The following is a 43,013-nucleotide window of genomic DNA, read 5'->3' as shown; positions in this document are numbered from 1 at the left end:
GCCGTGGCCGCCCCCACCGCCCAGGCCGCGGCGGCCCTCAACGCCGAGCTGGCCGATCTGAGCGGCGGGGCCGCCCCCGGGGTCGAGGTCGTCCCGCTGAGCCGACTCCTGGAGTGCCGCGCCCCCGGGGTGTTCGAGCGGGGCGCGGCACGCCCCATTGAGGCGGGGCTCGTGATCGTTCCCGAAGCCATGGCGCTGGACGTGGAGCGCGCCGCGGTCCTGGTCGACGCCTGCGCCGACGACACCCATCTCGTCCTGGTCGCCGACCCCGCCCAGGCGCCTTCCGCCTCTCCCGGGCAGGTCGTGCGGGATGTGATCGCCTCGCGCACGGTCGCGGTCGCCGAACTCCCCCCCGCCGCGGAGCCCGGCCCGCTGGTCCGGCTCTCCGGCCTGGTCGCCGGAGGCGAGCTGGGGCAGGTCGAGGCGCCCGGCCGCGAGGTGGTCGTGGTTCCGGCCTCGTCCGGCGCCGAGGCGGCGCACCGCACGGTGCAGCTGATCACCGACTCCATCCCGCGCGCCCTGGGGGTTCCCGCCGGGCAGGTACAGGTCGTGGCCGCCACCCGCGCTGGTGATTCCGGCGCCGACGCGCTCAACACCGCCTGCAAGGAGCGGCTCAACCCCGGCCCCGGGACATACCGGGGACTTGATCCCGGCGACCGCGTCCTGCTGACCGCCGACGGTCCCGGCTACTCGGCGGGCGACGTCGGCCGATTGGAGGGGGCCGACGACACCGGGGTGCGCGTGGGGCTCGCGGACGGAACGACGGCCACCGTGGCCGACCCCGCGCACCTGCGGCCGGGGGGGGCCATCACGGTCGCCGACTCCCACGGCGGCCTCTGGCCCGCGGTCATCGCCGTGTTCCCGCCCGAGACCAAGGGCTCCCGGCCCCAGGTGTACACCGCGATCACCCGCGCCCGGCGGCACCTGTCCGTCGTGCACGCCGCGGGCCCCGATCTCGCGCAGGCCGTGCGGCGCACCGCCGCCATCGAGCGGCAGACCCGCCTGGTCGAGGTGCTGCGCGAGGGGTGACCCGGTCACCGGTTCGGGGTCAGGTCGGTACGTAGGGCATCGTTCCCGCGTCCGGCGGGCCTTCCCGCGGCGGGCCGCGCCGGGCCGGATCCGCGCCTCCGGGATCGAGCCGGAACGGCGGGTAGTGGTCGGTCATCAGGGCGGCGTAGGCCGAGACGCGCAGCCGCCACCGGTTCATCCCGAGGACGAAGTCGAAGATCCCCCGCGGATAGAACCCGGCGAACAGCAGGACGACCGCGGCGAACAGGACCAGCACGTAGATGAGGCTCCAGTTGTAGTAGGTCCCCGCCCCGTCCGGTTCGCCGCCGTCTCGCCAGGGATAGCCCAGGTACAGCAGGTAAGGGCCGCTGCCGACGAAGATACTCACGACGACGTAGTGCGGGAGGGCCAGCAGCCACCACTTGACGAGCACCAGGCCGCGCGAGAGCCGCTCGGGGTAGTCCACCTCGAACCGCGCGGGGTAGTTACCGCGCTCGGCGATGGTGAACGGCGGGTAGCGGTCCGTGCCCAGCGCGGAATAGGCGTAGTAGCGCACCCGCCAGCTCCACCGCAGAACGCCGACGTTGAACCGGAAGATCGGCTCGGGATAGCGGCCGGTGATCAGGATCGCGAAGAAGACGACAATGGTCAGGACGGCGAACGCGATCCACAGGAAGAACAGCACGACGTAGTGCGGGATCGCCAGGATCCACTTGACCAGCCACACCCAGCGCCGCAACCCCGGATCGAGGTCCCCGTCGACCTTTACCGGATAGATTCCAGCATCAGCCACCCCCGACACCTCCTCCGACGCGTTCATCGCAGCTTCCGGCCTGGATATCGGAGGTCGGGGCCGCGTTCCACCCCGCGCGCCGGAGAAAACGCCGTCTTTGCGAAAGCGTGGAAATACGGTGAGTGAAGACACCCGGTCCGCTGGACACGGGATCCGGACGCACGTTCCGGGCGCTAGATCTGGTCCACGAAGCCGCCGTCGACGACCACGTTGGTCCCGGTGATGTAGCTCGCGGCCGGGCTGCCCAGAAAGACGACGGCCCGGGCGACCTCCTCGGGGCGGCCCAGGCGGCCGAAGGGAATCCTGGATCGGATCCGCTCGTAGAACTCCGGGTCGCTCTCCCTGCGCCGGGCCCAGCCGCCACCTTCGAACTCGACGGGGCCGGGCGAGACCGTGTTCACCCGGACCCCCTTCTCCGGCAGGGTGCGGGCGAGCCCGGCCGCGTAGTGGTTGAGGGCGGCCTTGTACGCGCCGTAGGCCTTCGGTCCGGACGGGGGCGCCCCGGCGTGCAGCGCGGAGGTGGTGGAGATGAGCACGATGGCGCCGCCGCGCTGGGACGCGGCCAAGTGGGGCTCGGCGTACTCGGCCATCCGAACGAAGGGCATGACGTCGGTCCGAAAACCGCGCTCCCACTGGTCCGGGGTCGCCGCACTGCCACCGGAGACGTTGGAGACCACGGCATCGATCCCGCCGAGGTCCTCGGCCGCCCGGTCGACGAAGCCGCGCAGGGCCTCGGTGTCGGCGACGTCGAGTGCCTCGGCCAGCACCGCCACCCCGCTCGCGCGCAGCTCTTCGGCGGCGTGTTTCAGCGGTTCGGGCGAGCGGGCGCAGATCGCGAGGTCGGCCCCTTCCTCGGCGAAGGTCCGCGCGATCGCCCTGCCGATTCCGCGGCTCGCGCCGGTGACCACGACCTTGGCGCCGTCCAGTCCGAGATCCATCTCCGCGGCTCCTCCCCGTCCTACGGCTCCCTCGGCGTGCCCGCGGCGTCCCCGTACGGGGACGCCCGCGGGACCAGCCTATGCCCCTGTCGAGTGGAAGCCCCCGTCGACGTGCACGACCTCACCCGTGGTGGCCGGGAACCAGTCGGAGAGCAGCGCGACCACGGCGCGGGCCGCGGGCTCGGGGTCCGCGGTGTCCCAGCCGAGCGGGGCGCGCTGCGGCCAGGCGTCGGCCAGCTCCTCGAAACCGGGGATGCTGCGCGCCGCCATCGTGCGCAGCGGGCCGGCGGAGACCAGATTGACCCGCACCTTCTGCTCACCGAGGTAACGGGCGAGGTAGCGGGCCGTGGAGGTCAGGCCGGACTTGGCGACGCCATCCAGTCGTAGATGGGGTAGGACACACTGTTGTCGAAGTCCATCGCCACCACCGAACCGCCGTCCTTCATCAGCGGCAGCACCGCGGCGGTGAGCGACTTCAGCGAGAACGCCGACGTGTGCAGGGCCGTGGCGACGTCCTCCCACTTGGTGTTGAGGAAGTTGCCGCCCAGTGCCTCCTGGGGAGTGAAGCCGATGGAGTGCACGATGCCGTCGATACCGTCGACGTGTTCGCGGATCCGGTCGGCGAGGCTGGCGAGGTCCTCCTCGCTGGTGACGTCGAGCTCCAGCACCGGCGGGGTGTCGGGGAGCCGCTGGGCGATGCGCTGGACGAGGCTCAACCGGCCGTACCCGGTGAGCACCACCGTGGCGCCCTGCTCCTGGCAGAGGCGGGCCACGTGGTAGGCGATCGAGCTGTCGGTAATCACCCCGGTCACCAGGATGCGCTTGCCCTCAAGAATTCCCATTGCGTCTTCAGTCCTGTTCTGCTTGTTCGCCTGCTGGCGTGGGGGATGCGGAGCTCTAGTGGCCCATCCCGAGGCCGCCGTCGACGGGGATGACGGCACCCGTGATGTAGCCGGCGTCCGGGCTGGTCAGGAAGCGCACCGTCTTGGCGATCTCCTCGGTCGACCCGTAACGGCCCAGCGGAACGTTCTTCTTGATCTCGGCCTGGCGTTCCTCTGGCAGCTCCGCGGTCATCTCGGTCTCGATGAACCCGGGCGTGACGATGTTCACCGTGATACCGCGGGACCCCAACTCGCGGGCGAGGGAGCGGCCGAACCCGATCAGACCGGCCTTGGAGGCGGCGTAGTTGGTCTGGCCTCCCGAGCCGAGCATGCCGACCACGGAGGAGATGAGAACGATCCGGCCGGTGCGCTTGCGCATCATGCCCTTGACGGCGCGCTTGGCGACCCGGAACGCGCCGGTGAGGTTGGTGTCCAGGACCGAGGCGAAGTCCTCTTCGCTCATCAGCGCGAGCAGCTGGTCCTTGGTGATCCCCGCGTTGGCGACCAGCACCTCCACCGGGCCCTGCTCGTCCTCGACCTGTTTGAACGCCGCATCCACCTGGCCGTGTCGGTGATGTCGCAGGAGACGCCGAGCAGCCCCTTCGGCGGTTCTCCCGAGCGGTAGGTCACGGCGACGTCGTCCCCGGCCGCGGCGAGCTCCCGAGCGATGGCCAGACCGATTCCCCGGCTACCGCCGGTGACCAATGCCGAGCGGGACATATGTGGGGCACCTCCGTATGCGCTGCTAAGCGCGGAAAAGACGATGTCAGAACGCACAGCAGCGTATCGACCTACCAGGTGGTATTGGAATCGAGAGGTCCTTTACGGCGCCGCACGCCCGTCGCCCTCCGCCATCGTCCCCGCCCGTCGCCCGGCAGTTCAGGCGTCGGCGCTGCTCCAGCGGGTAGAGAGGGAACAGCCGCCCGAGGTTCAGGAGCCCGGGAGGAAAGACGTCCGCGGCCCGGAGAGAGAGCGCCATGGCAACCGTCACCACCGCGACGCCCGTCGACTTCGAGCACTACGGCGACTACGGTTCGTCCCTGACCAAGCCGAGCGGAACAGCGTTCGAGCGTCCGCCCTACCCGTTCCGCGGCCGGATCGGCTCGGAGGACTTCCCCGCCGAGGCCGGCCGGTACCACATCTACGCCTCCTATGCCTGCCCGTGGGCGCAGCGCAGCCTGATCGTCCGCAAGCTCAAAGGACTGGAGGACGCCGTCTCCGTGGGTATCGTCGATCCGGTCCGCGACGGCCGCGGCTGGGCGTTCCGCGACGGCGAGAGGCACGGCCCCGACGAGGTGGAGCACTTCGCCCTGCTGCGCGAGGCTTACGAGGCGACCGAACCGGGGTTCGACGGGCACATCTCCGTGCCGGTGCTCTGGGATACCCGCACCCGCCGGATCGTCAGCAACCACTTTCCCGATATCACCGTGGACCTGAACGCACGCTTCGACGCCTGGGCCCGGCACGGCGTCGACCTCTACCCCGAGAGTATGCGGTCGGAGATCGACGAGCTGAACGACCGGATCTACCGCGACGTCAACAACGGCGTGTACCGCTGCGGGTTCGCGCCCACCCAGGCGGCCTACGACGAAGCCGTCCGCGACCTCTTCGCCGCGCTCGACGACCTGGAGGAGCGGCTGGCCACCCGGCGGTACCTGCTGGGCGACGCCATCACCGAGGCCGACGTCCGGCTGTGGGTGACGCTGGCCCGGTTCGACGCGGTCTACGCCACGCATTTCAAGACCAACATCAGGCGCCTGGTGGACCACCCCCGCCTGTGGGCCTACACCCGCGACCTCTACCAGCGCCCGGCCTTCCGCGAGACCACCGACTTCGGCCACATCAAGCGCCACTACTACATCACGCACGGCACGCTGAACCCCAAGCGGATCGTCCCGGCCGGTCCGGTCCTCGACTTCGAGGAGCCGCACGGCCGGACGCACCTGAGCGGGGAGGAGCCGCGCGCCTAGCCGGTCAGGCCCTATCGAGGTGGGCGAGGCCGGCGGAGATGAGAAGGGGGACGGCGTCGCCGATCCGGTCGAAGTCGTCCCCGACCGTCTGGCCCTGGCTGTAGCGGTAGTGGATGCCCTCCAGGATCACGGCGAGCTTGAAGAACGCGAAGCCCGCGTACCAGGGCAGCGCCGAGACGTCGCGGCCCGACCCCTTGGCGTAGCGGGCGACGATCTCGTCGGTCCCGGGAAAGCCGGGGGCTTCGTGCGCGTTGCTGACGCCCGCGAAGGTGGGCAGGTCGCGGCTGCTGTAGGCGACGATGAGCGCCAGGTCGGTGAGCGGGTCGCCCAGCGTCGACATCTCCCAGTCGAGGACGGCGGTGATCCGGTCCTGCTCGTCGACCAGCACGTTGTCGAGCCGGTAGTCGCCGTGCACGATCGTCGGGGCGGGCGAGGCGGGCATCGCCGAGGCGAGGCGGTCGTGCAGGTCGTCGATGCCGGGAAGGTCGCGGCTGCGCGAGGCGTCGAGCTGCTTGCCCCAACGGCGCAGCTGGCGCTCCAGGAAGCTTCGGGGCGGCCGAAGTCGCCGAGCCCGACGCTCTCCGGAGACACGGCGTGCAGCTCGACGAGCGTTTCGACCAGCGACGCGACGACCTCGCGGGTGCGTTGCGGGCCGAGTTCGGCGAGCCGGCCGGCCTCGCGGAAGGGCGTGCCGTCGATGAAGTCCATCACATAGAACCGGGCCCCGATCACGTCGGGGTCGTCGCACAGCAGCACGGTGGGCGGCACCGGGACGCCCGTCCCCGCCAGCGCCGAGATGACGCGGTACTCGCGGCCCATGTCATGCGCTGTCGGCAGCACGTGCCCCAGCGGAGGGCGGCGCACGGCCCAGCGGCTGTGGCCATCGGTGACGGCATAGGTGAGGTTCGAGCGGCCTCCGGCGATGAGCTCCGCGGTCAGCTCCCCCCGCACCAGCCCGGGCCGTTCGGACTCCAGGTGATTCCGGAGCCGCTCCAGATCCAGCCCCGGAGGGTTCGCCTCGCCCATCGCTCCTCCTGTCTCTTCGAGCTCAACGCACCGGCCCGCCATCACGGTGACCCCGGCCGCCGGCAACGTATATCAACGTATTCGATGAGAATACCATTGACATACCATCCGGTCGGTTTCACACTTGGCTTGTGGATGCGCGATGGGCGGGATCCTCCCTGAATTCCGTGTCCATGGCTCTCCCCATATGAGCGGTGGCGTCCCCGACCCGGGGCGGGGACGGGGGCGTCACCGCTGCGTCTATGGAGAGGACGTCTCGGTCACCGCGGCGGCGCGGTTCCCTCGTTCGGCTTCCTCCGCTTCGGGCAGGACGACGTCGCGTACGACGCGCAGGCCGGCGAGAAGCTGGTCGAGATGCTCGGCGGGAAGTCGGCCGGTGAACCAGTGGTCGATCGCGGCGAGCAGGTCCGGCAGCATCGCGCCGGTCTTGTCAAGCCCCTCCCGGGTGAGCCGGACGTAGAGCACCCGGCGGTCGGTGGGGTGCGGCTCGCGGACCACCAGCCCCCGGCGCTCCAGCCGGTCCACGACCCTGGTCATCCCGCTCGTCGAGGCTCCCGCCTGCCGGGCCAGATCGGACATGCGCAACGCGTTGTCGCAGCTCCGGGCGATACGCAGTACCGCGTCGAAGTCGTTTTCGGAGATGCCGTGCGCCTCGAAGACCGGGGCGAGCCGGGCGGTCACGCCGGTGCGGACATCGACGAGTAGGCCCAGGGCGGTGATCCGCGGGTCATTGCATTGCTCGGTCGGCCCCGCAGCGTTGCTCATGCGTCCAGCCTACCGACCTCTCACTCCCCACTACACCTTCTGCTTCGACAATAGTTGCTGCGCGTACTATTGTTCTGCGTAGCATCACTGATCGAACATCGGAGGGCGGCATGGAAACGCAAGGGACGGCCGAGGCGGGCGGACGCGCCGCCGCGGCACCGGGACGGGCGGGCAGCATCGCGCTGTGGGTCGTCCAGGCCCTGCTGGCGGCGGGGTTCGCCTTCAGCGGCGGCGCCAAGCTCGCCGGCACGGAGGAGATGGTTGAGTTGTTCGACACCATCGGCTTCGGGGACTGGTTCCGCTACCTGACCGGCGCCCTGGAGGTGCTCGGCGCCATCGGACTACTGATCCCGCTGCTCAGCGGACTGGCCGCTCTCGGGCTGGCCGGTGTGATGGTCGGCGCCGCGGTGTTCGACGTCTTCGTCCTGGACGCCCCGCCGGTGGCGGCCCTGGTCCTGCTGGTGCTTAGCCTGGTGGTCGCCTGGGGCCGCCGCGGGCGCACCATGGAGGTGCTCACCCGGGTGCGCGGGGGAGGCGCACCGGAAGCGCACCGAAACTCCTGAAAGCCGCTCCCGGGGCGGTCCTCCGCCCGCCCCGGGAGCAGGGAGCCGCGCCGGGAACCGGCGGCCCCGGTTCTCCAACAGGAGAGTTCGACCCCGGATCGCCCATTACGGATCAGGGGCGCGGAAAATCCCCGATCGGGCAGTGCGGTCGGACACGGGCCACACATAGGGCAGGTCGTCCGGAACACCGGGGAAGAACCGGCCGTAGTATCCGGGATCCTTTCGCAGCAGCGCGGACTGATGGCTGCGGTGGAATTCCTGATCGCCGAGCCACGGCGGAAGCTCACCCGCTTCGGCCATTTCCTCCTGGGACCGCACCGCGGTGACCCGGGTCGCCGCCTCCAGGTCCGCGCGGATGGTCGCCGCGCAGGTGTCGGCCCGTCCGGCCGAGCGCCACACATCGCACACGGTCAGGCCGTACCGGGCCAAGGCCTCCTCGTAGCCGAGCCACATGCCCGCCGCCGGATGGCCGCGCCAGCCGTACCCGGCGACCGTCAGCGCGCGAAGGACCTGCAGTGCTTCCACCCGCTGCTTGCCGAGACGCCGGGCATCAAGCACGTACGCCGTCGCGGTGAAATCCGGGTACGGCAGGAACGTCTGCACGCACCAGAGTGTAGTCCGAGGATGTCAGCGCACGGATCGCCCGCGATTCCGCTGATGTTTTCCATTGTTCGGGCGGTGGCGCGCACTCCGGTCACCGGACCATTGCCCCAAAAACCGATTGGTCCCGCCGCCCGATTTCGGTACTTTACTCGCGACGCACCTCCCGGTGCGCAGATGACGGTTACTTCTGGCGATATGCGGGGGCGATTCCCTCCCCCACCTCTCGGTGGGGAAGGCGAAGAAAAGGAATAACAGCGTGCTTCCCTCGAACTCACCGATCCCCTCCCATGTGTTTTTCCGAAAGTCCAGCTACTCGCAGAGCGAGGCAGCCTGCGTCGAGGTGGCCAACTGGGAAGCAGGCGCCGCCATCCGCGACACCAGACACCGGGACCGCGGCGCACTGGTCTTCCCCTTAGCCGAGTGGCGTGCCTTCCTCGACGCCGCCAAGAGACGGCACCTCTAACCCTCACCGATCTCGACGTCAGTGGGGCCAGAACCCCAGGTGAGACCCCGCCAACTACAAGATCGACCGAATTCACGCTCCGTGGAGCGCGGCACTGACGCGATCTCGCACGGCCGTGGCGCGCGGGTCGGGGAACCGGGTCAGCAGGGCGCTCGCTTCCTCCCAGTGCCGCAGGGCGTCCTCCGGCCTTCCCGTATCGGCGAGGGCGGACGCCAGGTGGTCGAGCGCGACAGCGAGGTGCCACAGGTCGCCCAGTTCACGGTGGGCCTTGGCGGCCTGCAGGTGGAACTTGACCGCCTCTTCCGGTTGGCCCAGTTCCCGGTACGTCTCGCCGGTGCAGTCGAGAGCCATCGCCTCACGGCTCTGGTCGCCGAGCGTTCGTTGTATCACCGCGGTCCGCTGGAGCGGTCCCAAGGCTTCGGCCGGCCGGCCGATAGCGCGAAGCACCCGCGCGTACGCCACGAACCAGTGGGCGAGCCAGACCGAGTTCTGCTCGTCATAGGCGATGTCCAGTGCGGATTCGATCGAACGGAGCGCTTCCGTGGTCTGCCCGAGTTCGCGCTGCGCCATGCTCAGGAAGAACAGCGAGTTCCCTTCCTGCGCACGGTCGCCGATTTCCCGTTGGATGGCGAGCGCCTGGTCGAGATGGTCCACCGCTTCGTGGAGGTGTCCGAACTCGTACAGCGTCTCGCCGAGGTTGCTCGACAGCAGCGCCTCCCACCGAGGGTTGCCGAGTTCGCGAAAGATCGCCAGGCTCTGCCCGAAGTAGGTAACGGAATCGTCGAGGCGCCGATGCCGCAAACCCAACAGGCCGAGGGCGTTCGTCGAGACGGCCTCGCCGAACCGGTTGCCGATCTCTCGGCGTATCTCCAGCGTGGCGAGATGGCACTCCTCCGCTTCGGCCAGACGGCGCGCCTGGAAGTACGCCTTGCCGAGGCTCTCCGGCACCTCCGATTCGCCGTACCGGTTCTGCGCCGCGCGGGCCGCCGCCAGGCCAACGCGTCCGGTGGCGATCCAATCCTCGAACGCGTTCTGATGCATGAGGACGCCGCGGAGCACAGCCGCGAGCTGCCAGGCCGTCTGGTGCAAACCGTTCTCGCCCGCGGCCCTTGTGGCCGCCACCAGGTTCTCGCGTTCGGCCTCGAACCACGTGCCCGCGGCCGTCTCCGTCGGGAACCGCAGCGGCGCGGACTCGAGCGGCTCGGTGATGGCGACCGTCCGGTTGAACGGCATGAGCGTCGCCAGCGCGGAGTCGGCCGTGTGCAGGTACCAGTTGAGGACGCGGCGCAGTGCCGCGTGGCGTCGGGCCTCGGTTTCGAGGTGGCGGACCTGGTCGGTCGCGTAGGCGCGGAGCAGGTCGTGCAACTGATACCGATCGGGGCCAGTCTGTTCGAGGAGGTTGGCACCGACCAGGACATCGAGCAGGTGCCGGATACGGTCGGTTCTACCCAGGAGCGCGCCGGCGGCGGAGTCGAAGTCGGGGCCGGGATGCAACCCCAGGAGACGGAACAGTCGGGCGGCGTCGTCAGCCAGCGCACAATAGGACCAGGCGAAGACGGTGCGCACCGCGTCCGCCTCCTCGTCGTCCCCGGCGGTCAGCGCATCCCAGAGCGCCGACTCGTCGCGGAGATCCCGGATGAGCTCGACCAACGGCATGAACGGCCGGCTCGCGGCACGCTCGGCGGCGATGCGCAACGCGAGTGGAAGGCGGGCGCACAACGACGCCAGTTCCTGCAACTGCTCGGGGGTGTCGCCACCTCTGTAGTCGGCCGTGACGAGCTTCAGCAGCGCCACCGCGTCCGAGCCGGGCAGGATGCCGAGTGTGAGGCGCCGGCCCCCGTCCCTGGCTACGAGACCGGAGAGCCTGTTCCGACTCGTGACTATCACGAGGCAGCTCGCCGTCCCTGGGAGGAGCGGCCGCACCTGGCTACCCGTCGCCGCGTTGTCGAGGACGAGCAGTATCCGTCGATCGGCAAGGTAGGAGCGGAACAACGCCGCTCGTTCCTCGGCATCGGCGGGGATCGCGGCGGGGCTGACGCCGAGTGCTCGCAGGAACCGGTCGAGAGCCTGTTCGGGCGTCATCGGCGTGCCGGGGTCATAGCCCTTGAGGTTGACGTACAACTGGCCGTCGGGAAAGCGCCGCCGAACCCGGTGCGCCCAGCGCAGCGCAAGCGAGGTCTTGCCGACGCCGGCCGTACCTGTGATCACCACGAGGGTCTCGCCCGTATCGCCGGAGAGCACCCCGTCGAGATCATCCAGCTCGGCCCGGCGATCGATGAAATGTCTGATATCGGCAGGCAACTGTTGCAGCGGTAGTTCGCCGGACGGGCGCGCGCCGTGGAAATGCACACCTCCGTGGACATCTCTGGCCTGCGCGATGTCAGCCAAGCCGGCCGGTTCGGACTGGTTCACGTGCTGAGGCCGGTCGTCGCCTTCACTCCGATCCATGATCGTTCGGACCTCACTGCCCGACCGGAGACTCCAGGCGTGCGACATCCCGGGCGAAGAACTCATCCAGCGGCTCACCAGCGTTGTAGAGGCGCTCGATGAAACGCTGACACTCGATGATCAACGTCCGGTCCGTGAAGCGGTTGGCCGCCTCCAGTACCCCGTCCCGGTCGTAGACCGCTTCGTACATCACGTCGGTGCCCAGTGTGTAGATCTCCGGAAGGGGGCCCTGCTCCTCAAGAGCGGCGATCCGCGGCGCCTCGACGACCCTGGTCAAGCCGCCGTATTCGTGCCGCAGCGCCAGGACGTGCAACTCCCATTGGAGATACGCGGTGATCGGTCTCTCGACGACGCGAACCCGGCGGTTGATGAATCCCGAATCGGCGATCCGCTGGTAGTAGTTGCTGAACTCGCTTCGTTTCTCCTGGACCAGACGAATGCACTCATCCCAGTCGCCCGCCGCGAAGACGCGCCAACTGGGTTCGTTGGGTTCCTTGAAGGTTTGCTGACGCTCCAGCTTCCAGAATCCCGGTTTCCCGGTCTCCCAGAACCGCTTCTCGAAGTCGGCCCAGTAATCGGCGAGATCCAGCCGTTCTCCCGTACTGTTCCTCAGCGCCTCAATCATCCGGTATATCCGCCTTCGCTGCGAGGACCGCAGATCGTGGAATTATGACCATTCTTTCGCCCGGATCGATGGACACGCCTTGCGGAAGGCGGTGTCGGCAGCTCGTGGTGAGATCCTGTCCGATAACGGCTATGTCACCGTTGTCGAGCTCCAGATATCCGGGCAACTGCCGTCCCCGGAGGTATCTCCCCGATCATGGGGAGACTTACCCCAGCGACACAAAAGCTCTGCCGTAGGGTCTGATTCCCATTTCGTTCCGGCCATCGGAAGTCTCCCGCCCTGCTTGAATCAGCAGCCGGAGAATAACATCAAGGCACCCACCGATCCATGACTGAAAGGCGACCGCCGAACGCTTCCAGCGGAAGAGAACACGAAAAAGATCCGATCATTGACAATCTCGAACGAGAACCTCGGAAATACGTCATGACATCCGAATCAATCCACAGGTGTTTCTGAACGGAACGGGCATCCTGGTGATGATGGGATCGTTGCACCCAAGGACGACTACGATGCCTTGGCAGCCAATGGTCTTTGCGATCTTAACGCTAACAGGGTTGAAACACCGGCATCGTCAAGATCGACCGGTCGAATCTTCCTTCCCGACCGCGCGAGAGCAGCGGTGGTCATGTCCGCCTCGGCCGCCTACCGCCGCACCGGGCGCCGATCCGCGCCGACCTGGTTCGGCGCGGCCTGCTCACCGAGGTCATCGCGCTGCCCGCCGGGATGTCGACCGCCCACGCCCAACCCGTGCACCTGTGGCTACTGTGGCGGCCCACCACACCGTCGGATGCTGCCACCCACGTGCGGATGACCGACCTCACCCGGGCGGACCTCGACGGTTCGCTGGAGGCGGCGAGCAGCCAGCAGGCCGAGGTGGCCCCCGTCGACCTGCTCGACGATCTCGTGGACCTCACCCCCGCCCACCACACCGAGGCGGTCACCGCCGATTACCCCGCCGAGTACGCGGCCGCTCGCGATCGACTCCAACGTGTCCTGAACAAGCTGGCCGACGCCCTCCCGACCTGGCCTCGCGGGCCGCGGAGCTGGCACGGGAGGGACTCACCACCCGCGCGTTGGCTCCAGGCGACCGTGGAGCCCCCGAGCAGGCTGAGGCCGCGACGGTCCTCTCCCGCCATTGGACCCTCTTTCCGCCCGGGCGTGCTCCCTGTAGCACTGCACCGGCCAGAACTCCCCTGCTTGACCTGGAGTTTCATGGGGTAACGTGGACAAAAGGGGGAGGTGGATGTCATGGCGGCACCGGTTTGGCAGGGGACGCTCTCGTTCGGGCTGGTCAGCATCCCCGTGCAGGTGTTCGTCGCGCGCACACGCCACGGAACGAGCCTGCACCAGTTCGAGCGGGGCACGTCCGACCGGATCCGGTTCCGGCGGATCAACGAACGGACCGGCCAGGAGGTCCCCCGCGACAAGATCGTCATGGGGGCCGAAACCGACGACGACACCTACGTGACGCTGGAGTCGGAGGAGCTGGAGTCCATCGTTCCGGGCCGTTCCCGGGAGATGGAGATCTCCAAGTTCGTCCCCGCCGACCACGTCGAGCCGCTGTGGTACGACACCACCTACTACCTCGCCCCCGGGTCCAAGGCGGCGGCGAAACCGTACAAGCTGCTCCGCAGGGCGCTGGAGCAGGCCGACCGGATCGGGGTGGCCACCCTGGTGATGCGCGACCGCCAGCACCTCGTGACCATCGGGCCCCAGCGCGGAGTGCTGACACTGAGCACGATGTGGTGGGACGACGAGATCCGCGACCCCGAGGAGACCCTGCCCGCCCTCCCGGACGAGGAGGAAGAGGTCGACGGCCAGGAGCTGGAGCTCGCCAACGAGCTCATCGACTCCATGGGCGACGAGTGGAAGCCGGACGCCTACACCGACGACTACCAGGAGCGGCTGGGAGAGCTCATCCAGGCCAAGCGCTCCGGGCAGCGCCGTGTGCTGCGCCGCGCCGAGCAAACCCAGCCCAAGAGCGAGGAGAACGTCGTCGAGCTGGGCAGCGCACTACGGGCGAGCCTGAAAGGCAGGAAGGGCGGGGAGAGGCCCCGCGCCTCGGCTCCGGGGTCGCAGTACCTGGGCGAGGCACCGCTGTCGGAGCTGCCCAAGAAGGAACTGGCCCGCATGGCGACCGGCCTGGGTATCCCGGGCCGCTCCAAGATGAACCGGAACGATCTGGAGAAGGCGGTCGCCAACGCCCGCGACCAGCGCTCATCCCGGTCCGCCTCCTGAGCACCGCCCGTTCGAACCGGTGAGCGCCCCGGCGGGATCGGTGCCGGACAGAGGCGGGAGTCAGCCGCCGTAGCCGCGGCGGCGTCCGGCCGCACCCGCCCCGAACCGGAGAGCCCCGCGGCACCGGCGGCAGCCGTGTTTCGCACCGCGGCAGGGAAAGCAAGGAAACACCACCCCACCGGTAAGAATCATATAGATAACACATTACTCCACAGTAAAACAATCCCCCTAACGTGGCGGTTTGTGGTCACGCCCTCCGCTGGTGATTTCGAGCGCTCTCCTCTCAGAATGGGATTCCCCACACAAATAAAGACCGCGGAGTGCTCATGTCGAAAGCGAGACGCCTCTCCCCCGCCGCGGCCATTACCGCAGGTCTCGTTCTGTTCCCCCTGGCAGCACCGGCTGCCGCCGCCTCCGAGGAGAGCGCCGGCGCCCTCCAGCAGGCGCGGTGGGTCGCCATGGGCGACTCCTTCCAGTCCGGCGTCGGCACCGGGGAATTCGACGAAGAAAGCGGCGAGTGCCTGCGTTCGCCGCTGTCGCATGTGAACCTGCTGAACAAGGACGGTTCCGTCCCCGGCAAACTGGACTTCGTCGCCTGCAGGAGCGCCGACATCGACGACCTCTACGCCGGACAGCACGGCGAGCCGCCGCAGATGGACGCCGTCCGCCGGGGCGGCGAGGAGATCACGCACGTGACCGTCGGGGTCGGCGGGAACGATCTCGGATACTCCGACGTCCTCAGGGACTGCATCCTCTACGGCTGGGTCTGGAGCTCCTGCGCCTCGCGCTACGACGACCAGGTCCAGGAGAAGTTCGACGAGGTGACCGCGGCGGCCCCCGAAACCGGGCTGAACGGCTTCGAGACGCTCTACACCGACATCCGGGCCGAGGTTGACCCGGACTCGGCCACCGTGGCCGCCATCACTTACCCACGGTTCTTCCCGGTGGACGGCGGATCGGACTGGTCGAGCATCCTCTTCCAGCCGCGGTGCAACAACATCCGGGTGAGCGACCAGCTGTGGATCAACAACTGGATTCGGCGCATGAACAACGCGATCGAAGGAGCGGCGCGGAGCACGGGGACCCGCCCGGTCGACCTCTACGACGCCTCGGAGGGCCACGAGCTCTGCAACCCGGCCAGCAACGAGGACTACCTCAACGGCATCCGGTTCGACCCGAACGCGTTCCACCCCACCCGGTTCGGATACGCCGCCAATGCCGACGCCATCCGGTCGCAGCTCGACGCGGAGCCGGTGCTGCCGGTGTCCGCGAGGAGCCGGCAGCCCGCGCAGCCCCACCGCCCGCCGCGGACGCACATGGACCTCCACCAGGACGGCGCTGCGATCACCGCTGACGCCTCGGGCTCGACAAAGGGCGACGGGAGCCTGGAAATCTATCTCTGGGAATTCGACGACGGCGAGATCGACGAAGGCGAGAGCGTGACACACCGCTACGAGGAGCCCGGGGCCTACTACCTCACCCTCACCGTGATCGACAGCAATGGGGAGATGGGGTTCTCCGCCCCCGCGGAGATCACCGTCGGGTGAACCGCCCGGCGCGGCCCGATCCCGGTGCCCGCGCCGAACTGCGGCGGCGCAGCCTGGAGCTCCTCGGCCGGTCCTGACGCCGCCGGCCGCACCGAAGCCGCCGGGGCCGCCGGGGCCGCCGCACGCGCTTACCGAGAGGTTCCCGCTCGCGTTCACCGCCGCCGTTGTACTCGCACCGGACGGTGCCCTCGTGGCCGCGCTGCCGCGCGGGGAGCACCGCTGAAGGCGGAAAATCCGTATCCTCCAAATCGGAACCAAAATCTTTTCAAAAAAGAATTCCATTCCCCGCGCGCCCCTTGTGCCACGGCCGCGCACACAGCGCCTTTCCCACCGCGGGCACCGCGCAGCATGGAACGGAACAACCGGCGCAGGGATTCACCCACGCCACCCTTGAACAACCGTTTCCACCTGTTCCCATATTTCCCTTTTTATCGCTGTATCCCCTGATCACCCGACTTGCCCCGATAGCGCGATCAGCCACGGAACGCCCTGACCAGCCGCACGGAAACCCGACACACCCCATCTCCCGAAGGAGATGTTTTACTTTCGCTGACATATCGAAGAAAATTTTCATTCCGAGTCCTGTCGCCACTCCGTTCCCCTCCCTACACCGCGATCCCACGACCGGGAGGAAACCTCGCCATGAGAAACCACCGAAAACCAGGAGACATCCCGCGCCCGGACTTCCGTTCTTCTCCGGGATTCCGGCCCGCCGGTCTTCGCCGCTCCCTGTTCCCCGCTGTTTCCGGTGTGCTGGCCGTGCTGTTCACCGGGTCGCTGCTCACCGCGGCCCCCGCGCAGGCGGCCCCCGCGGCGCCCGACCCGAGCAACTGCGCTCCGGTCTCCGGTGCGCCCGACAAGCGGCAGATGCGCGCGACGTGGATCTCCAGCGTGTACAACATCGACTGGCCGTCCGAACCGGGGCTCTCACCCGAGAAACAGAAGGCGGAACTCGTCCGGCTCTACGACGAAGCGGCCTCCTACGGCCTGAACGCGGTCTTCGTGCAGATCCGCCCGACCGCCGACGCCTTCTGGCCCTCCCCGCACGAACCGTGGTCGCAGTGGCTCACCGGCAGGCAGGGCGCCGATCCCGGGTACGACCCGCTGGAGTTCGCCGTCTCCGAGGCGCACAAGCGGAACCTGGAGTTCCACGGGTGGTTCAACCCGTACCGGGTCGCGATGCACGACAACATCAACCGGCTGGCCGAGGGGCATCCGGCCCGGAAGAACCGCCACTGGGTCTTCGAGTACGGCGGCCGCCTCTACTACAACCCGGGCATCCCGAAGGTCCGCTCCTTCGTGCAGGACGCGATGATGCACGCGGTCGAGAACTACGACATGGACGGGGTGCATTTCGACGACTACTTCTACCCCTACCCCGCGGAGGGCCAGGGGCTGCCGGACAGGGACACCTACGCCCGGTACGGCGGCGGCTTCGACAACATCCACGACTGGCGCCGCAACAACGTGGACCTGCTGGTCAAGGAGATGAACGAGCGGATCGAGGAGGCCGCGCCGCACGTGAAGTTCGGGATCAGCCCCTTCGGTATCTGGCGCAACGCCCGCACCGACCCGAACGGCTCACGCACCGACGGTTTCGAGTCCTACGACCGGATCTACGCCGACAGCCGGAAGTGGGTGCTGGAGGGCTGGCTAGACTACATCAACCCGCAGGTCTACTGGGAGATCGGGCACGATCTCGCCGACTACGCGGCGCTCGTCCCGTGGTGGGCCGACCTCGTCGACGGCACCGACGTGCACCTCTACATCGGGCAAGCCGCCTACAAGGTAGGCGAGCAACCGGGAGCGTGGCAGAATCCGGCGGAGCTGAGCAGGCATCTCACCTTCAACCAGAACCATCCGCGGGTCGACGGCGACGTGTACTTCAGCGCCGACTCCCTCAGGACGAACGCCGCGCAGGCGCGGCGGGTCCTGGTCGACGAGCACTACTCGCACCCGGCCCTGGTGCCGGTCAAGGAGGACCTGGGCGGCTCGGCTCCGCCTCCTCCGGCGATCGTCGGCGCCACGCGCACCAGCGAGGGCGTCGAGCTGACGATCGAGGCGGCGCCGGACAGCGAGACGGCCTACTACGCGGTGTACCGGTTCGACGGCGAACCCGCGGAGGAGCAGGTGTGCGACCTCGCGGACCCGCGCACCATGGTGGGAACCGTGCGCAGCGGCGGCGGCACGACGGCGTTCACCGACCCCGGCGCCCCGGAGTCGCAGACCTACTACGTGACCGCTCTGGACCGGCTCCACCACGAGAGCGACGCCGGCCGGCCGCGGTACCTGCGGTGATCTTCGATCGCGGTACCCGGGCGGCCGGTGCCGGCCCCGGCGGTCCGGCTCAGGCGTCCGGACCGTCCGGGCGCAGCGCGTCCAGGAGGAGCCTGGCGTAGTGGTCGCCGATCTCGGCGGGTGAGAGCCGCCCGCCGGGCCGGTACCAGGTGCTGAGATGGTGCACCGATCCGAAGTAGAAGTCGACCACGAGATCGGCGGGCACCCGGTCGGCGAAGACGCCCTCCTGCTGCCCCTCGGTGATCAGCGAGCGGAAGAGCTCATGATAACGGCGGCGCTCGATGCGCACCTCGCGCTGCTTCGCGGCGCTGAGCTGGTGCAGCGACCGGAAGAAGATGGTGGCGTCGTCCAGGTTGGCGATCGTGGTGACCACGACGTCGGCCGCGGCGCGGCGCACCCGGTCGGCGACCGGGCCTCCCTCGGCGGCGATCTCCTCCAGCCGGGTCAGCTGCATGCGCAGGACCCGCGCGTAGACCTCGGCGAGCAGATCGTCCTTGGAGTCGAAGTAGTGGTACATCGCCCCCTTGGTGACTTCGGCGGCGTCCACGATCTCCTGGACCGAGGTGCGGTCGAAGCCCTTGTCCGCGAACAACCGGGTGGCCACGGCGAGCAGCCGCCGGGGCACGGACTCCTCGTTCGCCCCGGGCGCCGGCCGCTCATCGGGCACGGAAGCGGCGTCCACGGCCTCGTCGGAGACTCCGGGAGCGGTGGAATCGGCGGCGGGCTCGGGCGGTATGCCCCGGCCCCGGCCGCCGCGGGCGCGCACGGCCACGGCAACAGCCTTTCTACGGGTGAACCTCGGGACGGCCCAAGGTGCTCCTTCGCTCCCGGCCATCGCCGGGATTCTCTCACCTTATGACTTCGCGCGACATGCGGAGGGGCGGGAGGAGCACCCGCACCCTGGGCGCGGCCCCGCCGGTCCGCGGAGACGGGCCGCCGTCCCGTTCCCCGCGCCGTCCCGGACGGGGGCGGTGAAGAGCTGCGATGTCAGGCCCGCGGGCCTAGAGTGTGTCCATGGAACATCAGGCGGCGTCCGCTGATCCGGTCATCGCCTTCGCGGGCGGCGGCGCGAGTGCGACACTCGCTGCCGTCGCCCTGCTGCGCACGACGACCTGGCTGCGCCTGAGCTACCGCATGCTGGTATTCGACGAGTACGGTCGGCACGCCCGGGGGCCCGCCTACGCGGCGAGCGACGACCGGCAGCTGCTCCGGACCTCGGTCAAAGGCATGTCGGCGTTCCCCGACCGGCCGTGCCACCTGCTGGAATGGGCCCGATGGCGGGGACTGCCCTGCGATCCCGATACCCACCTCTCGCTCCGGGTCTACGGCGACTACCTCGCCGAGACCCTCGCGGAGACCGTCTCCTGGGCGCGGCCGCACGCGACTCTGCAGCGCCGCACCGCCCGGGTGGTCGGCGCGTCGGCGGACAACGGACTGGCCGAAGTGCGGCTCGCGCAGGGGGAACGGCTTCCCGTGGCGGCCGTCGTCGTGGCGACGGGCGATCCGGCGGCCCACGCGCCGCCCCGGATCACCGGGATCGCGGCCGGTGACGCCGGGACGGAGCTGGTCACCTGCCCCAAGGGCGCCCTGATCACCGGCTCGGGCGAGGCGAGCCGCAGGCTCTTCGCCCTGGGGCCCGTGCGCCGGGACCACCGGGCGGACGGTATCCCGCAGATCCGCGTCCAGGCCGAGGAGCTGGCGCAGCGCATCGCCGATACCGTACTGCGCGACCGCGCGCCAGCGTCATGAGCGGGCGGGGCGCGGCCTCACGACCGCCGGCGCCGTGCGCCGCGCTCGTGCCTGCGCAGCTGGAACGGGCGCAGCGCCGACTCCAGCTGGACGGCGAGGTCCATCTTGCTCGCGCCTTCCCTGCGGTCCTCGAAGTGGATGGGGATCTCCACGATCTTCTGGCCGCGGCGGTAGGCGCGGAAGTGCGTCTCCACCTGGAAGCTGTAGCCGCTGCTATGAACGCTCGGCAGGTCCAGCGCCTGCAGGGCCTCCCGGCGCCAGAGCTTGAAGCCGGCGGTGACGTCGCGGACCGGCATCGCGAGGATGGCCTTCACGTAGGCGTTGGCCCACCCACTGAGCAGCCGGCGGCGCAGGTTCCAGTACTCGGAGAGACTCCCGCCGGGCACGTAGCGGCTGCCGATGACGACGCCGGCGCCGGTGGAGAGCATGGTCCCCAGCATCTGAGGCAGGTAGCCCGGCGGGTGGCTCAGGTCGGCGTCCATCTGGGCGACGAAGTCGGCGCCGTCGTCCAGTGCCCGCGTCATGCCCGCGACGTAGGCGCGGCCGAGGCCGTCCTTGGCCTGGCGGTGCACCACGGTGACGCGCTCCCCGTTCGCGTCCCTGTGTTCGACGGCCAGCTTGTCGGCGATCTCCCCGGTGCCGTCCGGCGAGTTGTCGTCCACGACGACCACGCGCAGCCGGGGCAGCGGCAGCGCGAGCAGCCGCTCGACGAGGACCGGCAGGTTCTCCGCTTCGTTGAACGTCGGGACGACGACGCTCACCTTCGACCGCGACCACGGGTCGGGCAGTTTCACCGGGGTGGGCATGAGGCGGTCTCCAGCCATCGGTCGTTGAGCTGAGGTGGGTCCGGCGGGCCGGGCGTAGCCCGTATCGTAGGGCCGCCGCCCGCCGTAGGGGTGTCCGGCCCCTCGTCCGATCGCGGCCCCGTTCGCGGTGCCGTCACTCGCCGCGGTCGACCTCCAGGACGGCGACGTGCACCAGGGTCCCCATGTCCTCCAGCGTCATCAGCACTTCGGGGTCGGCGTGGTTGTCGGTGATCAGGTGCGCGATGTGTTCGGGCTGCACCGTCTGCACCAGGGTGTCGGCGCCGACCTTCGTGTGGTCGGCGAGAACGATCACCTCTTCGGCGCAGCCGACCAGCGCGCGGTCCACACTGGCCACGGTCGGGTTGGGTGTGCTCAGTCCGCGCTCGGCGGTGATGCCGTTCCCGGACACGAACGCCTGGTGCACCCGCAGCCCGGCCAGGGACTGCTCGGCGGCGGTACCGACCAGCGCCCGGATGGAGCCGCGCAGCGTCCCGCCGGTCATCACCACCTCGACGCCGGGCGCGCCCGCGAGCGTCTCCGCCACCGGGAGCGAGTTGGTCACCACGGTGAGGTTCTGCCGCCCGGTGAGCTCCCGCGCCAGCGCCTCCGTGCTGCTTCCCGGGCCGAGCACGATGGCGTCGTCGTTCCGGACCAGCTTGGCGGCCGCCGCGGCGATGGCCATCTTCTCCGGCGCCGCCTGGCCGCTCTTCTGGGTGTAGCTCTCCTCGTGGCCGAGTCTGCCGGGCAGGGCCGCTCCGCCGCGGCGCCGGTCGAGCAGCCCATCAGTCTCCAGCGCCCGCACATCGCGGCGTACGGTGACCTCCGATGCCCGCACCTGGGAGGCGATGTCGCGCAGCGCCATGGCCCCGTTCGCCCGCACCAACTCCAGGATCCGCTCCCTGCGTTCGGCGGCGAACGCGGGCCTGGTCTCCTCTGTCATCGGGTTATGTCCCCTCTATGCCCCGGGACCTCCGATGATACGGGCACGGCGGTCAGCAGAAATGCACTCCGTGCGTGTGGAAGGAGGCGTCGATCGCGTCGTCGTCGACCTTGTCGTCCATGTCCTCCTCGGGCGGCGCCCCCGCCCCCGAGACGACGGCCGCGATGAAGAGTGCGACGAGCGCACCGAGCACGATGAGGGAGCCGATACCGAACATCACCAAGAGGGACACATGGCCTCCCTGAGGGGACAAGGCTGAACGGCGCCGCCCGGCGGCAGTGCCGGAAAGCCCCGCACCGGGTTGGTCACTTGACGCATGCCCCGTACCGCTACGGGTCACACATCCATAACGCCAATCGGTGGATTTGCGTTTCCGGTTTTCGCCCCGCTCGGTTCTCAGGCGCGGACGACCGACACCCCGTGTGCGTCGATCTCGGCCACGAGGTCCTCCGGGGCGTCGGTGTCGGTGACGAGGGTGTCGATGTCGCCCACGGGCGCGACGTAGCCCATCGTCACGCGGCCGAGCTTGGTGGAGTCGACGGCCATGACGGTGCGCTGCGCCGACCGCATGGCGCAGCGTTTGACGGCGACCTCGGGCAGGTCGTGGGCGGTGATGCCCTCGTTCACCGAGAGCCCGCAGCAGCCCAGGACGGCGGTGTCGAAACGCAGCGCGTTCAGGGAGGCCTCGGTCAGGGGGCCGACCAGCGCCAGCTCGCCGGGGCGGACCTCGCCGCCGGCCATCAGCACCGTGGTGTCCCTGCCGCCGCTGAGCGCCTGCGCGGCCTGCAGACCGAGGGGCATGGCGGTTATCGGGCGGCCGGCCAGTTCGCGCGCCGCCTCCGCCGCGGTGGTGCCGCCGTCGACGACGACCGCCTGCCCGTCGCCGATCAGGCCGGCGACGGCGCGGGCGATGCGCTTCTTGGCCTCGGCCGCCTGGCGCTCCCGGATGGCGTACGGCGGCTCCTGGCCGCGCGGGACCAGGCTGACCGCGCCGCCCCGCACGCGGCGCAGCACGCCCTTGGCGGCGAGCTGGTCCAGGTCGCGCCGGATGGTCATCTCGGAGTGGCCGGTGAGCTCCGCGAGCCCGACGACGCTCACCTCGCCGGCCTCGCGCAGCCGGCCCACGATCAGGTCGAGCCGTTCCGTGCTGTCCACGGCACCATCCAAACACAGGCGCCGTTCTTTTCCGGCCGCGGTGAGCAGGGGTGGTGTTCGCTCCGGCGGCGGGCGGCGGGGCGCCGGCATCCACCGTGAAGTTACGGCCGGATTCGCCTCTCTGTCGTGTCCGTATCTTCACGGTGAAGAACACGGGTGGTGTCGTGGATTTCGATGTTCGTGCAAGAGACTCGCGAGTGCGGCTGAAAGCGGTGAGTACCTCGTCAAGCGATGTGCGCTGACCGAAGTCAGTGGCTTGGCAAGACAGTACGAGTCTGGGGCCGCGCAAACCAGCGGCCGTGTCTTCGAGTTAGCTGAGGCACTTATAGTTCACAGGTGAGGTCCCTGTGGCTGCGCCCTACCCAGCATGACTTCTGACGGTCAGGAGCAGAACAAGCCGGTGAAAACCCGCTCAGAGACTCACTGCTCGTCCCTGCTCCTGACTGGTCACCGGGTATCCACTGTGAGCATGGACAACTCGTCTATGATCTCGGCCGCCTCGGAATGCCAGGCCGATAGTTCCGCCAAGCCCGGAACGATCGGACGCTGATGGTAATGACAGGCGGGACTGATCGCGGACCAAGCGGCGAACCAGCGCCGCGCGATCCTATGGTGGCCCTCGTACTCTAAGCACAATGCCTGCACGCGGGCCCGATATTTGACGACTTCAGGGCGGGTACGCCGCCAGAGGCCGCGCATTTCCTCCTCCAAGCCAAGCCGAATCAGGAAGAATACCGCGCGTCGGCGCGCTTCAGAGCTCTCAGCCACTTCGCAGTCTATGAGTCCGAGCACAGCGAGGGACCAATTTTCTGGCTCTGTCATTGATGTTTCCCGATCTGGTTGACCAGTTTCTCAACTCTTCCCACTAGTGTTTTTGGATCGGAAAGCGCTCCGGCCTCGTGTGACCCGTGGTTGCAGTCATCGATTATTTGCAAAGCCTCCTCTCCGAACGCCTCTCGGATACTCTGGGGGATATCTTCGTCTCTGAGACGGCCTTCCTCACTGAGGGCGAGTCCCGCCAATTGTTTCAGCTCACGCGTTTTGGATGTCTGCTCCTCGATCCACTTCCACTCCTTACCTCTGCGACTCAAGGCCTGGTACGCGAGATCATAGAACGCGGCTTCCAAAGCCGAACGGCATACACCGGGAAGAACCGTCTTGGCCACATAAGAACTGACGTTGGCGTCCTTGATCAGAGCTTTCGCCTCATTCACCGCCTGCGTTGCTGGAGCGCTGCGCTTCTTCGTGAGCACTGCAGACTCTCGGCCGCGTTCCACGCGAACCTCGGTTACCGGAAGCCCCTGGAAACGGAGTGAGTCCACCAACCGATGGTCGTGAGTGAAGACGACGACCTGTCGGTTTTCGGCGACTTCGGCCAGAATCTGGGCCAATTTGACTATCTTGACTGGATCCATCGACTGCACCGGATCATCGAGCACGATGAACCTGAACGGGCTCTCATCGGTGGTGGCACGCGGCAGGAATAATGACAGCGCCAGCGCGTTGAGCTCCCCTTGGCTCACCACTCCCAAGGCGGTAGTCTCTCGGCCATCCACAGCAAGGTCCAGAGCCAGCTTTCGCCTGGTTCCCTCCCCTGTGAGCGCGACCGCGGCAAGTTCTACGCTGCTGTCCATGCAAAGCTTCTGCCAGTTGCGCTTTACACCCTTCTCCAAGGGACGCAGCCGATCCGTGCGCAACTCATTGTGCACCTCCTTGAGCCAAGCCCGGGCTTCTTGGAGTTGCTTGAGTTCCTGACGGCATTTGGTGGCTTTTTCAGCCTTGCAGACCCAGGTACGCACGCGCGAAGTAGCGTTTGACCACTGTTCGTTCGCCACAGAGAGTTCAGCCGCGGCCGCTGCCCGAATGGGATCGCAGGCGTCGCGTAGGGGTGCGGCGCTCGCTTCGATCGCCTCGATGAGGGATTCGGGCTGCTGGTGAGAACGGCAGTTCAGCCACGCCTCCCATGCTGGAGTGACTTGTTCGGGCAGCCATGCGGGAGGATCCTCGATGAGGCGGTGTGCCGCCTGAACTGATTCGGTGACCTTACGCTGGACTTCCTTGACGTGCTCACCCTCACGTCGTAGTTCCCTAATCTGCTGCTCACAGTCGATAACCCAGGCGTCGGTGAGTTGGTCTCCAGTACCGCACACCGGACAATCATGGTCCTCGGGGATGGATCGATGGAGTTCCACTACCCGCGCGAGTAGATCGGACCGCTTGAGGGCTGTGTCCGCCGATGTCCCGGACACGGTAGCCGATTCCTTTACGGCTGATCGCAAGTCCGCAAGCACGGTGGCTGTTCGCTGAGTGTCTGGCCCGTGCAAGTTCGCCAAAGCACGCAGCCGCGCGTGATCGGTCCCCTCCGGAAGGCGGTGGGTTTCCAGCAGTGCGCGCAGCCGACTGGTCGAAGGAGACCGCTCGTTCAGCACCTTCACGACTTCACGGGCGCGAGAATCGTCCAGAGCACTCAGTTCAGTTCGCAGTCCGGCGAGTTCTTCCTTGGCCGCAGTGTCGACCTGCTTCAAATCCTTCTCTTGTGCCAACAGATTCTGCTGCGCATCGATGATGCCCTGCAAACCGAGCACGGCGGCCACGGACTTGTACATATCTGTGGGACGGCCAGCCACACTTGTTCCCAATTCCGAGTAAGAAAGGAACGGCCGGTAAGGGGTAAGCGCCACCCCCCAATCGATTTCTTCCAACCGATGATCGTCCTCATCTGGAGCCGAAACGAGAGTGACCGCATCCTTCACCTCATCGCCATTCCAATAACGGCGCACGCAGCGTGATTTTGCATCGCTGGCGGATATGTACTCTACCGATATCTTCGGTTGTTTTTCACTAGGGAAATGCAAGTTGCGCCAGTCATCCTGGACCGTCTTCGCTCTCTTGGCCTCAGTCCACCTGGCGTTCTCCCCAGTGAACGCTAACTCCAAAGCCTCAGCGAAACTTGATTTCCCAGTTCCATTTGCTCCAGTGATCACGGTGAGGCCAGGGCCGGGTGCGATATCCAGTCGTGTCTCCGCACCAATACCACGGAATCCGCACACTGTAACTGATTTCAAGTATGTCGGCTCAGGTACGGTTTGGGACGGCCTCGCGGAGGAGGCCGGAAAGGCCTTCAACACGATCTCTCGGGCAGCGGGGGCCAGGTCGGAGTCTGCGAGCTTGACTTCGATGAGGTCACGCAGCGCACCCGAACGCGAAGTTCGCGACATTTCGGTCTCCAAGCAGATAAAAGGGAAGTCCTGCATGGACCGCTTAGGGAGGACAGCTCCAGGTTGCCCTACATCGTCGCTTCCCGCTGCACTTTGACCGGAAAAGCAGTCTGGAGTTTTTACGCACGCTCTCTTCACAAGCCTGGTCTCAAGTCTCGATCGATAAAAGGCCTGGTGAGAGACGTCGCCTACCCAGCAACCGATAACCGATAGCTACTCGAGGGGCGCGTCATCGACTGCAGGGCGCGCCCTGGGCCGCTTTCGCGGCGGCGGCCCGGGGCCGGAGCCCAAGGCCGCCGCCGCGTAGCCGGGTTTCAGTTCACAGCGGAGGTGGGTGCGCGCAGCAGGCGGGCGATGGTCGCGGCCAGGTTTAGCGCGGGGGTGCCTTCGGGGATCTCGCCGCCGACGGTGAGGCTCCACTCGGCGCTGCGGTCGTCACGCAGGTCGAGTTCGACGGTGTAGCCGGTTGCGGGGTTGGAGATCTCCAACGGCCGGGCTCGCGCTCGCTCAGGCCGTGCACGGTCAGCCCGGCCGCGGTGAGCGGGGCGGTAACGGTCTCGGTGTAGCGGTCGAACTGCTCCTCCGACAGCAGTTCGGGGGTCTCGGCGTCGATGGAGGTGTCGACGCAGTCCCACGCCTGGGGGATACTCGGCGCGGGAAGGGTTGAGACGTCGGTCATCGATGGTCCTCCTCTTCTCAAGGCACCGCCCGGGGTGGATGAGGGGTCCAATCTCAACGATCACCCCGGGCGGTGGTCTGTGTGGGCGGCGCAGAAGGCCGCCCTCGTTCTCTGGTTGATCGCTCCCGATGAGAGCTGGGTCACTTGCTGCTAGCGTGCGACCTAGATAATCTTCTGTCAAGTTATTCACCAAATTTGGCAGCAAGGAGTTTCGATGTCGAGGAAGCGGAAGGTCACCCTGAGGGCTCAGTGGCTGGGGAAGCTTCTCAAGGAGCTCCGGCTGGAGAACGAACTGACGCTGAAAGAGGTAGGAGAACACATCAGGCGGGACTTCACCACGCTCAGCCGGTTTGAAGCCGGTATCCAGCCGATCCATCAGTCCGAGTTGCTCGCACTGATGGATCTCTACGGCCTTGAAGGCGAGAACCAGCGCAACACGCTGCTACAGCTTGGCCAGGAGCAGACCAAGACAGGGTGGTGGGAAAAGTACTCCAAACAGGCCGAAAGCTGGTTCCTCGACTACCTCTGGGTAGAGAGTCGGGCACAGACCATCCGTGCATACGACGCGATGCCAGTGAACGGTCTCCTACAGACACCCGAGTATGCGGAAGCCTGGATTCGAGCCGTCAACCCGAATGAGTCAGCGACATTCGTAGAGCGCGGCGTGGAACTGAGACTAGCGAGGCAGCGTGTGCTCGTACGAGACGAGCCGATGGAGCTGTCGGTGATCATGGACGAGGCAGCCCTCCATCGGCTAGTTGGTGGACGCGATGTGATGAAGGCGCAACTACGGCACCTCATGGATCAGTCCACGCATCCACACATTGAGCTCCGAGTGCTTCCATACTCGGCGGGAGAACATGCGAGCCCGGATGGCGGTTTCAGCCTGATCAAGATGGAAGACCCCTTCCCCCAAATCGCCTACACGTTGGGGCCGGCTGGGGGCCTCTACCTGGAAGCAGAACAGGCTGACAAACTCGACGGCATGTTGGGGCGGCTTCGTAGCGTTAGTCTTGATTGCGAAGAATCAGTAGCGCTTATCGCGGCTTTGGAGAAGAGACTGTGATGTACACAGACACGTCCTCGGTGGTCGCCTGGCGCAAGAGCAGTCACAGCCCTAACGGCGGTGCCAGCTGCGTCGAGGTCGGCTGGCACCTCAGCAACCGCAGCCCAGATGGAGGGAAGAGCTGCGTGGAAGCCGGCCCCGTCCTCGACGGTTCCACCCGCTTCGCCGTGCGGGACTCCACACAGCGTGACCTCGGGTTCCTCTCCTTCGGCCGGTCGGAGTGGGCGGCGTTCGTGCGCGCCGCCAAGCGCGAGGCGCTGTAGCACTCCGCTCCCCCGTCTCGCGCCGGACGGCCCTCCTCATCGACACTGGTCCGGCCGCCAGATCCGCCCGGACACCCCGGCGGCACGGCCATGATCAACGGGACCACGGGAATCCGCCCATGGCCCTCCACGTCCGGCGCGCTCCCGGCGGCGACAGGTCTTCCTCCCGTTCAGGATATTCTTCTACGTATATTATTTATGGGAATATGCCCACCAAGACTAACCCTCTTGGTGAGGAGGACGCAGTGAGGCTCACGAAGATCGCCGGGACGTGTGAGGACGACACCTGCCCGACGTTGTACGCGACAGACCAGGGGACGGTGGTGGTGCAGGGGTACACCGTGACCGATGCCGGTGTTCTCGACGAGCTGGGGCTTCCCGCGGGTGAGTCCGCCGTCGAGGTCCCGGCTGACCTGCTGAAGGGGCTCCATGCCGGTTCTTGAGCCGGCGGAGTTCGGCCGACTGTTCCGCGACGTGGAGCGCAGTGTGTTCCGGTTGGAGACGCGGCCGGTCTACAACCCCGTCTCGGAGGCGGACAGGCTACGCTCGTACCTGGCGGGCGAACCGTGCCCGAAGGAACGCGAGCCGTCGGCGTACATGAAGCGGGTGGCCGAGCAGACCAGCCGCGGGATCGACTACTCGCGGGTCCACGTGTTCGAGGGGCCGCCCACGGACTACCTGCGCTACGAGATGGAGTGGGGCTACCTCTACAATTCCCGGGCCGGGGACCGCGTCTTCATTCTCGACACCGCGGAGCGGGAGCGTCCGAGCGAACTGGTCGACGAGGACTTCTGGCTGTTCGACGACACCCGCGTCGTACTCATGCGCTACACGGACGACGGCGAGTTCCGGCACGGGGAGCTGCTGGAGGACCCCGACCTCGCTCACTACCGCGCCCAGCGTGATCACGCGATGGCTCAGGCCGTACCCTTCAGCGAGTACTGGAAGGCGCATCCGCACTACCACCGGGACTGATGGCAGCACGGGAGTCGTTCGAGCGGGACCGCGCGGAGCTGGCCGAGGAGATTCGCCGACTCCGCGTGGATTCCGGCATGTCCGGGGTCGCGGCGGCGGAGCGGCTCGGGTGGAGCCAGTCGAAGGTCTCCAAGATCGAGACCGGCCGTGTCACCCCCGGCACGGACGATGTCGACGCCATACTCAAGGTCCTCGCCGTACCCCCCGCGACACAGCGTAGGCTCTTGGCCAGGGCCGCCGACCTGAACGAGCGCTATGACTCGCTGCGCATGCTGCGCAAGCGCGGCCTGCACCGCGTCCAAGAGGCGATCGCCCGCGAGGAGCGCGCGACCACACTGACCCGGACGTTCCAGCCCACGATGGTTCCGGGCCTGCTGCAGACGGCCGAGTACGCTCGGGCCGTGTTCAGCCAGCCGCTGTCCATGTCGGGCGTGGACGTGGCCGAGGCGGTCCGCAGCCGGCTCAACCGGCAGTCCGCGCTGTTCGACACCGAGCTCCGGTTCCACTTCGTGATCACCGAGGCCGCTCTCCGCTGGAAGCTGGGTGATGCGCAGACGATGGCCGCCCAGATGGACCGGATCGCCAACCTGTCGACACTGGCCAATGTCCGCGTCGGCGTGCTGCCGTGGGAGACGCCCGTTCCCCAGGTACCCAAGAGCGCCTTCGTCCTGCGCGACGAGCGGGAGGTCGTGGTCGAGGGGTTCACCACCCGCCAGTCCATCACCGACACCCGCGACATCGCCTTCCACCAGCAGCTGTTCGAGCTGTTCGCCGACGCCGCGGTCTACGACGACGAGGCCAGGAACTTCCTGGCGCGGCTGGCCCGCGAACACACCTGATCCCGTCTCTCCCCGTGACCTGACCGCCCGGCGAGCAAACTATTCCTTGAACTAGTCAGTTTTCGAGAATAGTCTCCGTAATGCACGGAGATCCCCTGCCGCTGATTCAGGAGGAAGTGACATGCAGGTCGAGACCTACGAGCCTCCGATGGTGATCGAACTGGGAGACGTCCGCGAGTTGACGCTCGGCTCGGCGGCGCACGACACCGCCGACACGAACGTCGCCCGCTACAACTGACCGTCCGCCCGGTGTGGACCCACGGGGTTGGGTCCACACCGGCTACGCGACGAGGGGAGCCGCTCCATGGCGAAGCAGCGGTTCATATTCGGACAGGCCGGAAACCCCGCTATGTCCTCCAGCCTCCACGGCCGTGCACTCTGGACAGGCGAATGCTCCGTGCGGCTGTCCGGGCACTGGCCCGCCAGGCAGGTACGGCAGTTGAGCTTCGGCCCTCGCCGGGCGGTTCTCTTCGGGGAGTGTCTCGCCCCCGACACCGCTCTACTCGAACATCTGGCCAGCGCGCCCACCCTCCCCCGCGCAGTCATGGGCATGGGGAGCCTTGCCGGTGCCTACGGTGTGGTCGTCACAGACGGCTCCGAGACGGCCATCGCCGGGGACATGGCGGGACTCGTCCGGATCTGGTTCCGCTGCGGGGAGGGAACGGTCGAGTACGCCTCCAGCCCACTCCCGCTGGCCTCGCCGGACGGCCTCCGAATCAACCCAGGGATACTGGCCGCCCGAATGCTGTGTCCCGATGTCATCGAAGGCTCCGGTGGCGCGTCTCTGTTCAGCGGTCTCACCGAACTGCCGCCCGACCAGGTGCTGCACGCTCGGGTCGGTCATGCCTCCGTCGTGGAGCGTTCCCGGCATTGGGAGCGGACCGACTTCGCCACGGCAAGCGACGCGCTGCACTCCGCCTTGCTGACCGGAGTGGACGAGCGTGTCGCCGGAGTGCGCTCAGTCACCGCTGATCTCAGCGGCGGCCTGGACTCTTCATCCCTCGCCCTGCTCGCCGCCCGCGGCCGGACGTCCCCGATCCCGGCCCTCACCTACACCGATTCCTACGCGGCCAACGATGACGACACGGATTATGCCTCCCGCATCGCTGCCGTTGCGCCCGCCCTGGAACAGGTGCTCGTCGAGGGCGACGCAGCGACCCTGCCCTTCACCGACATGATGGCGGTCCCGTTCACCGACCACCCCAGCCTGGACACGGTGATCTACGCGCGTGACCGTTCCCGCCTCCTGCCCGCCCAAGGCTCCACCCTCCACCTCGTCGGCGACGGCGGGGACGTGGTGCTCGGCGCTCCGTTGACGTACCTGGCCGACCTCGCACGGCCGGCCCGCGCCCGACAGTTCGTCCGGGAGACCACCGGGTGGGCGAGACTTCGGCACCGTCCGGTACACCGCGTCATACGCGCGGCGCTGACAACGGCCCGGACGAGTTACACGGACACACTTACCGCGCTGGCCTCCCAGCTTGAAGGGTTACCCAGGCCGCACCGTGCGGGCTACTCCCCGGCCATGGAGAACAGCATCGCCTGGGCCGCTCTGAGCCAGTCCGCCCCGTGGGCGACACCCAGTGCTCGCTCTGCCGCAGCAGGCCTGCTGCGGCAGACGGCGGAAGGCGCCACCGCTGCCGACGGCGCCGATGCCCACACACTGCGCACGATCCGCTGGCACGCGGCGGCAACCCGATCCTTCATGGCGATCGCTGAGCACCTTGACGTCCGGGTGTCCGCTCCATTCTTCGACCACCAGGTGCTGGACGCCTGCCTCAGCTTGCCCGCGGCCGACCGGGTATCGGCCGACCGGGCGAAGCCTCTGCTGGGTGCCGCCATGGTGGGCTTGCTCCCGAATGAACTGTTCACACGCCGCACCAAAGGCGACTACAGCGCCTGCGAGTACCACGGAGCACGCCGCAACGCAGCGGTCCTGCGCGCGCTACTGCACGAGTCCCGACTCGATGACCTCGGCATCATCCGGCCTGACCTCGTACTCCGCGAACTGGATACCGCGGTCGGCGGAGGCCGTGCGGCGATGGCCGGGCTCGGCGAGGTCCTCTCCGCCGAGGTGTGGTTACGGCGCCTCGACGACCGCTCCTCCCCTGTCACAACCGCAAATCAAAGACAAGGGCACCGATGACGACAGTCGCCCCCGCCCCGAACGTCCACTTCGTGACCACCGAAGACGGTGCGGTACTGCTCAACCTCGCCACGGGAAGGTTCTTCGGGCTCAACCCCACAACTGCCGCGATCTGGAACCGGATCACGGCCGGTACCGATATCGAAGCGATCACCGCCGAACTCGCACCGGAATTGGGCATCACTCCGGGCCGGCTATCCGCCGACACCTGTCGACTGGTCGAGGCTCTGCGCAACCACGGGCTGCTCAGGGGCGGGAAGGAACAGTGATGAGTACGCACATGCCCCTTCCCGCGGCACCGGACCGCCGTCTGCGCCACCGCGACCGGTTGGCCGACCTGTTCGGGTTCGCGATCGCGATCCTGCTGCTGCGCTTCCCTGTCAAATACAGCGTGGCGATTGTCGGCAAGCTGAGGCAGGGCGCCCCGAAACCGGCCACCCTGAACGAGGCCGCCGCTGCCGTGGCCGCCAGCCGCACCGCCGCACACTGGTTCCCAGGCCGGGCAGCCTGCCTGGAGACCTCCCTCGCTGCCGTGATCGCCGCGCTGCTGCTTCGCCGCTCCCTCGGCTGGTGCATCGGCGCGCGCCTCATGCCCTACGCCGCCCACGCCTGGGTCGAGGCGCAGGGACACCCGGTGGGCGAGGCGCACGCGCCGCCGACCGCCCCTGCCTGCTCCTGCTTCGTACCTGACATCGATCCCTGAAAGGCTCCCTGTGGAATTCAGCCCAGCGGTCCGACGCGCCCTCGACGCCGTCGATGAGGACCATTACACGCGGCACCCTGACGGCGCCCTCGTCACTCAGACGACCGTCGGTTGGCTCATCGCCTCGACGCTGGACGAGCTCGATGTCCGGTCAGGCATGCGCGTACTGGAGATCGGGACGGGGTCGGGCTACTCCGGCGCTCTGCTCGCCGAACTCGTCGGCGAGGCAGGAACCGTGGTGTCCGTGGACGTCATGCCCGATCTCGTCGACCGTGCGCGGGAGCGGCACCACAGCCAGGCCCGGAGCAATATCGAGCTTCTCGCCGACGACGGCAGGAAAGGAGCACCCGACTGCGGTCCCTTCGACCGCGTCGTCGCCTGGGCCACCCCCGATGTCATCCCGCAAGCGTGGGTGGAGCAGGCCGCATCAGAAGCGCTTCTCATCACTCCGGTCCAGGTCACGCCCCTGGTGAAGACGAGCGCAGTGGTCAAGGCGCGTATCACCGCCGACGGCCGGCTCTCCGGGGAATCGCTGTCTTCCGGCGGGTACGTGGAGATGCACGACGAGGTGCTCACCCAGTGGCTCGTCCCTCCGCGCGGTGTCGACGCCCTCGTCCGCGACGCGGAGGGGACGCCGTGGTGGTTCGCCGCTGCGTGGGCCGCCGACGACGAGCATGCGGCGGAAACGCTGCTGAGATCGCTGCAGGATGCCCGCCCGAGTCCACGCGGGCCGCTCACCGAGCGCGAACAGGCGCAGGACTTCGTCGCCTATCTGTACGCTACCTGCCCTGACGGCCTAAGCGTCGCGGGTCTGGGCGGCTCAGGTTGGCGCGTGGGCTACTCCGACGCCCGTGGCGCCGCGCTGTTCGACCGCGGCACGAGGACGGACACCGTCCACGTCGGCGGCCAGCGGGCACCGCGGATCCTCCGGGAGTGGGCGGAGGCGTGGCGCGGTGCCGGACACCCTGGGTACGCAGATATGCGCCCGGCTCTCCACCGGGTGGACAGCGGCTGGGAGGTCCGTCCCACGCTGGACATGGGGTATCGGCCTTGATGCGGTGGCCCACGAGCCCAATCACCTCCTGAAATCGCGCCTGCTGCGGCGCCCCGCCTCGTGGCCGTCGACTATCCGGAGCTGAGCGCCGGTGACCCGGACTGGACGGATATCCGTCCCGGTGGATGGCCATTGGCCTTCGCGGAATGGTTGGGGCCGGGCCAGGTGCTGGGCACACCCATGTCGTGAGCCCACAACCGCTGGCGAACGAGGGCCCCGGACACGTCCTGGCCGGCGACTACGACGAGGACCCGGACCGCTTCGCCGCGAACCAGAGGGCGACCGAGCGTTTTCTGGCCCGTAACGACGTCCATCCTGACGTGGCGGAACGGTTCGCGGCCGAAGCCCGCCACCTGGTCGTCGACATCGGCGGCGGCAACGGCACGCTCGCCCGGCTGCTGGGCGGCCGCGGCATCCGGACCGTGGTGGTCGACCGGGCCGGCCACATCGCCCAGGCGCCCCGGCCCGCGGTGCGCGCGGACGCCCTCCAGCTCCCTTTCCCGGACAACACCTTCGACGGCGCGGCCGCGCTGTGGATGCTCTACCACCTGGCCGATCCCGTTCCCGCCCTCCGCGAGGCACACCGGTACTGCGCCCCGACGGCCTGCTCGCGGTCTGCACCTCCAGCCGCTACAACGACCCCGAACTCGCCTCGGCACTCCCCCGGTGGGGCGCCCGACCAGCTTCGACGCTGAGAACGGACGCGAGCTGATCGAACCCGTCTTCGACGACGTAGACGTGCGGCACTGGAACGCGCCGCTGGTACACCTGCCCGACACCGGCGCGCTCGCCTGTTCCTCTGCGGCCGCGGGCTTCCCCGGCACCGCGCCGAAACCGCCGCCCGGCAGTTCGCCACCCCAATGACGGTCACCAAGCGGGGCATGATCGCCTGGGCCCGCAAGACACGGCCGCACGCGCCTTCCCCGCCGATGCGCCAATGAGATTGGAACGTCCAAGCCCTCTCATCCCACAGGCACCACCGTCGGGTTCACCGGGGATCTCGCATCCACCGTGAAGTTATGACCGGATCCACCTTTTGGTCGTGGCCATATGTTCACGGTGGCCGGTCCGCGGGCGCGCGAGGGCGGTACCGGTCGGCCTCTGGGCGGGACTGCGGCATACCGCAATGCGACCGCCGCGACCGGCGCCACCGCCAAAGCCGCTGGTCCTGGCATTCTCCGATGAGAAAACTCACTGAGATCATCCCACCGGGGTACGAAAACGCCGCCGATAGGGCATAATCGGGCCAAGCACCGGGGCACCCACCGATCGGGGCCGGTGCCACCAGATGAGGTGGAGGGGCCTGGGCCCACTGGACGGCTTGGAGGGTGCCACTCGGTGTCAGTGACCCCTCGGACCCCATATCCCAGTCATCCCAGGAATCCGGTCAGCGCGAACGGCCGGACCGAGGTCTGACCGGCACCTGATTCCGTGCGGCTCGGAAACGAGCACCGAAAAGCGGCCCCGCTCGCCGTCTAATGGCTGGCCCCCAGCTTCCTCTGGTGACATTCCGCGACTCTGCATCACCGGAGACCATTTTTCGCGACCAAAAGACGGAGCCTTTTGTGTGGAGATCTCTGGCGGCGACCGCCGCTTTTGCGTTGACCATCGTACTGAGCGGCTGCGGGGGCGGCGAAGAGCTGTCTGTTGAGCTGCAGGCGATCGATGAGCCCGGACCGGGCCCCTTCACCGAGCCCGTCGGCACGGGCACACCCCTGGGGCAGACGGCACCCGCCGACGAGCGGAACGCCCCCAACGCGGAGGAACCCGCCGAGGAGGAGAGCGGCGGGGACGAGGGGGCCGACACGGAGCCTCCCTCCGGGACCCGCGACGGCGGGGAGGAGGGCCTCTACGGCGATGCCGACGACGATATCCACTGCGACAAGGAGGCCCTGGTCGGCCAGCTCAACGCGGACGAGGACAAGCGCCGCGCCTGGGGCGAGGCGCGCGGGATCTCCCCCGAGGAGGTCGAGCCCACGATCCGGGCGATGACACCGGTACTCCTGCGCGGCGACACCCTCGTCACCAACCACAGCTACAACGGCGACGGTTCCTGGGAGCCGTTCCTGGCCACGCTAGAGGCCGGAAGCGCGGTCCTGGTGGACGAGTACGGCACCCCGGGGGCGCGGTGCCAGTGCGGGAACCCGCTGACCGAACCGCAGGCGAACGATGAACCGGTCGATCCCGGCGAGCTGCCCGAGCCCGACTCCCCCGAAGGGAGGAGACCTACACGGGCGAGTCCTGGGAGGGCTACACACCCACGGAGACGGCCGTGATCACCCCGAGCGAGGAGCGGATCACCGAACTCGTGGCCACCGACATCAACACCGGGAAGTCCCGCCACATCAAGGTCGCCGAGAAGGAGGACTCCGAGGAGACCGACCCGGGCCAGGGTCCCTACCCCTCTGAGTCTCCCGGCGTCCCCGGGGAGTCGCCGGTGTACCCGGACGGGGAGCCGCACGAGCATCCGGACGGTGAGGAGGAGCACGGTGTCGAGGAGGACGAGCAGCCGGACCAGGACACCGTCCCCGAGCAGGAACCGGCCCCCGAGAGCGACGGCTGACACCGACACGGAACGCGTCCCGGTGGCCGGGCACGCATCGGCCGGCCTCGGGCGCATCCGCCGGGGTGCGCCCCCGGACCGGGCGCACGAGGGCCGTCGAATGGGGCGCCGCCGTTTCCGGTGCGCGCCCGGAACCGGGAGAATGTTCGTGTGACACCTGGACCGAGGACGCCCGTGTGCGACGTGTGGTGGGCGGACCCCGCCTGGGCCTCGCCCGCGCTGCTGGACCTGCTCGACGAGCGCGAACGGGAACGGCACGCGCGTTTCCGGTTCGAAGCCGACCGGAACCGCTACGCCGTCGCGCACGCGCTGGCCCGGCTGGTCTGCGCGCGCGAAGCGGGGTGCGCACCCGACGAGGTCGCCTTCAGCCTGCACTGCCGCGGCTGCGCGCGGAAGCCGGGCGGGCGGAGTGAACCGCACGGCAAGCCCCGGCCGGACGGGCCGGCGCACGGTCTGGAGATCTCCCTGAGCCACTCCGGGGACCGGGTCGCGCTCGCGCTCACCCGCGGCGTCGCCGTCGGGACGGACGTGGAGCGCGTCTCAGCGGAGCGCGACATCGAGGGCATCATCGAGTACGCCCTCACCGGGGCCGAGCGTGCCGCGCTGGAAAGCCTGCCCCCCGAAGCGCACGTCAACGGGTTCTTCGGCTATTGGGCACGCAAGGAGGCCCTGCTCAAGGCCACCGGCGACGGGCTCTCGGCCGGGCTGAGCTCGATCAGCGTCAACGGGCCGCACGAGCCGGCCGAGCTGCACGCTTGGAACGCCCCGGAGCCCCCGGAACACGCCTGGCTGACCGACCTGGACGCCGGTCCGGACTACCGGGCGGCCCTGGCGGTCCTGGCCCCCGGCCCTCTCACTGTCGTCCCCCGCGACGCCGCTCCCCTGCTGCTCGGCCGGTAGCGCGAAGGCGGCCACGCGCGGGGGCCGCGGCGAGTGCGGTGGGGCCGGCCGTCGGGCGACCGCGTCGCGCCCCTCATCGTCGCGGCGTTCCACCAGCGCACGCCGTATGCCGAGGGCCGTTTTGTAAACCTCACCCTTCCGCCATATTTACGGCCCTGCCGGGAAGAGATGAATGGCTTGACCGGGATGACGGTGCGCTTTGATGATGTGATCGTGCGTAACCATCCGCCTGGCTTCGTGCCCGCTCCTGTCCCCCGAACCCCGGACCGCGGGTGAGCATGGCCTTCTCGCGCCAGGACCTCGCCCGGCCCGGCGAGCGCGATGCCCCCGTATCGGTCGTGGAGACCCTGCACGGCCGCGCGGTGGCCGACCCCTACCGATGGCTGGAGGACCCTGGATCCGCCGCGACCCGCGGATGGCTCGACGAACGGGCGCGGGAGTTCTCCGAAGCCGTGGCGACATGGCCGCTGCGCGACCGGCTCGCCGCGCAGATCCGCCGGCTCGTCAGCACCGACCTCTGGGCGCCCCCGGTGCGGCGCGGCGATCTCGTCTTCGCGACACGGCGCGACGCCGGAGCCGAGCACCCGCGGCTGCTCGTCGGGCACGGCACGACGGAACGCCTGCTGTTCGACCCCGCCGCCTTCGACCCCAGCGGCCGCACAACGCTGGACGCCTGGGAGCCGAGCCCCGATGGCCGCCACGTCGCCGTTCAGACCTCCAGCGGTGGCACCGAACGCGGCGCGCTGCGTGTGCTGTCGACCGAGACCGGGCGTCCGGTCGAGGAACCGATCCGGGGTGTGCGCTACTCCCACGTGGCCTGGCTCGGCGATCCCGGAACGGCCGCGTTCTACTATGTGCGGCGCGACGACGGCGACGGCCGCCGCGGGGTGTGGCTGCACCGCGTCGGCGCGGAGCCGGACCGCCCCGACATCCTGGTGCACGCCTGCGCCGGGCCGCGCACCGTGCCGGGCGTGCGGCTGCTGCGCGACCGGTGGCTGCTGGTCTCGGAGAGCCATGGCACCGGCCACCGCAACGACCTGTGGATCGCCGATACCGCGCACGGCCGCGCGGAGGAGCCCGCGCTGGTCGGCGTGCACGTGGGAGAGGAGATCGAGTCCCGGGCCGACATCGGCCCCGACGGCCTGCTCTACCTGCGCACGACGCACGGTGCCCCGCGGCGCCGCATCTGCGCGGCCGATCCGGCCGACCCCGATCCCGCCCACTGGCGCGAGGTCGTCCCCGAAGACCCCAGGGCCACCCTGGACGGTTTCGCCGTCTGCGAGGCCGGCGAGGCCGTGGAACTCCTCGTGTCCCGGACCCGCCTCGGCATCAGCGAGCTGACGGCGCACGACCCGCGCGACGGCCGCAAGCCGCGGCGCCTCGAACTCCCCGGCGAGGGCATGGTGACCCAGCTGGAGAGGGCCACCGACGGCTCCGCGCACTTCTGCTACGCCGACGTCGCCACGCAGCAGACCGTTCTGACCTACCGCCCCGGCGACCGGCTCCCACGGCGCTGGCCGGAATCCGCCGCGACCCCGGAGCCGCCCCGCGTGCACCGGCGGACCATCCGGTGCCGATCCCTCGACGGCACGCGGGTTCCGGTGACGATGTTCTCCTGCTCGGCCTCCCCGCCTCGTGGGAGGAGCCCGCGCCCACCATCCTGCACGCCTACGGCGGTTTCGGCCGGCCCCGCCAGTTCGGCTTCAGCGCGACCGTTCTGGCATGGCTGCTGGCCGGCGGCCGCTACGCCGTCGCGCACGTGCGCGGCGGCGGCGACTCCGGACGCGAGTGGCACCTGCGCGGGGCGCGCCGGAACAAGATCCGCTCGGTGCAGGACCTCATCGCGGCGGGTGACGCGCTCGTGGCCGACGGATACTGCACCCGTGGCCGGTTGTGCCTTTCCGGCGGGTCGGCGGGCGGCCTGCTGGTGCTCGCCGCGGCGACGCTGCGCCCCGACCTGTGCTCGGCCGTCATCGCCTCGGCCCCGCTGGCCGACATGGCGCGCTTCGAGCGCCTCGGCCTGGGAGCGATGTGGATCCGGGAGTTCGGGACCGCGGCCGACCCCGGCGACTTCGCCGCGCTGATGTCCTATTCGCCGTACCACCGCGCCCTCGACGGGCACGGCCACCACTATCCCGCGGTCCTGCTCACCGGTTTCCACGGTGACACCCGCACCGATGCCGCCCACCCTCGCAAGATGTGCGCCGCGCTGCAGGCGGCCGGGGCCCCGGCGCTGCTGCGCTACGAGCACGACGTCGGGCACGGGCCGCGCGCCGTGAGCCGGGCGATCGATCTCGCGGCCGACGCCCACGCGTTCGCGGCCGCGCGAACGGGGCTGTCCCCGCGGTGACGAGGATCCGCGCGGACGGCCCACTCCCCAACAGAAAGAGAGGTGAACGTGTAATGGACCCGATTGAGGTCGAGGTCGAGGACCTTGGAGAGGTCACCTCGCGGGACATCACCGCGGGCGGCGACAGCGACGGTACCGACTCCAGCTCCGACTTCATCTAGGCACCGCAGACACAGAACCGAGAGACCGACCAGCCTACGCCGATCCGGCCGCCGGGGCACCACCGTCCTGGCGGCCGGCCCGGCCGCGACGGCCCCGACCAGCACCCGAGGAGGAGCGGTTACCTTGACCGATCGCCTGTTCACCGAAGCGCTGCGAGCGGCCGTCGGTGAGGACCTGCTCAGTACCCGCCTGTCCGCGGACGTCGTCTTCGCCGACCTCGGCGAGGCGGCGGTCCGCCCACTGCTGACCTTCGACGACCTCAGCGACATCCTCGCGACCAGCGCGCTGGAACCGCCGCGGGTGCGGCTGCACCGTCAAGGGGCCCCGGTCCCCGCCGCGCGCTACACCGAGACCGGTGAGGCGTCGCGCGCCGCCCGGAACGTCATCCGGCCGGACGCGCTGTACCAGGAGCTGCGCGACGGCGCCAGCCTGGTGCTGGACGGGATCGACCGGCTGCACCCGCCCGTCCGCGACGCCGCCGACGACCTGATGCGCCTGGTCCGCGAACGAGCCCAGGCCAACCTGTACCTGATCTGGGGCGACTCGCACGGCTTCGACACCCACTGGGACGACCACGACACCTTCGTCGTCCAAGTGGCCGGGACCAAGGCCTGGCAGGTGCACGGCCAGGGAAGCAGGCCCTACCCCATGAAGGTCGACGCCGACCACAGCCACACCCCGCCCGACGGCGTCCTCTGGGAGGGCGTCCTGCGGCCCGGCCAGGTGCTGCACGTGCCGCGGGGCTGGTGGCACACGGTCAAAGGCACCGGTGACGTCAGCATGCACCTGACGTTCGGGTTCACCCGCGCCACCGGCATCGACTGGGTGCGGTCGCTGCTGGACCGCCTGCACGACGTCCGCCTCCTCCGCCAGGACCTGCCGCGGTTTGCCTCGCACGAGGAGCGGCGCAAGCACCACCACGAACTGGTCCGGCATCTCGCCGACCTCGCCGAACAGCACGACATCGACGAACTCCTGACCGAGCGCGACTCGCGGTTCCCGCGCCGCCAGTCGTTCTCACTGCCCTGGGCGGTGGACGACTCCGAGCCCACCGCCGACACCCGGGTGGAGTTCGTACCGCTCCTCACTCCGCCGATGGACTGCGACGGAGACAGCGTCGCGGTCACGGTGTCGGGCAAGCGCTACCGTTTCCCGGCCGTGGCCGAGCCGATCCTCGCCACGATCGCCAACGAGCGCGCGACCACCGTGGCTACGCTCGCCATGCTCTCGGGGACCGACCTGCCCACGACATCGCGGGTGGTCCAGGCGCTGGTGCGCCACCACCTGGTCGTCCTGCGGTGAGGCGGCCCTTTCGGGAGCCGGGGGGTAGCGGCGTGTCCGGGATTTCGCCTCCTCCGGTGGTCACCGCCGCTCCGGCTCCTCTCCGGACGCACGCGCCCGGACGTAGCTCTCGATCCCGTCGAAGAGCCGCTGCAGCCCGAACGTCAGTTCCGTCTCCATGAGCTCGCCCGGCTCACCGGGCTCCCGGGGCGCCGGGGAGTCGAACACCCCGTCGGCCAGCATGCCCGCCAGGGTCGGGTAGGTGCCGGGGTCGACCACCCTCTTCAACGCGGCGGCGTAGTCCAGATCCATCTGGCGCGCGGTGGTTCCGCTGCTCCGCAGCCGCTGCCGCATGTCCTCCTCGATCCGGGACAGCTCCCGCACGGCACCGGTGACGAACATGATCAGTTCGATGCTCTCGACCTGGCTGAGCCCGGACTTCGCTGTCGCTCTGAGCCCCGCCTCCATCCACGCCAGGTTGTTGGGCCCCACCGGCGGTCGGTCGATCGCGACCCGCAGCATCCACGGGTGGCGCCGGTAGATGCGCTGCTGCGCCCGGACCCACCATCCGATCTCGCCGCGCCAGTCGCGCACGTCCTCCTCAACGGGCGGGACCGGCCCGCTCCCCGCGTCGAACATCAGGTCCAGCAGCTGCTCCTTGCCCGGTACGTAGCGGTACAGCGACATGGTCGTGTACCCGAACTCCTTGGCGATGCGCTGCATCGACAGCGCATCGATCCCTTCGGCGTCGGCGAGGTCGACAGCCGCCTGAACGATGCCGGCCACGGTGAGCTTGGGCTTGGGACCCCGCCGGGGGCGGTCCCGCACCCCCCAGAGCAGTTCAAGGCTGCTCGGCGGTCTGTTCGCTTCGTTGTCCTCAGTCGCCATGTCCTACCAGCCGGTCCGTTGCCGTTTGACTTCCATCCTAGAACTGTGTATTAGTTACACTATACAGTGTGCGAAATAAACAGTTTTTAAGGGGCACGCGGCCCTGACCGAACCGGCCGTCCTCGCCGGCGGCCGCGCCCAGCGCTCCGGCCCCCCTCAGGACCCGCTGTCCGTCCGCGCTTCCGGACGCTGAGCCGTCGCCTCCGGCGGACCGCCCCACCGAGAGACCGCGGCCCCGCCACGGGCCCCAGAACCGCTCACCACCGATCGGGAAGAGAAATGAGCACACCCACCGGGGGACCACCCTCCCTGTCCGTTCAGCGGACCACAGCGGCAGGCCCCGCGACCGGAACGGACCGGCACGCTCCCACCGCGGACGAGCGGCCCGCCCGCGCTGAGGGCGCGCCCCGCCGCTGGTGGCGGCGGCCGTGGATCCTCCCGCTGGCGCCGCTGGCCGCCGTATTCATCGCCTTCTCCGTCTCCCCCTACCTGACCCTCGACCCCGCCCAGGCCCGGCTGCCGCTTCGCGAGGGCTCCGACCTGCACTTCCCCATGCTGGTCGCCCACGTCGTCTTCGGCTCGATCGCGCTGGTGACCTGCTGCGCGCAGGTCTGGCCGTGGCTGCGCAGGAACCACCCGGCCGTCCACCGCACGAGCGGACGGGTCTACGTCTTCGCCGGGGTGCTGCCCGCCGGCGCGACCGCCTTCGTTGTCAACTACCTCAGCACCTCCGGCATGGCCACGCAGACATCGAGCTACCTGATGGCGGCGCTGTGGCTGGGCTTCACCTACACCGGGTTCCGGATGGCCCGGAGGCGCCGGTTCGCCGAGCACCGCGAATGGATGATCCGCAGCTTCGCGCTGACGCTGTCCATCGTGATCAACCGGTTCTGGGGGGTGCTCTTCATGCTGATCGCACTTCCCCGGCTGGACACGGTGTACGGCGGCGACGAGAGCGCATGATCGCCGCCATCGCCGGGAGCACCTCCTGGACGAGCTGGGTGGTCAATCTGCTCATCGCCGAGTGGTGGATCCAGTACCGCCGACCCGGTGGGCGCACGGCCGGGGACACGCCCGCGCGCGCCCGCGGCTAGCGGCCCGCGAGGCCAG

Annotated in this window: 41 protein-coding genes and 4 pseudogenes; 27 read left to right on the top strand and 18 right to left on the bottom strand. The window is 68.8% G+C overall.

Annotated elements, in window-relative coordinates; genetic code table 11:
* A partial coding sequence (locus VS93_RS18440; RefSeq protein ID WP_046471154.1) for an ATP-dependent DNA helicase occupies positions 1–1,029 on the top strand: 1,029 nt, incomplete at its 5' end.
* 19 nt (positions 1,030–1,048) lie between these two features.
* On the opposite strand, the gene VS93_RS18435 is transcribed toward VS93_RS18440, so the two are convergent.
* The 4 genes and pseudogenes from VS93_RS18435 to fabG form a co-directional block, all read right to left on the bottom strand.
* Positions 1,049–1,801 carry a DUF4389 domain-containing protein gene (locus tag VS93_RS18435; RefSeq protein ID WP_046471153.1) on the bottom strand — a complete coding sequence of 251 codons (753 nt, stop codon included), beginning with the start codon at positions 1,799–1,801 and terminating at the stop codon, positions 1,049–1,051.
* 173 nt (positions 1,802–1,974) lie between these two features.
* Complete coding sequence (locus VS93_RS18430; RefSeq protein WP_046471141.1) at positions 1,975–2,739, bottom strand: SDR family NAD(P)-dependent oxidoreductase; 765 nt, start codon at positions 2,737–2,739, stop codon at positions 1,975–1,977.
* 78 nt (positions 2,740–2,817) lie between these two features.
* Positions 2,818–3,581, bottom strand: a pseudogene (gene fabI / locus VS93_RS18425) (enoyl-ACP reductase FabI).
* A gap of 55 nt (positions 3,582–3,636) precedes the next feature.
* Positions 3,637–4,340: pseudogene (gene fabG / locus VS93_RS18420) on the bottom strand (3-oxoacyl-[acyl-carrier-protein] reductase).
* A gap of 257 nt (positions 4,341–4,597) precedes the next feature.
* On the opposite strand from fabG, the gene VS93_RS18415 reads away from it, so the two are divergent.
* The gene (locus VS93_RS18415) at positions 4,598–5,590 is read left to right on the top strand and encodes a glutathione S-transferase family protein (RefSeq protein ID WP_052745846.1); all 993 of its coding nucleotides are present in this window, start codon (positions 4,598–4,600) and stop codon (positions 5,588–5,590) included.
* A gap of 4 nt (positions 5,591–5,594) precedes the next feature.
* On the opposite strand, the gene VS93_RS18410 is transcribed toward VS93_RS18415, so the two are convergent.
* From VS93_RS18410 to VS93_RS18405, 3 genes and pseudogenes are all read right to left on the bottom strand, one after another.
* Complete coding sequence (locus tag VS93_RS18410; protein ID WP_338022766.1) at positions 5,595–6,338, bottom strand: phosphotransferase family protein; 744 nt, start codon at positions 6,336–6,338, stop codon at positions 5,595–5,597.
* Positions 6,339–6,340: 2 nt separating this feature from the next.
* Positions 6,341–6,616, bottom strand: a pseudogene (locus VS93_RS33075) (phosphotransferase); the annotation flags it as partial.
* Between the two features lie 240 nt (positions 6,617–6,856).
* A complete protein-coding gene (locus tag VS93_RS18405) occupies positions 6,857–7,381 on the bottom strand; it encodes a MarR family winged helix-turn-helix transcriptional regulator (protein WP_046471140.1) in 525 nt (174 codons plus the stop codon).
* 110 nt (positions 7,382–7,491) lie between these two features.
* Here VS93_RS18405 and VS93_RS18400 point away from each other — a divergent pair, with 110 nt between their 5' ends.
* Entirely contained in the window at positions 7,492–7,944 is a 453-nt protein-coding gene (locus tag VS93_RS18400; RefSeq protein ID WP_046471139.1) for a DoxX family protein, read from the top strand.
* Positions 7,945–8,049: 105 nt separating this feature from the next.
* On the opposite strand, the gene VS93_RS18395 is transcribed toward VS93_RS18400, so the two are convergent.
* Positions 8,050–8,547 (bottom strand): MSMEG_6728 family protein, encoded by a 498-nt coding sequence (locus VS93_RS18395; protein ID WP_046471138.1) that lies wholly within the window; start codon positions 8,545–8,547, stop codon positions 8,050–8,052.
* Between the two features lie 256 nt (positions 8,548–8,803).
* Between VS93_RS18395 and VS93_RS18390 the strand changes: the two genes are divergently transcribed.
* On the top strand, positions 8,804–9,010 hold the full coding sequence (locus VS93_RS18390; RefSeq protein WP_046471137.1) for a DUF397 domain-containing protein: 207 nt from the start codon (positions 8,804–8,806) through the stop codon (positions 9,008–9,010).
* A 72-nt stretch (positions 9,011–9,082) separates the two neighbouring features.
* Here VS93_RS18390 and VS93_RS18385 read toward each other — a convergent pair whose 3' ends face one another.
* Entirely contained in the window at positions 9,083–11,458 is a 2,376-nt protein-coding gene (locus VS93_RS18385; RefSeq protein WP_046471151.1) for an ATP-binding protein, read from the bottom strand.
* Positions 11,459–11,471: 13 nt separating this feature from the next.
* On the bottom strand, positions 11,472–12,083 hold the full coding sequence (locus VS93_RS18380; RefSeq protein WP_046471136.1) for a DUF6879 family protein: 612 nt from the start codon (positions 12,081–12,083) through the stop codon (positions 11,472–11,474).
* 723 nt (positions 12,084–12,806) lie between these two features.
* On the opposite strand from VS93_RS18380, the gene VS93_RS18375 reads away from it, so the two are divergent.
* The 4 genes from VS93_RS18375 to VS93_RS18355 all read left to right on the top strand — a co-directional run bounded on the left by VS93_RS18375 (position 12,807) and on the right by VS93_RS18355 (position 18,166).
* Positions 12,807–13,304 (top strand): hypothetical protein, encoded by a 498-nt coding sequence (locus tag VS93_RS18375; protein WP_046471135.1) that lies wholly within the window; start codon positions 12,807–12,809, stop codon positions 13,302–13,304.
* A 27-nt stretch (positions 13,305–13,331) separates the two neighbouring features.
* Positions 13,332–14,321 carry a non-homologous end joining protein Ku gene (ku, locus tag VS93_RS18370; RefSeq protein ID WP_046471150.1) on the top strand — a complete coding sequence of 330 codons (990 nt, stop codon included), beginning with the start codon at positions 13,332–13,334 and terminating at the stop codon, positions 14,319–14,321.
* 326 nt (positions 14,322–14,647) lie between these two features.
* Positions 14,648–15,868, top strand: coding sequence for a PKD domain-containing protein (locus VS93_RS18365; protein WP_046471134.1), 1,221 nt, complete (start codon positions 14,648–14,650; stop codon positions 15,866–15,868).
* Between the two features lie 642 nt (positions 15,869–16,510).
* A complete protein-coding gene (locus VS93_RS18355) occupies positions 16,511–18,166 on the top strand; it encodes a glycoside hydrolase family 10 protein (protein WP_082126997.1) in 1,656 nt (551 codons plus the stop codon).
* A gap of 49 nt (positions 18,167–18,215) precedes the next feature.
* Here VS93_RS18355 and VS93_RS18350 read toward each other — a convergent pair whose 3' ends face one another.
* Entirely contained in the window at positions 18,216–18,938 is a 723-nt protein-coding gene (locus VS93_RS18350) for a TetR/AcrR family transcriptional regulator (protein ID WP_082126996.1), read from the bottom strand.
* 242 nt (positions 18,939–19,180) lie between these two features.
* Here VS93_RS18350 and VS93_RS18345 point away from each other — a divergent pair, with 242 nt between their 5' ends.
* Entirely contained in the window at positions 19,181–19,915 is a 735-nt protein-coding gene (locus VS93_RS18345) for an FAD/NAD(P)-binding protein (RefSeq protein ID WP_046471132.1), read from the top strand.
* A 17-nt stretch (positions 19,916–19,932) separates the two neighbouring features.
* Here the strand turns inward: VS93_RS18345 and VS93_RS18340 are convergent, their stop codons facing one another.
* The 6 genes from VS93_RS18340 to VS93_RS29320 form a co-directional block, all read right to left on the bottom strand.
* A complete protein-coding gene (locus tag VS93_RS18340; RefSeq protein ID WP_046471131.1) occupies positions 19,933–20,721 on the bottom strand; it encodes a polyprenol monophosphomannose synthase in 789 nt (262 codons plus the stop codon).
* Positions 20,722–20,854: 133 nt separating this feature from the next.
* Positions 20,855–21,661 (bottom strand): DeoR/GlpR family DNA-binding transcription regulator, encoded by an 807-nt coding sequence (locus tag VS93_RS18335; RefSeq protein WP_046471130.1) that lies wholly within the window; start codon positions 21,659–21,661, stop codon positions 20,855–20,857.
* Between the two features lie 52 nt (positions 21,662–21,713).
* Positions 21,714–21,893 (bottom strand): hypothetical protein, encoded by a 180-nt coding sequence (locus tag VS93_RS18330; protein ID WP_046471129.1) that lies wholly within the window; start codon positions 21,891–21,893, stop codon positions 21,714–21,716.
* A gap of 164 nt (positions 21,894–22,057) precedes the next feature.
* A complete protein-coding gene (locus VS93_RS18325; protein ID WP_046471128.1) occupies positions 22,058–22,816 on the bottom strand; it encodes a DeoR/GlpR family DNA-binding transcription regulator in 759 nt (252 codons plus the stop codon).
* A gap of 818 nt (positions 22,817–23,634) precedes the next feature.
* Entirely contained in the window at positions 23,635–26,070 is a 2,436-nt protein-coding gene (locus tag VS93_RS28350) for an ATP-binding protein (protein WP_082126995.1), read from the bottom strand.
* A 334-nt stretch (positions 26,071–26,404) separates the two neighbouring features.
* Positions 26,405–26,713 (bottom strand): hypothetical protein, encoded by a 309-nt coding sequence (locus VS93_RS29320; protein WP_156184909.1) that lies wholly within the window; start codon positions 26,711–26,713, stop codon positions 26,405–26,407.
* Positions 26,714–26,927: 214 nt separating this feature from the next.
* On the opposite strand from VS93_RS29320, the gene VS93_RS18310 reads away from it, so the two are divergent.
* The 16 genes and pseudogenes from VS93_RS18310 (at position 26,928) to VS93_RS18235 (ending at position 41,036) form a co-directional block, all read left to right on the top strand.
* Entirely contained in the window at positions 26,928–27,779 is an 852-nt protein-coding gene (locus tag VS93_RS18310; protein WP_046471126.1) for a helix-turn-helix domain-containing protein, read from the top strand.
* The gene (locus VS93_RS18305) at positions 27,779–28,042 is read left to right on the top strand and encodes a DUF397 domain-containing protein (protein WP_082126994.1); all 264 of its coding nucleotides are present in this window, start codon (positions 27,779–27,781) and stop codon (positions 28,040–28,042) included. Before VS93_RS18310 ends, VS93_RS18305 begins: the two co-directional genes overlap by 1 nt.
* A 245-nt stretch (positions 28,043–28,287) precedes the next feature.
* Positions 28,288–28,485: a hypothetical protein gene (locus VS93_RS18300; protein WP_046471125.1), complete on the top strand. Its 198-nt coding sequence runs from the start codon at positions 28,288–28,290 to the stop codon at positions 28,483–28,485.
* Positions 28,472–29,017 carry a DUF6879 family protein gene (locus tag VS93_RS18295; protein WP_046471124.1) on the top strand — a complete coding sequence of 182 codons (546 nt, stop codon included), beginning with the start codon at positions 28,472–28,474 and terminating at the stop codon, positions 29,015–29,017. Before VS93_RS18300 ends, VS93_RS18295 begins: the two co-directional genes overlap by 14 nt.
* Positions 29,017–29,856: a helix-turn-helix domain-containing protein gene (locus VS93_RS18290; RefSeq protein ID WP_046471123.1), complete on the top strand. Its 840-nt coding sequence runs from the start codon at positions 29,017–29,019 to the stop codon at positions 29,854–29,856. Before VS93_RS18295 ends, VS93_RS18290 begins: the two co-directional genes overlap by 1 nt.
* Positions 29,857–29,977: 121 nt before the next feature.
* Positions 29,978–30,094 (top strand): lasso RiPP family leader peptide-containing protein, encoded by a 117-nt coding sequence (locus tag VS93_RS29315; RefSeq protein ID WP_156184908.1) that lies wholly within the window; start codon positions 29,978–29,980, stop codon positions 30,092–30,094.
* 66 nt (positions 30,095–30,160) lie between these two features.
* Positions 30,161–32,002, top strand: a complete 1,842-nt coding sequence (locus VS93_RS18285; protein ID WP_052745843.1) for an albusnodin/ikarugamycin family macrolactam cyclase — start codon at positions 30,161–30,163, stop codon at positions 32,000–32,002.
* Complete coding sequence (locus VS93_RS18280; protein ID WP_046471122.1) at positions 31,999–32,271, top strand: PqqD family protein; 273 nt, start codon at positions 31,999–32,001, stop codon at positions 32,269–32,271. The genes VS93_RS18285 and VS93_RS18280 overlap by 4 nt, the downstream gene beginning before the upstream one ends.
* Positions 32,271–32,705 carry a lasso peptide biosynthesis B2 protein gene (locus VS93_RS18275; RefSeq protein ID WP_236700605.1) on the top strand — a complete coding sequence of 145 codons (435 nt, stop codon included), beginning with the start codon at positions 32,271–32,273 and terminating at the stop codon, positions 32,703–32,705. Before VS93_RS18280 ends, VS93_RS18275 begins: the two co-directional genes overlap by 1 nt.
* Before the next feature lie 10 nt (positions 32,706–32,715).
* Positions 32,716–33,759 carry a methyltransferase domain-containing protein gene (locus VS93_RS18270; protein WP_046471121.1) on the top strand — a complete coding sequence of 348 codons (1,044 nt, stop codon included), beginning with the start codon at positions 32,716–32,718 and terminating at the stop codon, positions 33,757–33,759.
* Between the two features lie 185 nt (positions 33,760–33,944).
* Complete coding sequence (locus VS93_RS27145; RefSeq protein ID WP_052745842.1) at positions 33,945–34,454, top strand: class I SAM-dependent methyltransferase; 510 nt, start codon at positions 33,945–33,947, stop codon at positions 34,452–34,454.
* An 870-nt stretch (positions 34,455–35,324) separates the two neighbouring features.
* Positions 35,325–36,035 carry a DUF6777 domain-containing protein gene (locus VS93_RS29310; RefSeq protein WP_156184906.1) on the top strand — a complete coding sequence of 237 codons (711 nt, stop codon included), beginning with the start codon at positions 35,325–35,327 and terminating at the stop codon, positions 36,033–36,035.
* Complete coding sequence (locus tag VS93_RS18250) at positions 36,032–36,322, top strand: hypothetical protein (RefSeq protein WP_046471120.1); 291 nt, start codon at positions 36,032–36,034, stop codon at positions 36,320–36,322. Before VS93_RS29310 ends, VS93_RS18250 begins: the two co-directional genes overlap by 4 nt.
* 174 nt (positions 36,323–36,496) lie before the next feature.
* The gene (locus tag VS93_RS18245; RefSeq protein WP_046471119.1) at positions 36,497–37,222 is read left to right on the top strand and encodes a 4'-phosphopantetheinyl transferase superfamily protein; all 726 of its coding nucleotides are present in this window, start codon (positions 36,497–36,499) and stop codon (positions 37,220–37,222) included.
* 278 nt (positions 37,223–37,500) lie between these two features.
* Positions 37,501–39,572: pseudogene (locus tag VS93_RS18240) on the top strand (prolyl oligopeptidase family serine peptidase).
* A 285-nt stretch (positions 39,573–39,857) separates the two neighbouring features.
* Positions 39,858–41,036, top strand: a complete 1,179-nt coding sequence (locus VS93_RS18235; RefSeq protein ID WP_046471118.1) for a JmjC domain-containing protein — start codon at positions 39,858–39,860, stop codon at positions 41,034–41,036.
* 60 nt (positions 41,037–41,096) lie between these two features.
* Here VS93_RS18235 and VS93_RS18230 read toward each other — a convergent pair whose 3' ends face one another.
* Entirely contained in the window at positions 41,097–41,903 is an 807-nt protein-coding gene (locus VS93_RS18230) for a TetR/AcrR family transcriptional regulator (protein ID WP_046471117.1), read from the bottom strand.
* 279 nt (positions 41,904–42,182) lie between these two features.
* Between VS93_RS18230 and VS93_RS18225 the strand changes: the two genes are divergently transcribed.
* Entirely contained in the window at positions 42,183–42,866 is a 684-nt protein-coding gene (locus tag VS93_RS18225; RefSeq protein ID WP_236700604.1) for a DUF2306 domain-containing protein, read from the top strand.
* Positions 42,863–42,997 (top strand): hypothetical protein, encoded by a 135-nt coding sequence (locus VS93_RS32605; protein WP_269082871.1) that lies wholly within the window; start codon positions 42,863–42,865, stop codon positions 42,995–42,997. The genes VS93_RS18225 and VS93_RS32605 overlap by 4 nt, the downstream gene beginning before the upstream one ends.
* Positions 42,998–43,013 lie beyond the last annotated feature (16 nt).

Source organism: Allosalinactinospora lopnorensis (genome assembly GCF_000981225.1).
GTDB classification, from domain to species: Bacteria; Actinomycetota; Actinomycetes; order Streptosporangiales; family Streptosporangiaceae; genus Allosalinactinospora; species Allosalinactinospora lopnorensis.
The sequence above is the reverse complement of the archived record's forward strand: the minus strand, read 5'-3'. Positions and strand labels throughout refer to the sequence as shown.

What these genes read in the sequence shown, in the direction of transcription:
- VS93_RS18430 (WP_046471141.1), bottom strand. Translation starts at nt 2,739, where the DNA reads ATGGATCTCGGACTGGACGGCGCCAAGGTCGTGGTCACCGGCGCGAGC.
- VS93_RS18415 (WP_052745846.1), top strand. Translation starts at nt 4,598, where the DNA reads ATGGCAACCGTCACCACCGCGACGCCCGTCGACTTCGAGCACTACGGC.
- VS93_RS18405 (WP_046471140.1), bottom strand. Translation starts at nt 7,381, where the DNA reads ATGAGCAACGCTGCGGGGCCGACCGAGCAATGCAATGACCCGCGGATC.
- VS93_RS18400 (WP_046471139.1), top strand. Translation starts at nt 7,492, where the DNA reads ATGGAAACGCAAGGGACGGCCGAGGCGGGCGGACGCGCCGCCGCGGCA.
- VS93_RS18385 (WP_046471151.1), bottom strand. Translation starts at nt 11,458, where the DNA reads ATGGATCGGAGTGAAGGCGACGACCGGCCTCAGCACGTGAACCAGTCC.
- VS93_RS18380 (WP_046471136.1), bottom strand. Translation starts at nt 12,083, where the DNA reads ATGATTGAGGCGCTGAGGAACAGTACGGGAGAACGGCTGGATCTCGCC.
- VS93_RS18375 (WP_046471135.1), top strand. Translation starts at nt 12,807, where the DNA reads ATGTCGACCGCCCACGCCCAACCCGTGCACCTGTGGCTACTGTGGCGG.
- ku (WP_046471150.1), top strand. Translation starts at nt 13,332, where the DNA reads ATGGCGGCACCGGTTTGGCAGGGGACGCTCTCGTTCGGGCTGGTCAGC.
- VS93_RS18365 (WP_046471134.1), top strand. Translation starts at nt 14,648, where the DNA reads ATGTCGAAAGCGAGACGCCTCTCCCCCGCCGCGGCCATTACCGCAGGT.
- VS93_RS18355 (WP_082126997.1), top strand. Translation starts at nt 16,511, where the DNA reads ATGAGAAACCACCGAAAACCAGGAGACATCCCGCGCCCGGACTTCCGT.
- VS93_RS18345 (WP_046471132.1), top strand. Translation starts at nt 19,181, where the DNA reads ATGGAACATCAGGCGGCGTCCGCTGATCCGGTCATCGCCTTCGCGGGC.
- VS93_RS18340 (WP_046471131.1), bottom strand. Translation starts at nt 20,721, where the DNA reads ATGCCCACCCCGGTGAAACTGCCCGACCCGTGGTCGCGGTCGAAGGTG.
- VS93_RS18335 (WP_046471130.1), bottom strand. Translation starts at nt 21,661, where the DNA reads ATGACAGAGGAGACCAGGCCCGCGTTCGCCGCCGAACGCAGGGAGCGG.
- VS93_RS28350 (WP_082126995.1), bottom strand. Translation starts at nt 26,070, where the DNA reads ATGCAGGACTTCCCTTTTATCTGCTTGGAGACCGAAATGTCGCGAACT.
- VS93_RS29320 (WP_156184909.1), bottom strand. Translation starts at nt 26,713, where the DNA reads ATGACCGACGTCTCAACCCTTCCCGCGCCGAGTATCCCCCAGGCGTGG.
- VS93_RS18310 (WP_046471126.1), top strand. Translation starts at nt 26,928, where the DNA reads ATGTCGAGGAAGCGGAAGGTCACCCTGAGGGCTCAGTGGCTGGGGAAG.
- VS93_RS18305 (WP_082126994.1), top strand. Translation starts at nt 27,779, where the DNA reads ATGTACACAGACACGTCCTCGGTGGTCGCCTGGCGCAAGAGCAGTCAC.
- VS93_RS18295 (WP_046471124.1), top strand. Translation starts at nt 28,472, where the DNA reads ATGCCGGTTCTTGAGCCGGCGGAGTTCGGCCGACTGTTCCGCGACGTG.
- VS93_RS18290 (WP_046471123.1), top strand. Translation starts at nt 29,017, where the DNA reads ATGGCAGCACGGGAGTCGTTCGAGCGGGACCGCGCGGAGCTGGCCGAG.
- VS93_RS29315 (WP_156184908.1), top strand. Translation starts at nt 29,978, where the DNA reads ATGCAGGTCGAGACCTACGAGCCTCCGATGGTGATCGAACTGGGAGAC.
- VS93_RS18285 (WP_052745843.1), top strand. Translation starts at nt 30,161, where the DNA reads ATGGCGAAGCAGCGGTTCATATTCGGACAGGCCGGAAACCCCGCTATG.
- VS93_RS18280 (WP_046471122.1), top strand. Translation starts at nt 31,999, where the DNA reads ATGACGACAGTCGCCCCCGCCCCGAACGTCCACTTCGTGACCACCGAA.
- VS93_RS18275 (WP_236700605.1), top strand. Translation starts at nt 32,271, where the DNA reads ATGAGTACGCACATGCCCCTTCCCGCGGCACCGGACCGCCGTCTGCGC.
- VS93_RS18230 (WP_046471117.1), bottom strand. Translation starts at nt 41,903, where the DNA reads ATGGCGACTGAGGACAACGAAGCGAACAGACCGCCGAGCAGCCTTGAA.
- VS93_RS18225 (WP_236700604.1), top strand. Translation starts at nt 42,183, where the DNA reads ATGAGCACACCCACCGGGGGACCACCCTCCCTGTCCGTTCAGCGGACC.
- VS93_RS32605 (WP_269082871.1), top strand. Translation starts at nt 42,863, where the DNA reads ATGATCGCCGCCATCGCCGGGAGCACCTCCTGGACGAGCTGGGTGGTC.